This window comes from Streptomyces tateyamensis, from assembly GCF_003205575.1.
Classification (GTDB): domain Bacteria; phylum Actinomycetota; class Actinomycetes; order Streptomycetales; family Streptomycetaceae; genus Kitasatospora; species Kitasatospora tateyamensis.
On record NZ_PYBW01000053.1, the window covers coordinates 268 to 57,548 of the forward strand.

The 57,281-nt window shown below is 73.5% G+C and carries 47 protein-coding genes and 4 tRNA genes (1 of these 51 running past the window's edge); 38 read left to right on the forward strand and 13 right to left on the reverse strand.

Annotated elements, in window-relative coordinates; translation table 11 throughout:
* Position 1 precedes the first annotated feature (1 nt).
* From C7C46_RS16645 to C7C46_RS16685, 9 genes are all read left to right on the forward strand, one after another.
* On the forward strand, positions 2–925 hold the full coding sequence (locus C7C46_RS16645; RefSeq protein ID WP_110670422.1) for a complex I subunit 1/NuoH family protein: 924 nt from the start codon (positions 2–4) through the stop codon (positions 923–925).
* Between the two features lie 50 nt (positions 926–975).
* Entirely contained in the window at positions 976–1,458 is a 483-nt protein-coding gene (locus tag C7C46_RS16650) for a 4Fe-4S binding protein (protein WP_110670726.1), read from the forward strand.
* Complete coding sequence (locus C7C46_RS16655; RefSeq protein WP_181442387.1) at positions 1,455–2,063, forward strand: NADH-quinone oxidoreductase subunit J family protein; 609 nt, start codon at positions 1,455–1,457, stop codon at positions 2,061–2,063. Before C7C46_RS16650 ends, C7C46_RS16655 begins: the two co-directional genes overlap by 4 nt.
* A 7-nt stretch (positions 2,064–2,070) precedes the next feature.
* The gene (gene nuoK, locus C7C46_RS16660) at positions 2,071–2,448 is read left to right on the forward strand and encodes an NADH-quinone oxidoreductase subunit NuoK (protein ID WP_110670424.1); all 378 of its coding nucleotides are present in this window, start codon (positions 2,071–2,073) and stop codon (positions 2,446–2,448) included.
* The gene (locus tag C7C46_RS16665; protein WP_110670426.1) at positions 2,445–4,403 is read left to right on the forward strand and encodes an NADH-quinone oxidoreductase subunit 5 family protein; all 1,959 of its coding nucleotides are present in this window, start codon (positions 2,445–2,447) and stop codon (positions 4,401–4,403) included. The genes nuoK and C7C46_RS16665 overlap by 4 nt, the downstream gene beginning before the upstream one ends.
* Before the next feature lie 49 nt (positions 4,404–4,452).
* Entirely contained in the window at positions 4,453–6,009 is a 1,557-nt protein-coding gene (locus tag C7C46_RS16670; protein ID WP_110670428.1) for a complex I subunit 4 family protein, read from the forward strand.
* A gap of 3 nt (positions 6,010–6,012) precedes the next feature.
* Complete coding sequence (locus C7C46_RS16675) at positions 6,013–7,557, forward strand: NADH-quinone oxidoreductase subunit N (protein ID WP_181442388.1); 1,545 nt, start codon at positions 6,013–6,015, stop codon at positions 7,555–7,557.
* Positions 7,558–7,696: 139 nt separating this feature from the next.
* Entirely contained in the window at positions 7,697–8,557 is an 861-nt protein-coding gene (gene htpX, locus C7C46_RS16680; protein WP_110670430.1) for a zinc metalloprotease HtpX, read from the forward strand.
* A gap of 183 nt (positions 8,558–8,740) precedes the next feature.
* On the forward strand, positions 8,741–10,357 hold the full coding sequence (locus C7C46_RS16685) for a CehA/McbA family metallohydrolase (protein ID WP_181442389.1): 1,617 nt from the start codon (positions 8,741–8,743) through the stop codon (positions 10,355–10,357).
* Here C7C46_RS16685 and C7C46_RS16690 read toward each other — a convergent pair.
* Together C7C46_RS16690 and C7C46_RS16695 are read right to left on the reverse strand one after the other, a co-directional pair.
* A complete protein-coding gene (locus C7C46_RS16690; protein WP_110670432.1) occupies positions 10,354–11,352 on the reverse strand; it encodes an MASE1 domain-containing protein in 999 nt (332 codons plus the stop codon). The genes C7C46_RS16685 and C7C46_RS16690 overlap by 4 nt on opposite strands.
* A gap of 78 nt (positions 11,353–11,430) precedes the next feature.
* Positions 11,431–12,246, reverse strand: coding sequence for a PP2C family protein-serine/threonine phosphatase (locus C7C46_RS16695; protein WP_110670434.1), 816 nt, complete (start codon positions 12,244–12,246; stop codon positions 11,431–11,433).
* Between the two features lie 168 nt (positions 12,247–12,414).
* Here C7C46_RS16695 and C7C46_RS16700 point away from each other — a divergent pair, with 168 nt between their 5' ends.
* Entirely contained in the window at positions 12,415–12,822 is a 408-nt protein-coding gene (locus C7C46_RS16700; protein ID WP_110670436.1) for a YccF domain-containing protein, read from the forward strand.
* A gap of 18 nt (positions 12,823–12,840) precedes the next feature.
* On the opposite strand, the gene mug is transcribed toward C7C46_RS16700, so the two are convergent.
* From mug to C7C46_RS16715, 3 genes are all read right to left on the reverse strand, one after another.
* Complete coding sequence (mug, locus tag C7C46_RS16705; protein WP_110670438.1) at positions 12,841–13,398, reverse strand: G/U mismatch-specific DNA glycosylase; 558 nt, start codon at positions 13,396–13,398, stop codon at positions 12,841–12,843.
* A 12-nt stretch (positions 13,399–13,410) separates the two neighbouring features.
* A complete protein-coding gene (locus C7C46_RS16710) occupies positions 13,411–14,457 on the reverse strand; it encodes a phosphatase PAP2 family protein (RefSeq protein ID WP_110670440.1) in 1,047 nt (348 codons plus the stop codon).
* A 319-nt stretch (positions 14,458–14,776) separates the two neighbouring features.
* Complete coding sequence (locus C7C46_RS16715; protein ID WP_181442390.1) at positions 14,777–16,219, reverse strand: alpha/beta fold hydrolase; 1,443 nt, start codon at positions 16,217–16,219, stop codon at positions 14,777–14,779.
* Between the two features lie 199 nt (positions 16,220–16,418).
* Here C7C46_RS16715 and C7C46_RS16720 point away from each other — a divergent pair, with 199 nt between their 5' ends.
* Entirely contained in the window at positions 16,419–17,405 is a 987-nt protein-coding gene (locus C7C46_RS16720) for an ArsR/SmtB family transcription factor (RefSeq protein ID WP_110670444.1), read from the forward strand.
* A 7-nt stretch (positions 17,406–17,412) separates the two neighbouring features.
* Here C7C46_RS16720 and C7C46_RS16725 read toward each other — a convergent pair whose 3' ends face one another.
* Both C7C46_RS16725 and C7C46_RS16730 read right to left on the reverse strand, forming a co-directional pair.
* On the reverse strand, positions 17,413–18,006 hold the full coding sequence (locus tag C7C46_RS16725; protein ID WP_110670446.1) for a hypothetical protein: 594 nt from the start codon (positions 18,004–18,006) through the stop codon (positions 17,413–17,415).
* Positions 18,007–18,067: 61 nt separating this feature from the next.
* Positions 18,068–18,556 (reverse strand): YajQ family cyclic di-GMP-binding protein, encoded by a 489-nt coding sequence (locus tag C7C46_RS16730; protein ID WP_110670448.1) that lies wholly within the window; start codon positions 18,554–18,556, stop codon positions 18,068–18,070.
* Positions 18,557–18,750: 194 nt separating this feature from the next.
* Here C7C46_RS16730 and C7C46_RS16735 point away from each other — a divergent pair.
* Positions 18,751–18,831: transfer RNA gene (locus C7C46_RS16735), tRNA-Tyr, on the forward strand.
* A 359-nt stretch (positions 18,832–19,190) separates the two neighbouring features.
* Positions 19,191–19,379: a hypothetical protein gene (locus C7C46_RS16740; protein ID WP_110670734.1), complete on the forward strand. Its 189-nt coding sequence runs from the start codon at positions 19,191–19,193 to the stop codon at positions 19,377–19,379.
* Positions 19,380–19,591: 212 nt separating this feature from the next.
* Here the strand turns inward: C7C46_RS16740 and C7C46_RS16745 are convergent, their stop codons facing one another.
* Together C7C46_RS16745 and C7C46_RS16750 are read right to left on the reverse strand one after the other, a co-directional pair.
* Positions 19,592–20,044, reverse strand: a complete 453-nt coding sequence (locus C7C46_RS16745; RefSeq protein ID WP_110670450.1) for a hypothetical protein — start codon at positions 20,042–20,044, stop codon at positions 19,592–19,594.
* A gap of 127 nt (positions 20,045–20,171) precedes the next feature.
* Positions 20,172–21,668 carry an amidohydrolase family protein gene (locus C7C46_RS16750; protein WP_181442391.1) on the reverse strand — a complete coding sequence of 499 codons (1,497 nt, stop codon included), beginning with the start codon at positions 21,666–21,668 and terminating at the stop codon, positions 20,172–20,174.
* A gap of 275 nt (positions 21,669–21,943) precedes the next feature.
* Between C7C46_RS16750 and C7C46_RS16755 the strand changes: the two genes are divergently transcribed.
* The 17 genes from C7C46_RS16755 (at position 21,944) to C7C46_RS16830 (ending at position 48,541) form a co-directional block, all read left to right on the forward strand.
* Positions 21,944–22,016 (forward strand) — tRNA-Thr (locus C7C46_RS16755).
* Between the two features lie 42 nt (positions 22,017–22,058).
* Positions 22,059–22,131 (forward strand) — tRNA-Met (locus C7C46_RS16760).
* 82 nt (positions 22,132–22,213) lie between these two features.
* On the forward strand, positions 22,214–22,378 hold the full coding sequence (gene rpmG / locus C7C46_RS16765; RefSeq protein WP_006604855.1) for a 50S ribosomal protein L33: 165 nt from the start codon (positions 22,214–22,216) through the stop codon (positions 22,376–22,378).
* A 113-nt stretch (positions 22,379–22,491) separates the two neighbouring features.
* Complete coding sequence (locus C7C46_RS16770) at positions 22,492–22,953, forward strand: MaoC family dehydratase N-terminal domain-containing protein (RefSeq protein WP_110670452.1); 462 nt, start codon at positions 22,492–22,494, stop codon at positions 22,951–22,953.
* A 2-nt stretch (positions 22,954–22,955) separates the two neighbouring features.
* Positions 22,956–23,378, forward strand: coding sequence for a MaoC family dehydratase (locus C7C46_RS16775; protein ID WP_110670454.1), 423 nt, complete (start codon positions 22,956–22,958; stop codon positions 23,376–23,378).
* 575 nt (positions 23,379–23,953) lie between these two features.
* Positions 23,954–24,247, forward strand: a complete 294-nt coding sequence (locus C7C46_RS16780; protein ID WP_110670456.1) for an acyl carrier protein — start codon at positions 23,954–23,956, stop codon at positions 24,245–24,247.
* Entirely contained in the window at positions 24,231–25,112 is an 882-nt protein-coding gene (locus tag C7C46_RS16785) for a thioesterase domain-containing protein (protein WP_110670458.1), read from the forward strand. Before C7C46_RS16780 ends, C7C46_RS16785 begins: the two co-directional genes overlap by 17 nt.
* Positions 25,113–25,179: 67 nt before the next feature.
* Positions 25,180–32,028: a type I polyketide synthase gene (locus C7C46_RS16790; protein ID WP_110670460.1), complete on the forward strand. Its 6,849-nt coding sequence runs from the start codon at positions 25,180–25,182 to the stop codon at positions 32,026–32,028.
* 76 nt (positions 32,029–32,104) lie between these two features.
* On the forward strand, positions 32,105–39,331 hold the full coding sequence (locus tag C7C46_RS16795; RefSeq protein WP_110670462.1) for a beta-ketoacyl synthase N-terminal-like domain-containing protein: 7,227 nt from the start codon (positions 32,105–32,107) through the stop codon (positions 39,329–39,331).
* Positions 39,328–40,947 (forward strand): PfaD family polyunsaturated fatty acid/polyketide biosynthesis protein, encoded by a 1,620-nt coding sequence (locus C7C46_RS16800; protein WP_110670464.1) that lies wholly within the window; start codon positions 39,328–39,330, stop codon positions 40,945–40,947. The genes C7C46_RS16795 and C7C46_RS16800 overlap by 4 nt, the downstream gene beginning before the upstream one ends.
* Positions 40,944–42,614, forward strand: a complete 1,671-nt coding sequence (locus C7C46_RS16805) for an acyl-CoA dehydrogenase family protein (protein WP_110670466.1) — start codon at positions 40,944–40,946, stop codon at positions 42,612–42,614. The genes C7C46_RS16800 and C7C46_RS16805 overlap by 4 nt, the downstream gene beginning before the upstream one ends.
* A gap of 15 nt (positions 42,615–42,629) precedes the next feature.
* Positions 42,630–44,399 carry an acyl-CoA dehydrogenase family protein gene (locus C7C46_RS16810; protein ID WP_220040639.1) on the forward strand — a complete coding sequence of 590 codons (1,770 nt, stop codon included), beginning with the start codon at positions 42,630–42,632 and terminating at the stop codon, positions 44,397–44,399.
* Positions 44,399–44,572: a hypothetical protein gene (locus tag C7C46_RS35060; protein WP_181442392.1), complete on the forward strand. Its 174-nt coding sequence runs from the start codon at positions 44,399–44,401 to the stop codon at positions 44,570–44,572. Before C7C46_RS16810 ends, C7C46_RS35060 begins: the two co-directional genes overlap by 1 nt.
* Positions 44,569–45,258, forward strand: coding sequence for a 4'-phosphopantetheinyl transferase family protein (locus C7C46_RS16815; protein ID WP_110670468.1), 690 nt, complete (start codon positions 44,569–44,571; stop codon positions 45,256–45,258). Before C7C46_RS35060 ends, C7C46_RS16815 begins: the two co-directional genes overlap by 4 nt.
* Before the next feature lie 10 nt (positions 45,259–45,268).
* Positions 45,269–46,564 (forward strand): NAD(P)/FAD-dependent oxidoreductase, encoded by a 1,296-nt coding sequence (locus tag C7C46_RS16820; protein WP_110670469.1) that lies wholly within the window; start codon positions 45,269–45,271, stop codon positions 46,562–46,564.
* Between the two features lie 46 nt (positions 46,565–46,610).
* Positions 46,611–47,030 (forward strand): DUF3291 domain-containing protein, encoded by a 420-nt coding sequence (locus tag C7C46_RS16825; protein WP_110670471.1) that lies wholly within the window; start codon positions 46,611–46,613, stop codon positions 47,028–47,030.
* Positions 47,031–47,113: 83 nt separating this feature from the next.
* On the forward strand, positions 47,114–48,541 hold the full coding sequence (locus tag C7C46_RS16830; protein WP_110670473.1) for an MFS transporter: 1,428 nt from the start codon (positions 47,114–47,116) through the stop codon (positions 48,539–48,541).
* 74 nt (positions 48,542–48,615) lie between these two features.
* Here the strand turns inward: C7C46_RS16830 and C7C46_RS16835 are convergent, their stop codons facing one another.
* Positions 48,616–49,251 carry a MerR family transcriptional regulator gene (locus C7C46_RS16835; RefSeq protein ID WP_110670475.1) on the reverse strand — a complete coding sequence of 212 codons (636 nt, stop codon included), beginning with the start codon at positions 49,249–49,251 and terminating at the stop codon, positions 48,616–48,618.
* On the opposite strand from C7C46_RS16835, the gene C7C46_RS16840 reads away from it, so the two are divergent.
* Positions 49,252–50,355 carry a UDP-N-acetylmuramate dehydrogenase gene (locus C7C46_RS16840; protein WP_110670477.1) on the forward strand — a complete coding sequence of 368 codons (1,104 nt, stop codon included), beginning with the start codon at positions 49,252–49,254 and terminating at the stop codon, positions 50,353–50,355.
* Here C7C46_RS16840 and C7C46_RS16845 read toward each other — a convergent pair.
* From C7C46_RS16845 to C7C46_RS16855, 3 genes are all read right to left on the reverse strand, one after another.
* Positions 50,336–50,518, reverse strand: coding sequence for a hypothetical protein (locus C7C46_RS16845; RefSeq protein ID WP_110670479.1), 183 nt, complete (start codon positions 50,516–50,518; stop codon positions 50,336–50,338). The two genes, C7C46_RS16840 and C7C46_RS16845, sit on opposite strands and share 20 nt — an antisense overlap.
* Positions 50,519–50,532: 14 nt before the next feature.
* Complete coding sequence (locus C7C46_RS16850; RefSeq protein WP_110670481.1) at positions 50,533–51,558, reverse strand: adenosine deaminase; 1,026 nt, start codon at positions 51,556–51,558, stop codon at positions 50,533–50,535.
* A 94-nt stretch (positions 51,559–51,652) separates the two neighbouring features.
* Entirely contained in the window at positions 51,653–52,888 is a 1,236-nt protein-coding gene (locus C7C46_RS16855) for a pyridoxal phosphate-dependent aminotransferase (protein ID WP_110670483.1), read from the reverse strand.
* Between the two features lie 208 nt (positions 52,889–53,096).
* Here C7C46_RS16855 and C7C46_RS16860 point away from each other — a divergent pair.
* From C7C46_RS16860 to C7C46_RS16890, 7 genes are all read left to right on the forward strand, one after another.
* Positions 53,097–53,169 (forward strand) — tRNA-Trp (locus tag C7C46_RS16860).
* A 99-nt stretch (positions 53,170–53,268) separates the two neighbouring features.
* Positions 53,269–53,640, forward strand: coding sequence for a preprotein translocase subunit SecE (gene secE, locus C7C46_RS16865; RefSeq protein WP_110670485.1), 372 nt, complete (start codon positions 53,269–53,271; stop codon positions 53,638–53,640).
* Between the two features lie 185 nt (positions 53,641–53,825).
* Positions 53,826–54,725, forward strand: coding sequence for a transcription termination/antitermination protein NusG (nusG, locus tag C7C46_RS16870; RefSeq protein WP_181442393.1), 900 nt, complete (start codon positions 53,826–53,828; stop codon positions 54,723–54,725).
* 161 nt (positions 54,726–54,886) lie between these two features.
* Entirely contained in the window at positions 54,887–55,321 is a 435-nt protein-coding gene (gene rplK / locus C7C46_RS16875) for a 50S ribosomal protein L11 (protein WP_110670487.1), read from the forward strand.
* A 70-nt stretch (positions 55,322–55,391) separates the two neighbouring features.
* A complete protein-coding gene (rplA, locus tag C7C46_RS16880; RefSeq protein WP_110670489.1) occupies positions 55,392–56,114 on the forward strand; it encodes a 50S ribosomal protein L1 in 723 nt (240 codons plus the stop codon).
* Positions 56,115–56,264: 150 nt separating this feature from the next.
* Positions 56,265–57,107, forward strand: a complete 843-nt coding sequence (locus C7C46_RS16885; protein WP_110670491.1) for an SCO4651 family lipoprotein — start codon at positions 56,265–56,267, stop codon at positions 57,105–57,107.
* A gap of 74 nt (positions 57,108–57,181) precedes the next feature.
* On the forward strand, positions 57,182–57,281 hold the beginning of the coding sequence (locus C7C46_RS16890; protein ID WP_110670493.1) for an SCO4651 family lipoprotein. 758 nt of this gene lie beyond the right edge of the window; only the first 100 of its 858 coding nucleotides appear in the window; its start codon is at positions 57,182–57,184; its stop codon lies beyond the right edge, outside the window.

The window sequence follows — 57,281 nt, forward strand, 5'->3', positions numbered from 1 at the left end:
CCTGGTGGTCTTCCTGGTGCTGCCCCTGGTGATCGGTCAGACCGAGCACAAGGTGATGGCCCACATGCAGGGCCGGCTCGGCCCGATGTACGCCGGCGGCTTCCACGGCTGGGCCCAGCTGGTCGCCGACGGCGTCAAGTTCGCCCAGAAGGAGGACGTGGTCCCGGCCGGCGCCGACCGCCGGGTCTTCCAGCTGGCCCCGGCCGTCGCCCTGCTGCCCTACCTGGTCGTGCTGCTGGCCGTCCCGGTCGGCCCGAACGGCTTCGTCGGCCAGGCGCTGGACGCGGGCATCTTCTTCGTGCTGGCCGTGATGGGCATCGGCGTGCTCGGCGCGCTGATGGCCGGCTGGGCCAGCGCCAACAAGTTCTCGCTGCTGGGCGGCCTGCGCACGGCCGCCCAGCTGATGAGCTACGAGCTGCCGATGCTGCTGGCCGCCGCCTCGGTGGCGATGGCGGCCGGCACCCTGTCGCTGCCCGGCATCCTGGACGCCTTCCACTGGTGGTGGCTGCCCTGGCAGGCGATCGGCGCCTTCGTCTTCTTCACCGCGGGCCTGGCCGAGCTGCAGCGCCCGCCGTTCGACATGCCGGTGGCCGACTCCGAGATCATCTTCGGCGCCTACACCGAGTACACCGGGATCCGGTTCGCGTTCTTCCTGCTCGCCGAGTACGGCGGGATCCTGGTGCTCTGCGCGCTGACCTCGGTGCTCTTCCTGGGCGGCTGGCACGGCCCGCTGTCCGACAGCCTGGGCTGGCTGTGGACGCTGCTGAAGGCCTTCGCGCTGGCCTTCGTGGTGATCTGGGCCCGCGTCACCTTCCCCCGGCTGCGCGAGGACCAGCTGATGCGGTTCGCCTGGACCGTGCTGATCCCGCTCGCCCTGCTCCAGCTCGCCCTGACCGGCATCATCAAGGTGGCGATCTCCCAGTGAACCTCCCCGGCTCCGGCCTGGCCAAGGGCCTCGCCGTCACCCTGCGCACGATGACCCGACGGACCGTCACCGCGCAGTACCCGGACACCCAGCCGCTGCTGCCGCCGCGCAGCCGCGGGGTGATCGGGCTGCTGGAGGAGAACTGCACGGTCTGCATGCTCTGCGCCCGCGAGTGCCCGGACTGGTGCATCTACATCGACTCGCACAAGGAGACGCTGCCGGCCGCCGACCCGAACGCCCGGGCCCGCACCCGCAACGTGCTGGACCGGTTCGCCATCGACTTCTCGCTCTGCATGTACTGCGGGATCTGCATCGAGGTCTGCCCGTTCGACGCGCTCTTCTGGTCGCCGGAGTTCGAGTACGCCGAGACGGACATCCTGGAACTCACCCACGAGCGGGAGAAGCTGCGCGAGTGGATGTGGACGGTTCCGGCCCCGCCGGCCCTGGATCCGGCGGCCGAGGAGCCCAAGGAGATCGCCGCCGCCCGCAAGGCGGCCGAGAAGCTGGCCGCCGCGGCGGGTGATGCCTCGTGACCGGGTTCCTGCTCGCCGCCGCCGGCCCGCTCGACGCGGCCCCGCGCGGCTTCCTGTCGCCCACCGGCGTGGAGATCGTCTTCGTCCTGGTCGGCCTGGCGGTGCTGGGCGCCGCCGTGGTCTCGGTGACCACCCGGCAGCTGGTGCACGCCGCCCTGTGGCTGGTGGTCGCCCTCGGCGGCCTGGCGGTGGAGTTCCTGCTGCTCACCGCCGAGTTCGTGGCCTGGGTGCAGGTGCTGATCTACCTCGGCTCGGTGGTGGTACTGGTGCTGTTCGGCCTGATGCTCACCCGGGCGCCGATCGGCCGCTCGCCGGACGCCGACTCCAAGAACCGCTGGGTGGCGCTGGGCGTGGCCCTGGCCGCGGCCGCCACCCTGGTGACCCTGGTGGTGGACGCGTTCCGCACCTCCTGGATCGACCTGGGCGCGGGCGGCGGCTCCACCGCGGTGACCGGCGCCAGCCTGTTCCGGCACTGGGTGCTGCCGTTCGAGGCGCTCTCGGTGCTGCTGCTGGCCGCGCTGGTCGGCGCCATCGTGATCTCCCGCACCGGCTCGGGCAAGGCCAAGCCGCGGCCCGGCAAGCTGACCACCCGGCAGGAGCGCTGACGCCCCGATGCACCTCCTCTACCCGGCCGTCCTCGCCGCGCTGCTGTTCTGCGTCGGCGTGTACGGCGTGCTGGCCCGGCGCAACGCCGTGCTGCTGCTGATGTCGGTCGAGCTGATGCTCAACGCCGTCAACCTCAACCTGATCGCCTTCGACGCCTGGCTGCGCGACGCGCTGCACGCCGGGCAGGCGCTCACCCTCTTCGCCATCACCGTCGCCGCCGCTGAGATCGGCCTGGGCCTGGCCATCGTGCTGCTGGTCTTCCGGACCCGCGGCACCGCCGACGTGGACCGGATCACCGCGCTCGGCGACCGCGCCGCCGAGGTGCCGGCCCAGCCGACGGAGCCCGCTGCCGACCCCGCGCCGAAGGGCCAGGCCGTCTCGTGAACATCGCCCTGATCGCGCTGGTCCCGGCGCTGCCCGCGCTCGGCGCCGCCGCCACCCTGGCCACCGGCCGCCGCGCACCCGGCTGGACCAAGCCGCTGGCGGTCCTGCCGGTGCTGACCGCCGCCGTGCTGGCGCTCGTCGTGGCGGTGCAGCTGGGCACCGGCCGCACCCTGGACGCCGCCACCCGGCTGACCCCCACCGGCGGCCCGGACATCTCGCTCGCCGTGCACCTGGACGGCTACACCTCGCTGATCTCGGTGCTGGTCGGCCTGGTCGCCTGCTGCGTGCAGATCTACTCCACCGCCTACCTGAAGACCGACCCGCGCTACCCGTCCTACGCCGCGCTGGTCTCGCTCTTCACCGCCGCGATGCTGCTGGTGGTCTACTCGGGCGACCTGGTGGTGCTGCTGGTCGGCTGGGAGGTCATGGGCATCTGCTCGTACTTCCTGATCGGCCACCACTGGGAGACGGCGGACGCCCGGTCCGCCTCGCTCAAGGCCTTCCTGGTCACCAAGCTGGGCGACGTGCCGTTCCTGTTCGGCATCTTCGTGCTGGCCGCCGACGCGCACAGCTTCCGGATCACCCAGGTGCTCGGCGCCGCCGGGCACGGCCAGCTGCACCACCCGACGCTGGCCGCGCTGCTGCTGCTGGCCGGGGTGGCCGGCAAGAGCGCCCAGTTCCCGCTGCACACCTGGCTCCCGGACGCGATGGCCGGCCCCACCCCGGTCTCGGCGCTGATCCACGCGGCCACCATGGTCGCGGCCGGCATCTACCTGGTGGCCCGGCTGCTGCCGGTCTTCCTGCTCTCCGGCGCGGCCCTGGTGGTGCTGGCGGTGATCGCCGCCGTCACCATGATCGGCTCGGCGCTGGCCGCCCTGGCCCAGGACGACATCAAGCGGGTGCTCGCCTACTCCACCGTCGGCCAGCTCGGCTACATGGCCGGCGCGCTGGCCAGCGGCGACCGGCAGGCGGCCGTCTTCCACCTGGTCAGCCACGGCGCCTTCAAGGCGCTGCTGTTCCTGTCGGCCGGCGTGCTGATCCACGCCGCCCACACCAACTCGCTGACCGCCATGTCGGGCCTGCCCGGCCTGCGCGCCAGGGTGCCGGACGCCCGCTGGACGCTGGGCATCGGCCTGGTCGCGCTGGTCGGCCTGCCGCCGTTCGCCGGCTTCTTCTCCAAGGAGGCGGTGCTCACCGCCGCCGAGAAGGCCGCCGCCGGCGCGGCGTTGACCAACGGCGTCGGTCCGGCGAGCGCGGTGCCCACCGCGGCCGGCTGGATCGTGCTGCTGGCTGGCAGCCTGACCGCGCTGCTCACCGCGGTGTACGCCACCCGGCTCTGGCTGCTGGCCTTCCCGGCCAAGGCCATCGCCCGGCGCGGCGGCACCGCCCCCGAGCCCGGGGCGCCCTACTCGCCCGAGCTCGACGAGGCCGACCCCGGGCAGGCCGAGCCGGCCGCGATGCGCTGGCCGCTCTGGGTGCTGGCCGTCCCCGCGATCGGCTTCGGCGTGGCTGGCCTGAACCCCGACTGGCTGCCGGCCCTGCTGGACGGCGGCTCGCTGCGCCCCTCGGCCAACACCTGGGTGATCGGCACCGGCCTGGCCGTGGCCGGCGTGCTCGTCTGCTGGGCCACCTGGCGCACCGTCAGCACCCGCTCCGGCGCCGCCGCCGACCCCGGCCGGGCGCTGCTCGGCCGGCTGTTCGGCCCCGCCCGCCAGGGCTTCGGCCTGGACCGCCTCTACTCGCTGCTCTTCGTGCGCCCCGCCCTGGGCGCCGCCGCGCTGGTCCGCTTCCTGGACCGCGAGGTGGTCGAGGGCTACGTGCAGGGCTCCGGCGGCGCGGCCAGGCTGCTCGGTTGGCTGGTCCGGCGCAGCCAGAGCGGCAACGCCCAGACCTACCTGAGCGCGCTGCTGGCCGCCTCGGTGCTCATCGCGGTCTTCGTGGCGGTGGGCGCATGATCCTCCGTCACCGCGCCGCTGCTCAGTCCGTGCTCGATGGGGGTCCCCGATGAACGCGCTCCTGATCGCGCTGCTGGCGCTGCCGCTGCTGGGCGCCGCCGCCACGCTGGCGCCCGGCCTGTTCGGCGCCGACCCGACGGCGCGCGGCCGGCGCGCGCTGCGCTTCAACGCGGTGCTGACCGGCCTGGTGCTGGCGCTGGCCGTGGCGCTGGCGGCCGGCTTCGACCACGCGCACCCGGGCCGGATGCAGGGCGGCGTCGACGTCTCCTGGATCCCCGCGCTCGGCGTCCGCTTCCACCTCGGGGTGGACGGCGTCTCGCTGCCGCTGGTGGTGCTGACCGCGCTGCTCAGCTTCCTGTGCGCGCTCTACTCTACGAAGCGTCCGCCGGACGGCGAGGGCACCCCGTCCGCGCTCTCCTTCACCGGTCTCTTCCTGCTGCTCGAAGTCGGCATGCTGGCCACCTTCCTGGTGCTGGACCTGCTGCTCTTCTTCCTCGCCTTCGAGATCGTGCTGGTCCCGATGTACTTCCTGATCGCCCGTTGGGGCAGCGGGGCCCGCACCGCCTCGGCGTTCCGGTTCATCCTCTACACGCTGCTCGGCTCGGCCGTGATGCTGCTCGGCTTCCTGCTGATCGGGCTGCACGCCGGCACCTTCGACATGACCGAGCTGGCCGCCCGGCACGGCAGCGGCCTGAGTCACTCCACCCAGCTGCTGGCCGCGCTGGCGATCGGGCTGGGCCTGCTGGTCAAGGCGCCGGCCTGGCCGCTGCACAGCTGGCTGCCGGACGCGCACACCTCCGCCCCGACGGTGGGCTCGGTGCTGCTGGCCGGGGTGCTGCTCAAGATGGGCACCTACGGCCTGGTCCGGGTGCTGCTGCCGATCGTGCCGGACGGCACCGCGACCTTCGCGCCCTACCTGGGCGCGCTGGCCGCGGTCGGCATCGTCTACGGCTCGCTGGCCTGCCTGGCGCTGGCCCGGGCCGGGCGCGGCGGCGACCTCAAGCGGCTGATCGCCTTCTCCTCGGTCGGCCACATGGGCTTCGTGCTGCTGGGCATCGCCTCGCTCACCCCGGTCGGACTGAACGGAGCGCTGTTCGCCAACATCGCGCACGGCCTGATCACCGGCCTGCTGTTCTTCGTGGTCGGCGCGCTCAAGGACCGCTACGGCACCGCCGACCTGGACACCCTGGCCGGGGCGAGCGGCGCGGCGCTGTACGGGCGGGCGCCACGGCTCGGCGCGCTGCTCGCCTTCGGTGCCGTGGCCAGCCTCGGCCTGCCGGGCCTGGCCGGCTTCTGGGGCGAGCTGCTGGCGATGTTCGGCGCCTTCCAGCCGGGGGCCGGCCTGCACCGCCCCGCCTTCCTGGTCTTCATGGCGCTGGCGGGCCTGGGCACCCTGCTGACCGCGGCCTACCTGCTGGTCGTGGTGCGCAGGGTCTGCATGGGCGACCCGGCCCAGCCGGCCGCCGTCCAGGTCGCCGAGCTGCGCGGCTACGAGGCGGTCAGCTGGACCCCGCTGGCCGTGCTCACCGTGGTCGCGGGCCTGTGGCCGGCGCTGCTGCTCACCTTGTCCGACCCGGTGGTCAAGCAGCTGCTGGCGGTGGGCTGACCGATGACGACCACCCAGCTGACGACCACTCACCTGATGGGGCAGGCCGTGAACCTTGCCGTGCCGAACGCGGGCTCGCTGATCCAGTCGGTGGACTGGGTGGCGATCGCCCCGCCGCTGATCGCCGCGGCCACCGCACTGCTGGTGCTGCTGGCCGACCTGCTGCTGCCGCCGGGCGCCAAGCGCCTACTCGGGCCGCTGACCGCGCTCGGCCTGCTCGGCGCGCTGGCCGCGCTGCTGCCGCTGGTGCACGGCACGCCGCGGTCGACCTTCTGCGGCGCCGCGGGCTGCTCCTACGTGGCCGACCACTTCGCGCTCGCCTTCCAGCTGCTGGCGCTGGGCGGGGCGCTGCTGGCCGCGCTGCTCTCGCAGGTGACCGTGGCCGAGGACCGGCTGCCGGCCGGCGAGTACTGGTTCCTGCTGCTCAGCAGCGCCGCGGGCGCCGCGCTGCTGCCGGCCGCCCGCGACCTGGCCACCCTGGTGGTCGCCCTCGAGGTGGTCTCGCTGCCCTCCTTCGCGCTGGTGGCGCTGAAGCGGGACGGCCGGGGCGGCGAGGCGGCGCTGAAGTTCTTCCTCTCCTCGGTCACCGCGACCGCCGTGATGCTGCTGGGCGTCAGCTTCCTGTACGCCGCGACCGGCAGCCTCCAGCTGGGCGCGATCGCCGACGGGCTCGGCCAGCTGCCGGGCCGGCTGAAGCCGCTGGCCGAGGCGGGCGGCATGCTCACCCTGGTCGGCTTCGCCTTCAAGGTGGCGGCCGTGCCGTTCCACTTCTGGGTGCCGGACACCTACGCCGGCGCGCCGCTGCCGGTGGCCGGCTACCTCTCGGTGGTCGGCAAGGCGTCCGGGTTCGCCGGGCTGGCGCTGGTCACCTCGCTCGCGCTGCGCCCCTACGGGCACACCTGGGGGCTGCTGCTGGCGGTACTGGCCGCGGTCACCATGACGGCGGGCAACACGGCGGCGCTGCGCCAGCGCGCCGACTCGGCGCAGGGCGCGGTGCGGCTGCTCGCCTGGTCCTCGGTGGCCCAGGCCGGCTACCTGCTGGTCCCGCTGGCGGCCGCCGGCTACGCGGGCAGCGCCCACCCGCTGGGCGCCACCGTGGCCTACGCGCTGATCTACGGCCTGGTCAACCTGGGCGCCTTCGGGGTGGCCGCGCTGGTCGCCCGCACCCGCCCGGCCAACCGACTGGACGACTACCGGGGCCTGTTCGCCCGCGACCGGTTCGCGGCCCTGGCGCTGGCCTTCTTCCTGCTCTGCCTGGCCGGCCTGCCGCCGGGCGTGGTCGGCCTGTTCGGCAAGGTGGTGGTCTTCCAGGCGGCGGTGGACGCCGGCCTGGGCTGGCTGGCGGTGGTGATGGCGGCCAACGTGGTGATCGCCCTGTACTACTACCTGTTCTGGACGGCTCGGCTCTTCACCCCGGGCGAGGCCGCCGAGCCGGCCCGCACCCCGGGTCCGCTGACCGCGACCCTGGGCCTGGCCGCGGTGGGCGCGGTGGTGCTCTCGGTGGCCCCGCAGCTGGTCCTCCAGGTGGTCTCCGGCTCGCTGTTCTGATCGCCCGGCTGCCTGGCCCCGGCTGCGGGCGGCCCGCGGACGTGGGAGGAAGGGAACCCGGGCCCCTGCCTGCCGCGTTGTCCAGGCAACGAGGGATGTGACCAGAGGGCCTCCCACCGCACCACTTGGAGGGGCTGCCGTGCACCGCCAGCACAACGGACTGCGAACGGCCGTGCTCCTCGGGGCACTGTCCGCGCTGATCATCGTGATCGGCAGCTTCTTCGGACGGACCGGTCTGATCGTCGGCCTGCTGATCGCGCTCGGCACCAACGGCTACGCGTACTGGAACAGCGACCGGATGGCGCTGCGCGCGATGCGGGCCCGCCCGGTCAGCGAGATCGAGGCGCCGGCGCTCTACCGGATCGTGCGCGAGCTCTCCACCTCCGCCCGGCAGCCGATGCCCCGGCTCTACATCTCGCCGACCGCCGCGCCCAACGCCTTCGCCACCGGCCGCAACCCGCGCAACGCCGCGGTCTGCTGCACCGACGGCATCCTGCGCCTGCTCGACGAGCGGGAGCTGCGCGGCGTGCTCGGCCACGAACTCAGCCACGTCTACAACCGCGACATCCTGATCTCGTCCGTGGCCGGAGCGCTGGCCTCGGTGATCATGTTCCTGGTGAACTTCGCCTGGCTGATCCCGTTCGGCCGCGACGAGGACGACGACGGACCCGGGCTCTTCGGCCTCCTGGCCGTCATGATCCTGGGCCCGCTCGCCGCCACCCTGATCCAACTGGCCGTCAGCCGCTCCCGGGAGTACCAGGCGGACGCCGACGGTGCCCGGATCACCGGTGACCCGCTGGCGCTGGCCGGCGCGCTGCGCAAGCTGGAGGTCGGCACGCAGCAGCGGCCGCTGCCCGCCGAGCCGCAGATCCAGACGGCCAGTCACATGATGATCGCCAGCCCGTTCGGGGCGGGGCAGGCCGGGACCAGGCTCTTCTCCCCCCACCCGCCGATGCCGGAGCGGATCGCCCGGCTGGAGCGGATGGCCGGCCGGCCCTGACCCGCCCTCACCTCTGACCCGACCTCATCTCTGACCCGACCTCACCTCTGGCCCGCCGGGCCGACCCGGGTTTGGTCCAACGCTCATCGGGCGGTGGTGCCCCGGTCGGCACGGGTTCACCCGGCGGGGAAGGCGGCACGGGGGCGGGCCGCGGTGGCCCGCGCGCGAGCGGGGAGGACCACCATGTGCGAGCACGACAGCTGCGGGCACCACGAGGAGCCGCCGACCGGCCCCGACCGGCGGGCGCTGCTGCGCACCGGCCTGGTGGCGGGCGCGGCCACCGCGCTGACCCTGGGGCCGGTCGCCTTCGCGGCGGCAGCGGCGGGCGTCCCGGCGCCGGGCAGCAGCACCAGCAGTACCGTCAGCGGACACCTGGAGACCGGCGCAGCCGACTTCGTCTACCTCCCCGTCGAGGTGCCCGCGGGCGTGCGGGAGATCGCGGTCTCCTACAGCTACGACCGGCCTGCCGTGCCGGCCGGCACCCCGGGCAACTCCTGCGACATCGGGATCTTCGACGAGCGCGGCACCGAACTGGGCGGCGAGGGCTTCCGCGGCTGGTCCGGCGGGTTCCGCACGTCCTTCGTGATCAGCAACTCCGAGGCCACCCCCGGCTACCTGCCCGGCCCGGTCAACCCCGGCACCTGGCACGTGGTGCTCGGCCCGTACCAGGTCGCGCCGCAGGGCCTGGACTACCAGGTCCAGATCACCCTGACCTTCGGTGAGCCAGGGCCGGCCGCCCCCGTGCACTACCCGGCCGACCGGGCCCGAGGCCGCGGCCGGGCCTGGTACCGCGGCGACTGCCACCTGCACACCGTGTACTCGGACGGGCGCCGGCTGCCCGGGGAGGTGGCCGCCGGGGCCCGGGCGGCGGGCCTGGACTTCATGGTCTCCACCGACCACAACACCTCCTCCTCGCACGCGGTCTGGGGCCCGCTGGCCGGCGAGGACCTGCTGATCATCACCGGCGAGGAGATCACCACCCGCAACGGCCACTGGCTGGCGCTGGGCACCGAGCCGGGGGAGTGGGTCGACTGGCGCTACCGGGCCCGCGACAACGCCTACCCCCGGTTCGTCCGCCAGGTGCACCGCGCGGGCGGCCTGGTGGTGCCGGCCCACCCGTACTGCCCGTACGTGGCCTGCCAGTGGAAGTTCGGCTACCAGGGCGCGGACCTGGTCGAGGTGTGGAACGGCCCGTGGACCTACGACGACGAGTCGGCGGTGGACGCCTGGGACTCGCACCTGGCCGAGGACCTGAGGGCCGGGCGGGCCTGGCTGCCCGCGATGGGCAACAGCGACGCGCACAGCGTGCCGCAGGTGATCGGCTCCCCGCACAACGTGGTGCTGGCCGAGGACCTGACCCGGGACCAGGTGCTGGCCGGGCTGCGGGCCGGGCGCAGCTGGCTGGCCGAGTCGGCCGCGGTCCAACTGGAGTTCACCGCCACCGGGCGCGGCCGGCGGGCCGGGATCGGCGAGCGCCTCGCGGTGCCGGCCGACGCGCCGGTGGACGTGGTGCTCACGGTCTCCGGTGTCCCGAACGGCACGGTGCGCCTGATCACCGACGAGGGGCAACTGCACCAGGAGTCGCTGCCCGCCGCCGGAACCGGCACGGTGACCTGGCGCACCACCGCCTCGCTGGCGACCTACGTGCGGGCGGAGGTGCGCCACCCGCTGCCGGACGGCACGCCCGGCAAGGGCAACACCATGGGCCCGGCGCTGCCCTGGGGGCCGATGGCGGCGCTGACCAACCCGATCCTGCTGGGCGCACAGCAATCCTCCCAGGGCCTGTCAGACAGGCCCTAAGGCTGGTCCGGGCGGCCGCTCTCGTCCGGGGGCGGCCACTGGGCGGCGCTGTCGCCCGGGGCGAGCCGGGCCACCACCTCGGCCAGCCCCAGACAGGCCTGCTCGATCCGGGCGTAGGTGTTCTTCTGCTCGGAGATGATCGCGGCCAGCAGCAGCCCGGTCAGCGCCGCACAGCCGTTCAGCGCCTGCAGGATCACCATCGCGGCCACCAGGCCGTGGTGTGCGAACGGCCCGCTGTGCTGGCGGGCCGCGTCCACCGCGATCACCGAGACCAGCAGCACGCAGGGGGCGGCGCCCGGCAGCTGGAACCGCAGCGCGGCCCAGATCAGCAGCGGGAAGACCAGGAAGAGCAGGCTCAGCTGGATCGAGGTGACCAGCACGGCCACCGTCGCGGTGCCGGCCAGCAGCAGGGTGGGCTCCACCCAGTCGAACGGCCCCGGGTCGGTCGGCCGCCGGACCGTGGGCAGCACCAGCAGCAGCGGGGTGAAGACCAGCACGCCCATCGCGTCCCCGGTCCACCAGGCCGACCAGGTGGACCAGAAGCTGGCCAGCGGCAGCGAGCCGTCCCAGACCAGCACCAGGGTGCCCACGGTCGAGCTGATCAGCATCCCGCCCAGCGCGCCCAGGAAGACCAGGGCCACCCCGTCGCGCAGCCGGTCCAGCTCGACCCGGAAGTCGACCCGACGCAGTATCAGGTACGAGGCGATGGGGGCCAGCGTGTTGCCGGCGGTGATCGCCAGCGAGCCGGGGTGCACCGGCCCGATCGAGGCGATCACCAGGAAGGCGCCGATCGCGATCCCGGGCCACACCGACAGGCCGAGCAGCAGCAGGGAGGTCACCGCGATGCCGGTGGGCGGCCACAGCGGGGTCACCTTGGCGCCGGCCACCACCACCTGCTGGAGCAGGCCGATCCGCCCGGCCAGGAAGTAGGCGGCGGCGACCGCCAGGATCCGCAGGCCGGTGACGGCGCTGGGGCGGAGCTGGATCTGCGGCACAGGAGCATCACACTACGCGGGACGGGTGTTCTCCGGCGCGACACGCGCGGGTGCGGGTGCAGCTGGGCCCGAGGGCGGTCATTCGGTGTGCCGCAGCACCAGGACCGCTGCGTCGTCGGTGTGGCCGGTCAGGTCGGCGACCGCGAGCACCCGGGCGGCGAGTTCGGCCGGGTCCGCCGCCGCGCCGGCCAGCACCACCTTGGCCACCTCCGCCAGGCCCGCCTCGATCGGGAACGCCGGGCCCTCGATCACCCCGTCGGTGACCAGGACGAACGCCCCGGTTCCGGTGAGCCGGCGGCGGGTCACCGGGTACCGCTCGCCCGCCAGCACCCCCAGCGGCAACCCGCCCTCGTCCTCGCACAGCCCCCAGGCGCCGTCCTCGGTGGCCCAGACCGGCGGCACGTGGCCGGCCCGGGCGTGCGCCAGCTCCCGGGTCACCGGGTCGAAGCGCAGGAAGCTGCAGGTGGCGAAGAGCCGGGTGTCCAGCGAGAGCAGCAGGTCGTTGGCCCGGCTGAGCACCTCTCCCGGGTCGGTCGCGGTGGCCGCCACCGCGCGCAGGCCCACCCGGACCTGGCCCATGAACGCGGCCGCCTCCACGTCGTGGCCCTGCACGTCGCCGAGCGAGAAGGCGAGCGCGCCGTCGGGCAGCCGGAAGCCGTCGTACCAGTCGCCGCCGATGCTCAGGCCGTGCCTGGCCGGCGCGTACCGGGCCGCGGCGTGCAGGCCCGGTATCCCCGGCAGCTCGGCCGGCAGCAGCTCGCGCTGCAGCGCCTCGGCCAGCTCCACCCGGGCCTGCTGCAGCTCCGCCCGCTCCAGCGCCTGCGCGGTCAGCCGGCCGAGCTCGGTCAGCAGCTCGTCCGCGCTCGAGGGGCGGGTGGGGCGGCGACGGCTCATCGACCCTCCGGGGGCCTTGGACTGGCGGGGCCTAGGCAATCCTATGCCGCCCGGATCCCCCCGGTCCCGGGAACCGGGCGGCCGCCGGAGCCCGACCACCGGAGGTCGGCCGCCGACCGGACTGCGCGTCGGGTGTGCAGGGCCTTCGAGGCGTGCAAGGCTTGGGCCATGAAGGTGATCAATTTCGTTCTCAACGTTCTCTGGTTGATCTTCTGCGGCCTCCTGATGGCGATCGGCTACGCCCTCGCCGGGATCATCTGCTGCCTGCTCATCGTGACCATCCCGTTCGGCATCGCGGCCTTCCGCCTGGCGCTCTTCATGCTGTGGCCGTTCGGACGGACGACGGTGGAGCGGCCGGACGCCGGCGCCGCCTCCTGCGTGGGCAACGTCATCTGGCTGGTCTTCGCGGGCTGGTGGCTGGCCATCGCCCACTTCCTGACCAGCATCCCGCTCTTCCTGTCGATCATCGGGATCCCGTTCGGCTGGGCGAACCTGAAGATGATCCCGGTCTCGCTGACGCCGCTGGGGCGCGAGATCGTCTCCACCGACCGCGGCGAGGGCTTCGGCGGCCGCTGACCCGGCGACCACGGGGCCCTACGCCGGCTGCCCCGGGACTGCCGTCGCCTCGCGCAGGGCGCGGAACTCCGCGGCCAGCGCGTCCAGCGTGTAGTGCGCGTTCAGGCCGCTGGGGTTGGGCAGCACCCAGACCTCGGTGCCGCCCAGCCCCTCCGGCTGCCGGCCCACCACCGCGCGCGGCTGCCCGAAGGCCGTGCGGTACGCGCCGATGCCCAGCACCGCGAGCGCCCGCGGCCGCAGCCGGGCCACCTTGGCGGCCAGCACCGCGCCGCCCTCGCGCAGTTCCTCGCGGCTCAGCTCCTCTGCCTTGGCGCTGGTGCGGGCCACCACGTTGGTGATGCCCAGCCCGAGCGCCGGCAGCTGGTCCTGCTCCTCCGGGCGCAGCTGGCGCTCCGTGAAGCCGGAGCGGTGCAGGGCGGGCCAGAACCGGTTGCCCGGGCGGGCGAAGTGGTGCCCGGTCGCCCCCGAGTACAGGCCCGGGTTGATCCCGCAGAACAGCACCCGCAGGTCGGGCGCGAGCACGTCGGGGATGGTGGTGTCCTGGGCAGCGGCGAGTTGCTCGGGAGTCGGGCGCACGGGGACAGTCTGCTACGCCATGACCTGCTGCCGTTCGGGAGCCTCCCGCCCGGCGCCGACCGTCGTGCGCGCCGCCTGCCGGGCCGCGCGCCGGTCCAGCACGCGGCCGAGCCCCAGCACCACCGCGGCTGCGTACAGCCAGCCCACCAGGATGTCGATCACGAAGTGCTCGGCGCCGTAGACCAGGGTGAACGCCATCGCCAGCGGGTAGAGCGCGAGCAGCACCCGCAGCCTCCTCCCGGCGGTCGGCCAGAAGAAGAGCGCCAGCATCATCGGGTAGGCGGCGTGCAACGAGGGCATCGCGGCCACGTCGTTGTCGAACCGGCTGCCGTTCTCGAACAGCGATCCGGCCCGCGGCAGCCCGCTCTGGGTGAGCACGTCGGAGACCACCCGGGTCAGGTCCGGCAGGTGCCCGTTCTGCGCGGTCAGCCACGGCGGGTCGGCCGGGTAGAGCACGTAGGTGGCGAAGCCGGCGAAGGTGAGGGCGAGATAGAACGCGACCAGGCGGGTGAACCGGTCGTGCCGGCGCTTCCACAGCGCGGCCATGATGACGAAGACCGCGAAGAAGTGGGACATGTAGACCGCGGTGGCCAGGTAGTCGTACCAGTGCGGGTGGCCGGGGGTGTAGAGCCAGTGCTGCAGCCGCACTGACCAGACCTGGCCGAGGCCGACCGCCTTGTCGAAGGCCAGCTGCGGCCCCCAGTGCACCCGCCACGGGGTGTGCGCCCCGTAGCCGCGCAGCAGCGAGTACACGTAGACAGCGCCCATCACCGGCAGCCAGTCGCGCAGCACCCGCAGCCAGCCGAACCGGTAGCCGCTGTGCACGGCCGCGGCGATCAGTGCGCCGATCAGCCAGCAGAAGACCAGGTCGTTCTGGTACGGCACCCCGTTGTCGGCGATGTAGCGCCAGAGCGCGAAGAAGTACACCGGCCAGGCGAGCCAGCGCAGGTAGCGGGCCCGCGCGCGCAGTGTTCTCGAGGGGCCGGCGCCGGCGCCGACGGTCTGCTGGGCCGGGGGTTGCTTGGCAGCGGGACGTGCGGGGTGGAGCAGGCTGGTCACCGGCGGCTTCCCCTTCGTGAGAGGCAGTGGGGGGCGAGCCCGGTCAACGTAATCCTCCTTTTTTAAGAATTACTGAGCCGGTGTCCGGTCCGGCCCCGGGCCCTCCGCCACCACGCCCTCACCCGCCCGTCGCACCAGCCCCGGGGTGATCGTCGGCTACCCATGAAACTCTCAGGAAAACGCACGGCCGTGCGGCTCTGGACGCTCGTCCGCGTACGGTCGGCCTTCGTCCTGGGGTGGTCAGCCCTTCGTCGTGTGATGGTCGGCCTTTCGAGCGGTGATCAGCCGTTCGCAGGGTGGCCGGCCCTTCTTGCGGTGGTCAGCCCTTCGTCGTGCCGTACCGGTCGGGGGCCGACAGGAACTCCGCCACGGCCCGCCGCCCGAGGTCGCTGGTCGCGTGCGACTGCACCGAGTGCGCGGCACCGGGCACCACCACCACCTTCCCGAGCGGCGCCAGCGCGGCCTCCTGCTGGAGCCCCTCGACCGGGGTGGACAGGTCCCGGTCGCCCCCCAGCAGCAGCACCGGCACCCGGGGCAGGCTCTGCTGCGCGGGCGGGACGGGCGGCACCTGCTCCTGCGGCCAGGTCAGGCAGCTGAGCAGGGTGCCGAGCCCGGTCGCGGTGGCGGCGTCGAACGGCCCCGTCTGCGCCGCGGTGAGCTGCTGCCGGGTGCGCTCCACCGCGGCCGCCCGGTCGGCCACCGGGGTGTCGGAGCTGCCCCAGGGGAACCGGCCGTCGGCGCACAGGGTGCTCGCGTGCAGGCCCTGGCTGAGCAGGTCGGCCGGCACGGCGTCGCCCTGGTGGCTGCTCGTGACGAACTGCCGCAACTGCTCGGGGTGGCCGGCGGCAGCCTGGTGCAGCGCGTCGGGGATCCCCTTGTAGTCCGGGTCGGCGAACTCGTAGCTGGTCAGCAGGTCCAGCACGGCCGGACCGTCGTGGTCGCGGCGCACCACTTCGGCCAGGTCGGCCGCCGGGTCGGTGGTGCAGCCGGTCGCGTGGCAGGCCGCCGTCAGCACGCGGGCGGCGGCCGGCAGCGCGGCCAGGTCCAGCGGGTCGTAACCCTGCTGCGGCACCACCGAGTCCAGCACCAGCGCGCTCACCCGGGAGGGGTGGGCCAGCGCGTAGCGCTCGGCCACGAAGCTGCCGTACGAGACCCCGTCCACGGTGAGGCCGGCGGCGCCGAGGGCCTCGCGCAGCTGGTCGATGTCGGCCACGGTGTCGGCGGTGCTGTAGAACCGCCGGTCCGGGCCGAGGCCGGCGGCGCAGTCGGTGACGGCCTGTGCGGTGGGCACGGCCAGGTCGGAGGAGCCCATCTGGTCCTGCAGCGCCGGGCACTGCAGGGCGCCGGCGCCCGTGCCGCGCTGGTCGAACATCACCAGCCGGTACTGCCCCAGCACCGGTGCCAGGCGCTGGGCGATCCGGCTGACCAGCGGCAGACCGGGCTGGCCCGGGCCGCCGGCCAGAAAGAGCAGGTCGCCCTTGGGCGCGTCGGCGTTGTCCGCCACCGCGACCCGCAGCTTCAGCCGCTGCCCGGGCCGGCTGCCACCGTGGTCGAGCGGCACGGTGAGGGTGCCGCAGCTGAAGCCCGTCGCCTGCGGGCAGGGCGCCCGGTCGGCGAGGGCGCCGCCGGCCGTGCTGCCGGGGGTGGCTGTGCCCGGCCCCGTTGCATGCGAACGGGCGCCGCCCGAACAGGCCGCCGGCGCACCGGTCAGCAGGACCGCGATGCCCAGCAGCGCAGTCGCCCGGCCGTGCCTGATCCTCATGTCCATCTCTCCTCGTTCCCCCGTGCCCGGTTCCGGGAGCAGTCTGGGCCGGACCGGAGCGGGATGCGATGATTCGCCACACGATTCGAGCACCTTCGAAGCGCCCGCCCCCGGCACCCGACCGGGCTGACTCGAAGGGCCGGACCTCGCTGTCCTCGGGTCGCCGTGCCGCAGCACCGAACCAGGGGGAGCCAGCGCCATGATCCGACTGATCGTCGACGCCACCGGACTGGCGCGGACCCGCTTCGTGGTCTCGCCGCTGCACGAGGCGGTCGGGACCCTGATGCCCTCCGGCCTGCCGCCGCGCACCGGGCCGGACGCCTGGGTGGGCCAGGCCCGCCAGTTCCTGCACCGGGAACGCCTCGACCTGCTCGCGGCCTTCGCCCTGGACCAGGCGGGCAGCTACCTGCCGGACTTCCTCACCCCGCACCCGAGCGGCCCGGCCCCGACCGTGGCCGAGCAGCTGGAGGCCGTCCGCAGCACCCCGCCGAGCCGGATCCTCGCCGAGCTGGACGCCTTCCAGCAGGGCCGCCCCGCCGCCAACCTGGCCGGCCGTGAGCTGCCGGAGCCGGTGCGGGCCGCGCTGGCCCGGGGCCCCGAGCAGCTGGCCCGCCAGGCGGCCGAGGAGCTCGGGCGCTACTGGGAGCTGGCGATCGCCCCGTACTGGGCCGAGGCCCGGGCCCTGCTGGACGCCGAGGTGGACCGCCGGGCCCGCACGCTGGCCCGGCACGGTGCCGCCGCCATGCTCAACTCGCTCACCCCGAAACTACGTTGGGCAGACGGCCAGCTGGAACTGGAGAGCCGCTACGAGGTGTGCCTGCCGGCCGCCGAGGTGCTGCTGATGCCCTCGGCGGTGGCCCGGGAGGTGGTCGTGGTGGTGGACCCGGTCTCCGTCCTCGGCCGGCCGCCGGCCCTGCTCTACCCGGTCGAACGGCCCACCACCGCGCCGGACTCGGCCGACCCCGCGGTCGCCCAACTGCTCGGGCCGACCCGGGCCGCCCTGCTGACCTCCCTCGACCGGCCGGCGACCACCAGCTCGCTGGCCGCCCGGCACTTCCTCAGCAAGGGCACCGTCTCGTACCACCTGGACGTCCTACACCGCTCCGGCCTGGTCACCCGCAGCCGCAACGGTCGCGAGGTCCTCTACCAGCGCACCCGGCGCGGAGAGGAACTGGCCGCCACCTGACCCCAGGTCACCCGAACGCCACGGTCCACCCGCCGGCGAGGCTGGCCCGGCACGCCTGGTACAGCTGGTGCCAGGCGAACACCTCGGGCTCGAACGGATCGTCAGCCGGCAGCGCGGCCAGCCGGGCCGACTCCGCGGCGCCGAGCACCCCGTCGGCAGTCAGCCGCACCCCGATCGCGCCGGCGAAGCCCTGCAGCTCCCCGAGCAGCGCACCGCTGGAGCCCACCATGCCGCCACCGGGCACCTCGGACTCCTCCGACAGGAAGAGTGGATCCACCAGGTCCAGCGGCACGTAGTACCCCTCGCAGTCGGAGTGGCAGAGCAGGTGCGAGTCGAACATGTACGTCTCGTCTTCGACCAGCGCGAGCTCGTCCGCGAACCGCTCGGCGTCCACCTGCCGCGCCCCGGTCACCGGTTCACCCACGCGGTGCAGCACGTACACCCGCCGCAGCTTGCCCAGGTAGCTGTACGGAAACCCGGCCGAGAACCCCTGCCCCACCCCGCCCGGCTCCCGCCACCCCACCCCGACAGCGGCCAGCCCGCGCCGCAACACCTCGGCCTCGGGAACACCCAGCGGCCCCACACTGATCGACAGCCCCATGCCCGGAAACAGTAGGGCGCCCCGCGGACAACGTCCCCGGGGCGCCCCAATGGCCGCTCAGTCAGCGGTAGTTGACGAACTGGACAGCGAAGTCCAGGTCCTTGCCCTTGAGCAGCGCCTGCACGGCCTGCAGGTCGTCCCGGCTCTTGGACGAGACGCGCAGCTCCTCGCCCTGGATCTGGGCCTTCACGCCCTTGGGGCCCTCGTCCCGGATGATCTTGGAGATCTTCTTCGCGTTGTCCTGGGAGATGCCCTCCTTGATCGACGCGAAGATCTTGTACTCCTTGCCGGACAGCATCGGCTCGCCGGCCTCGACCGCCTTCAGCGAGACCTTGCGGGCCACCAGCTTGCTCTGCAGCACGTCGAGGATGGCCTTGACCCGCTCCTCGCCGTCCGCCTTCATCTCGATCTTCTCGCCCGACCGGTCGATGGTGGCTCCGACGTTCTTGAAGTCGAAGCGCGTGGCGATCTCCCGGGCGGTCTGGTTGATCGCGTTGTCGACCTCCTGCATCTCGACCTTCGAGACGATGTCGAAACTGGAGTCGGCCATCTGTGCTGGTCTCCTTGCGAACTCGGCTTCCGGGGCCCCACCGCTGCGGGGCACTCACACCGACAGCCTATCCAGCCCCACCCCGCCCGACCCCCCTTGATCATCACGTGACATACCGAGTGGCGAACCACCCCCACCCATCAGGTAAGGTTTACCCAGTCGAACGGGGCCAGGCCCCGCAGCGACAAAATCCTGGCTGGTTGCCCGAGCGGCCAAAGGGAGCAGACTGTAAATCTGTCGCGCAAGCTACGCAGGTTCGAACCCTGCACCAGCCACAGGATGAATGAAGGGCCCTGACCAGCGGAAACGCGGGTCAGGGCCCTTCATCGCTTCCCGCCTCTTTCACCACCAGCTGACTGGTTGACACACAACAGGTCGGCGCGGTGCAGCTGACTGGCGGGCCTGAGGGTCCAGAAATCACAGAGGCGAGCCAGCCGTTCCTCGCCACCTCCTACCTCCCCGTCGCCCTGACCTTCGGTACCCCGGTGATCCTGATCTGCCACACCGCACGGGGTGCGCGGCGGGCGGGCGCCCGGGCGAGGTCGACGAGATGATGCTGGACTTGGCTTCGACGCGTGACAGAGCATCGAGACGCGTGGTCGCCAATGTTGCCTACGGACTGGAGGGGGCGGGGATGAGCAGTCGGCGGTACGTGGCCAGGGGGGTGCCCGGGGGGTATCGGGTCTGGAACGCGAAGATGCGGCGGTGGTGGGGGGAGTTGTACGAGCTGTGCCCGGACGAGTTGCTTGACGAGCTCAATGGCGCGGCGCGGCCCGAGAAGCTCACCGAGTTGGCCCGGCGGTACCGGGGGCTGAAGCGGTAGTTCCGGGTGCGGCCGGGCCGGGGCGGTCAGCTCGCCGTGGCCGCCGTGAACCACGTGGCAACGGCGGCCCAGTTCACCACGTCCCACAGCCGCTCCACGTAGTCCGGGCGGACGGTGCGGAATCCGCACGGGGGTAGGGAGGGCAGGCGCCCGGTGCCGGCGCGGCCGCTCCCGCAACTGCACGTCTAGCCAAGCGAGTTGGAGTGCCGCGTTCAGCCGCTGACCGTCACCGTGACCTGGTAGCTGCGCTGGTCCGGCGCGCAGGCCAGGGCCTCGCCGCAGGAGGTGCGCGAGGCGGTCAGCTGCGCGGTCCCGGGCGAGGAGGCGCGGAAGACAGCGGTCACCGTCCCGCACCCGCCCCCTGGCGGGCAGGTACCGGGCGAGGTGCTCGGCGAGCCGGCCGGGGCCAGCACGGCGGGGGCGGAGCTGGTCAGCGCCGACCAGTAGGCGCTGTGCAGGGTCACCACCACGGTGCCGCCCGCCGCGACCCGGACGGTGGTGCCGTTCGCGTGCTCGTCGAGCCCGAGCGGGGGCGAGACGGCGACGGGGGAGGAGGGAGAAGAGGAGACGGACACCGAGGCGGAGGGCGCCGAGCTCCCGCAGGAGGCCAGCGTGAACAGGGCCGCCAGGGCAGCGGCGCACGGGACGATCCGTTGAGGGCGCATACAGCTGAGACGCACGACACCCCCAGCCGGATCCCGTAGTCACCCGGCTGGATTCCGGGCGTCACGCGGTCGGGCCCCGCAGTCAGCCGGCTGGAGCCGGCCGGTCGTCGTTCAGGGGCGGCGTGCCTCAGTGCCGCTGGGGCCCGCCCTGCCGGGGCAGCGCCAGCGCCACCGTGTCGGCGAACTCGCGCACCGCGCTGGTCCGCGACACCACCCGGCCGCCGTGCACCACCAGGCGGCTGTGCCCGCCGGCCAGCGCGGCGGCCAGGGTCTCGCCGCGCACCGCCAGCAGCTCGGCCGGGAACCCGGCGTCCACCCGGACGGGGGGCAGGCCGAGCACCCGCCGGGCCTGCCCGCTGATCGCCTCGTAGGCGGCGGCGGGGGTCAGCGCCCCGCAGGAGGCGAGCAGGTAGGCGGCCTCCAGCGGGTCGGTACGGCCGACCGGGTTGACCGCGTCGCGCAGCGTGCCGCTGCCCGCCGCCACCGTGAGCCGGCGGCTCGTCAGTTCGTGTACCGCCGCCGGGTCCAGTCCGCCGGGCGGCCCGTCGAGCGCGGCGCAGCCGCCGTTCTGCGGCAGGCAGACCACGTGCACCCCGGCAGCCTGCAGCACACCCACCTCGTCCAGGCCCGCCCCGTCCAGGCCCGCCCCGTCCAGTCCCGCCCCCTCCGCCGCCGCCCCCGCCCCACGCCGCAGCTGGTCCAGCGGACCCAGCGTCACCCGCGGCCGCAGCGGCGCCAGCAGCGCGCAGATCCGGGCCAGCGCGGCCGGATCGCCGCCGCGCAGGTGCAGGTCGACGGGGCAGTCGAACTCGCCGGCCAGCTCGGCCGCCACCTGCACGAAGCCGACCGGGTCCGGATCCAGCTCGGGGCAGCCGCCCACCGCGTCGGCGCCCAGCTTGAGCGCCTCGCGCAGCTGGGCCCGTCCGTCCGCGCCGGCCGTGCCGGTGAGCAGCCGGGGCACCGCGACCGCCTGCAGGTCGGCCAGCCCGCGCAGGGCCTGACGGGCGGTCAGCACCGACTCCAGCCGGCGCAGTCCGTGCACGTCGCCGATCCGCACATGGGTGCGCTGGGCGGTGGCGCCGTAGCCGAGCGAGGTGAGCGCGGCCTCGGTCACCCGGCGCGCCACGCCGCCGGGGTCCGCCGGTGCGGGCGCGACCGGCTCGTCGGGCGGCGCGGGGGTCAGCGCGGTGAAGGCGGTGTCGTGGTGGGCGTGCGGTTCGGCGGGCGCGGGCAGCAACAGGTAGCCCGTCAGGTCGATCCGGGCGCCGGCCACCCCGCTCGGGTCGGCGCCGGCCGGCAGCGCCGACTGGGGGAGCGGGCCCAGGCTGCCGCAGGTACCGACGGCCTGGATCCGGTCGCCGCTGATCCGCACGTCCACCACCCGGCCGTCGGCCAGCCGGGCGCCGGCCAGCAGCAGCACGGGGCCGTGGCCGAGCGGGTTGCCGCCGCCGCCCGCTCCGGTGCCGGCCGAGCCGGACCGGCCTTCCTGCGACGGTCCGTCGTCCCGGTTGTCGGCCCGGCTGTCCGCCCGGCCCTCCGGCGCGGATCCGTCCGCCCGGCCCGTCGGCTTCGGCCCGTCGTGCCGGCCGTCGTGCTGTGGCCCGTCGGGGCTGTCCGTGGTCAAGCCGCCCACCTCGCTTCGCTCCGCACGACCGACACCGCGGCTGGATCAAATGGAGCAAGATCAACGCCGGGTCACTTGGCCGTCGAGCCTATGGTCAGCGCAGGCGTGCGGCGGGGAGGCTCGCGCTGAGCGGCGGGCGCCGCTGCGCCGGGAGTCGAACGGCGACACCGGGGTCGTGTGCTCGTGCGACGCTGCCGACCTGCGATCTTGCCGCCCGGATACGGATTTCATCTCTGGCTCGGAACCGTGTAATCTCTTCCTCGTTCAACCGGTTCGCCCCTATAGCTCAGTCGGTAGAGCGTCTCCATGGTAAGGAGAAGGTCTGCGGTTCGATTCCGCATGGGGGCTCTGATGAGTCGCCTCCGCCTCGGCGGAGGTTGTTCATCAAGTGGCGGTGTAGCTCAGTTGGTAGAGCAAGCGGCTCATAATCGCTGTGTCACCGGTTCAAGTCCGGTCACCGCTACCCCGCGTAGTCGGTCGGGAGATCGCACTCCCGGTCGGCTACTCTTGTCTTGTCATCACCCATTGTTCAGGAAGGCACTCCCGTGGCTGCCACCGACGTCCGCCCGAAGATCACGCTGGCCTGCGTGGAGTGCAAGGAGCGGAACTACATCACCAAGAAGAACCGGCGTAACGACCCGGACCGTCTTGAGATGAAGAAGCACTGCCCCCGCTGCAACTCGCACACCGCGCACCGCGAGACCCGCTGACCCCCTAGGGAGTCGCCGGGCCTGGCTGTACCAGGTCTTCGACTTGAGGCCGCACCCCTTAGGGTGCGGCCTCGAGCCATTTCTGCACACGGAGAACTGAGGAGTAGTCCCCCATGGCACTCGACCCCTCCTTCATCGGGCGGAGTTACCCGCCCACCGAGCCGTACGAGCTGGGGCGGGAGAAGATCCGCGAGTTCGCGATCGCGGTCGGCGACCTCAACCCGGCGTACCTGGACCGGGAGGCGGCCAAGGCCCTGGGTCACCCGGACGTGATCGCCCCGCCGACCTTCCCGTTCGTGCTCAGCTACCAGGCCGCCGCACAGGTGGTGGAGGACCCGGAGCTGGGGCTGGACTTCAGCCGGGTGGTGCACGGGGACCAGAAGTTCAGCTACCGCCGCCCGCTGCGGGCCGGCGACCGGCTGCGGGTCGAGATCACCATCGACAACATCAAGTCGCTGGCCGGTAACGACGTGCTGACCGTGCGCGGCGAACTGGTGGAGGAGAGCGGCGAGCGGGTTGTGACCTCCGTCATGACCCTGGTCGCCCGGGCGGCCGACGAGCAGGCGGGAGAGTAGGCATGGCTGTCAGCTTCGACGAGGTCGAGGTCGGAACCGCGCTGCCGGCGCAGTCCTTCCCCGTGACCCGCGCCACTCTGGTGCGCTACGCGGGCGCCTCGGGGGACTTCAACCCGATCCACTGGAACGAGAAGTTCGCGCTGGAGGTCGGCCTGCCCGACGTGATCGCGCACGGCATGTTCACCATGGCCGAGGCGATCCGGGTGGTCACCGACTGGACCGGCGACCCGGGCGCGGTGGTCGAGTACGGCGTGCGGTTCACCCGCCCCGTGGTGGTGCCGAACGACGAGGCCGGCGCGGTGGTCGAGGTCTCCGGGAAGGTGGCCAAGCTGCTGGACGGGCGCCGGGTCCAGGTGGACCTGCTGGCCACCAGCGAGGGGCAGAAGGTGCTCGGCATGTCGCGCGCGGTGGTCCAGCTGGCCTGAGCGACCCTTCGCCGACCGACGAAGCCGCTCCCGGGAGTCCCCGGGGGCGGCTTCTGCCATCCTCACTTGAACAACTCAGGGTAATCGGCCCGCTGGTGGCCCCGGCCCCCCGCGCAGCCCGCCGCCGAGCGCCGATTCCGCCGCTGGCCTGCGCCTTCCCTGATGGACAAAACGTCAGCAGAACGTCCCGCCCGAATGACCGAAAGTCCGTCATATCCGCTGCGGACAGCGCCAGGTGGCCCAGTCGGGACGGTTCGCATTCGGCCAGTTGCGCGGTCATCAGAGCCGGACGTACCTTCCTCAACAAGACGCGGGGCCCTGGTATCACGGCAGGTCAGCCAGTGCCCGGGGGCCCGCGCCGGCCGGACCGGCCGGTCCCTCCGCCCTACCCTCATCCCCTTCCCCGTCCCGGGCACCCGTCTGCCCGAAACGCCGCGCGCCCGTCCGTCACTCGGTGTGCCGCCGCACGTCAATCCCATGCCAATCCCAGGTCGAGCCTGCCCGCGCCGGCTGCTCGACGCCCGTTTCCGCGTTCCTGACGGCCCGTCCGGGCCCGTGATCAGGGAGGACCTCCCGTGACCGTAGTGACCGCTTCGCAGGCCCAGCAGTGGCTGATCGAGAAGATTGCCCACCGTGTCGGGGTGCCGGAGAGCGAGATCGCCCCGGAGCAGTACTTCGACGAGCTGGATCTGGACTCCACCGAGGCCCTGATCCTGGCCGGCGAGCTGGAGAACTGGCTCGGCTTCGAGCTGGGCAGCACCACCCTCTGGTACCACCCGACGATCAAGGACCTGGCCGAGTTCCTGGCCCAGGAGTCCACCGTCCAGCAGCAGGCCCAGGTCGAGGGACAGCATGCGGCCACGGCCTGAGCAGGGCGGCCGGCCGCAGCCGGGGCCGGTGCACCGGCTGCGCGCCGCGCAGCCGGGCCACGGCACGGTGCACCTGGTGCACCCCGGGGCGCTGGCGGCCGAGGTGCACCGCAACCTGGCCGACGCGCTGCCGGACGGCGACGGCCTGACCGTGCTCGACCTGTCCGGGCTGCCCGCGTACTTCGAGGCCGCGCTGACCGGCGGCCGGGCCGACACCACGGTGCAGGCGCTGGCCGAGCGGCTGGTCGCCGAGCTGGAGCTGGCACCGGGCGACACGCTCGTCGGCTGGTCCTTCGGCGGCGTGGTGGCCCAAGCGATGGTCGAGCTGCTGCCGGCCGACCGGCGCCCGCGGGAGCTGGTGCTGCTGGACAGCATCGCGCCCACCGAGGGCTATCAGCAGCCGGACGAGGCGCTGGACGCCCCGCTGCTGCTGGGCTGGTTCGGGATGTACCTGGGTGCCAAGCGGGGCCGGCCGGTGCCGCTGGACCCGGCCCGGCTGGCCGGCTGCGGCACCGAGGACGGCCTGCTGCTGGTGCTGGACGCCGCGGTGGCGGCCGGCGCCCTGCTCCCCGACACCTCGCTGCCGGGCCTGCGCAAGCTCTACGAGACCTATGTGGACGGCCTGTTGCGCAACAACCGGCTGACCGCCCCGTACCGCCCGGTGCCGGCCTCGGTGCCGCTGGTGCTGGTCACCGCCGAGCGCAGCCTGCTGCCCGGTGACCGCACCCTCGGTTGGCAGCCGCTGGCCCGGCACGGTCTGACCGTGCACTCCTGCCCGGGCGACCACTACACGATGCTCACCCGGCCGGACGCCGCTGCGCTGATCGCCGAGCTGGTCCGCCCGGACCGGCGGCCGCAGCGCTGACCGTGCCCACCGCTCCGCTCCCTCCCCTGGGCCGCGCCAGGCCCGAAGAGACCAAGAGAGCCCTGCCGTGAACGAATCCCAGCCCAGCAAGCTCCCCCCGTCGGACCACGACCTCGACCGCAGGCTGGCGAGCAACCCGATCGCCATCGTCGGCCTCTCCGCGCTCTACCCCAAGTCCCGTGACCTGCGCGAGTTCTGGGGCAACGTGGTGGCGGCGGCCGACTGCATCGAGGAGGTCCCGAGCACCCACTGGGACGTCGCCGAGCACTACGACCCGGACCCGACGGCCCCCGACAAGACCTACGCCAAGCGCGGCGGGTTCATCCCGCAGGTCCCGTTCGACCCGATGGAGTTCGGCCTGCCGCCGACCACCCTGGAGGTCACCGACGTCCTCCAGCTGCTCAGCCTGACGGTGGCTCGCGACGTGCTCAAGGACGCCGGGGCGCAGGGGAGTTGGTACGACCCGGCGCGCACCGGAGTGGTGCTCGGCATCACCGGTGCCAACCAGCTGACCCAGCCGCTGTCGGCCCGGCTGCAGACGCCGGTGCTCAAGGAGGTGGTGCGCAGCTGCGGTCTGAGCGAGCGGGACGCCGAGGAGATCGCCGAGAAGTTCAAGCTGGCCTTCGCGCCGTGGGAGGAGAACTCCTTCCCGGGCATGCTCGGCAACGTGGTGGCCGGCCGGATCGCCAACCGGCTCGACCTCGGCGGCACCAACATGACCATCGACGCGGCCTGCGCCTCCTCGCTGGCGGCGACCAAGGCGGCGGTCAGCGAGCTGCTGGAGGGCCGGGCCGACACCATGCTGGCCGGCGGCTGCGACGCCGAGAACACCATCTTCATGTACCTGTGCTTCTCCAAGACGCCCGCCTTCTCCAAGGCCGGCAGCATCCGCCCGTTCGACAAGGACGCGGACGGCACGCTGATCGGCGAGGGCATCGGGATGCTGGCGCTGCGCCGGCTCGCCGACGCGGAGCGGGACGGCAACGAGATCTACGCGGTGATCCGCGGCATCGGCACCTCCAGCGACGGGCGGTTCAAGTCCATCTACGCCCCGCGCAAGGAGGGCCAGATGGTCGCGCTGCGCCGGGCGTACGAGGACGCGGCCGCCTCGCCGGCCAGCGTCGAGCTGTTCGAGGCGCACGGCACCGGCACCGCGGTCGGCGACGCCACCGAGTTGTCCGCGCTGGCCGAGGTGGTGGCCGAGAGCACCGAGGAGCAGCAGTTCGCGGCCATCGGCAGCGTCAAGTCGCAGATCGGGCACACCAAGGCGGCGGCCGGTGCGGCCGGCATGATCAAGCTGGCGCTGGCCCTGCACCACAAGCTGCTGCCGCCCACCATCAACGTCACCGAGCCCAGCTCGGCGGTCGGCGGCCCGTTCTACGTGAACACCGAGACCCGGCCGTGGATCAAGGACCCGGCGCGGGACTCGCGGCGGGCCGCGATCTCCTCGTTCGGCTTCGGCGGCACCAACTTCCACTTCGTGCTCCAGGAGCACGGCACCGGGGACGACCTGCAGGTGCTCTTCCCGGTGGCCAAGGCGCAGTTGTGGCACGCGCCGGACGCGGCCGCGCTGGCCGAGCTGCTTGCCTCGGGCGCGCCCGGGGTGGACTCGGCGGCCGCGGTGCCGGCCGACCACGCCCGGGTGGCACTGGCCGCGCGCGGTGAGGCGGAGTCGGCCGAGCTGCGCGAGCTGGCCGTCAAGGAGCTGCGCGGCAAGCCGGAGGCGGCGAGCTGGGCGCACCCCAAGGGCGTCTGGTACCGCCGGCGGGCGGCCGAGACCGGCAAGGTCGGGGCGCTCTTCGCCGGGCAGGGCAGCCAGTACGTCAACCCCGGGCGGGACGCGGTGCTCGCGCTGCCGCCGCTGCGGGCCGCCTTCGACCAGGCCAACCAGCACTTCAGCGGGGACCGGACGCTGGCCCGGGTGGCTTTCCCGCCGCCCGCCTTCGACCAGGCCGCCCGCACCGCGCAGGAGGAGGCGCTGCGCCGCACCGAGTACGCGCAGCCGGCGATCGGCGCGCTCTCGGTCGGGCAGTTCCGCTACCTGGCCGAGCTCGGCTTCGCGGCCGACGGTCAACTTGGCCACAGCTTCGGTGAGTTGACCGCGCTCTGGGCCGGTGGCTCGCTCTCCGACGAGGCGTACTTCGGGCTCGCCCGGGCCCGCGGTGCGGCGATGGCGCCGCCCGCGCAGGCGGCCGCCGACCACGACGCCGGAGCCATGGCGGCGATCTCGGCGGACGAGTCGACGGTGGCCCGGCTGCTCGCCGACCACCCGGAGCTGGTGGTCTGCAACCGCAACGCGGCGGACCAGGTGGTGGTCGGCGGGCCGACCGCCGCGGTCGAGCGACTGGTCGCCGATGCGGCCGGCGGCCCGGTGCGGATCAGCCGGCTGCCGGTCTCGGCGGCCTTCCACACCCCGTTCGTGGCGCATGCGGTGCGGGCCTTCACGGCGGCGGTGGCCCAGGTCGAGGTGGTCGGGCCGAAGACCCCGGTGTTCGCCAACACCCCTGGTGGCTCCTACGGTTCGGACATCGAGGCGAACCGGAAGCTGCTCACCGAGCAGCTCGTCAACCCGGTCCACTTCGCCGACCGGGTCGAGGAGATGTACGCGGCCGGGTTCCGCACCTTCGTGGAGTTCGGCCCGCGGGGCGTGCTGACCAAGCTGGTGGACCGGATCCTCGGCGAGCGCCCGCACCAGGCGGTCCGGCTGGACCCGGGCCCGGGTGCCGACGCGGATCTGGCGATGAAGCGGGCCGTTGCCCAACTCGCGGTGATCGGGCTGCCTTTGGCGCTGACCGACCGGTACGTCGCGGCGCCGGTCGAGGTCGCGCCGCGCAAGGGCATGACGGTGCCGCTGAACGGGATCAACTACGTCCCGCAGTCGCGGAAGGCGGCCTACCAGGAGGCGCTGCGCAACGGGTACCGGGTGGCGCTGCCGACCGCGCCCGCGCCGGCGGCCGCTCCTGCCCCCGCTCCCGTCCCGGTGGCGGCTCCCGCCCCGGCGGTGGTCGCGCCCGTCCAGCCCGCACCTGTCGCGGTGGCCACGCTGCCCGCCGCGCCGACACCGAATCAGGAGACGCCCCCTGTGGAACGGGACCACCAGCCGGACCGGCTGGCCAAACTGATCGCCGATCACCTGGCGCTGCACGACGACTACCTCAACGGCCAGCTGCAGAGCGCCCAGCGGCTCGCCGGGCTGCTGGAGGACGCGGCCGACCAGGGCCGGGTGGACCACGTGCTGCCCGGGGTCACGGCGGTGAAGGAGCACGGCCTGGCGATCGGGCGCACGCACCTGCGGGCGAACGAGATCCTGCGGGACCTGGCGGCGATGGAGCTGGCCCCGGGTGCGGGTGCCGGTGCTCCGGTGACGGCCGAGCTGGTCAGCCCGGCGCCGGTCGCGCCGGCTGCGGTGGCTCTGGCCCCGGCCCCGGTTGCGCCTGCTGCCGTGGCAGCTGCGCCGGTTGCCCCGGCCCCGGTGGTCCCGGCTGCGGCGCCGGCCCCGGTGATCCCCGCGCCCGTGGCGGCCGCGCCGGTGGCACCCGTGCTGCCGCCGGCCCCCGCCCCGGCGCCTGCTGCACCGTCGGTGACGGCGGACCAGGTCGCTGCTGCCCTGCTGGAGGTGGTCTCGCAGAAGACCGGTTACCCGGCGGAGATGCTCGAGTTGGGCATGGATGTCGAGGCGGATCTGGGGATCGACTCGATCAAGCGGGTCGAGATCATGGGTGTGCTGTCGGAGCGGTTCCCCTCCGACACTCCGGTCGGTCCGGAGCAGCTCGGTGAGCTGCGCACGCTGGGTCAGATCGTGGACTTCATGACCGCGGTCGCGGGCAGCGCTCCTGCTGCCGTGATGCCGGCTCCGGTTTCCGGGGTGACGGCGGATCAGGTGACTCAGGCTCTGCTGGAGGTGGTCTCGCAGAAGACCGGTTACCCGGCGGAGATGCTCGAGCTGGGGATGGATGTCGAGGCGGATCTGGGGATCGACTCGATCAAGCGGGTCGAGATCATGGGTGTGCTGTCGGAGCGGTTCCCCTCCGACACTCCGGTTGGTCCGGAGCAGCTCGGTGAGCTGCGCACCCTAGGCCAGATCGTCGACTTCATGACCGCCGTCTCAGGCGGCGCACCTGCTTCGGCAGCCCCCGTTTCCGGGGTGACTGCGGATCAGGTGACCCAGGCTCTGCTGGAGGTGGTCTCGCAGAAGACGGGCTATCCGGCGGAGATGCTCGAGCTGGGGATGGATGTCGAGGCGGATCTGGGGATCGACTCGATCAAGCGGGTCGAGATCATGGGTGTGCTGTCGGAGCGGTTCCCCTCCGACACTCCGGTCGGTCCGGAGCAGCTCGGTGAGCTGCGCACCCTCGGCCAGATCGTCGACTTCATGACCGGCACCACGACGCCGGCCCCGGCTCCGGCCGCTCCCCAGGCCCAGGCCCAGCCCCAGGCCTCGGCCCCGGCTGCGCCCGAAGCCCCGGCCCGTCCGGCCGCGGCCCCCGCGCCGCGCCCCGCCGGGATCGGCCGCGCCCAGGCGGCGCTCGCCGAACTCCCGCACCCCGACCACCTGGTGGCCGCCTACCCGGCCGGTGGCGGTGCGCTGCTGGTGGACGACGGCGGCGAGCTGGTCCCGGCCGTGGCCGCCCGGCTGCGCTCGGCCGGCTGGCAGCTCAAGGCCCTGCGGCTGCCCGGCGTCACCCGCACCATCGACGGCGCCCAGGACCACCCGCTGACCGGCTGGGGCCCGACCGAGCTGGCCGAGCGCGCCGAGCAGCTGCTGGCCGAGCCGGTGAGCCTGGTGCTGGCCTTCGCCACCCGCCAGGACACCGACTGGGCCGAGGGCCTGCGCCGCCTGTCCCACACCCTGCTGGTGGCCCGCCACCTGGTCGAGCCGCTGCGCCGCCAGAGCGCCAGGGGCCGGGCCGCCTTCGTCACCGTCACCCGGCTGGACGGCGCCTTCGGCCTGACCGGTGTGGCCGAGCAGCTCACCCCGGCCGGCGGCTACGGCGGCCTGGTCAAGACCCTCGCGGTGGAGGCCCCCGAGCTGTTCTGCCGGGCCGTGGACCTGGCCCCGGCGCTGACCACCGAGCGCGGTGCCGAGCTGGTCCTGGCCGAGTGCCAGGACGCCCAGCCGTCCCCCGTCCAGGTGGCCCGCAGCGCCGATGGCCGGCGCCACCGGCTGACCCTCGCCGAGCGCCCGGCCTTCCCGGCCCGCCCGGCCGGGGCCGAGGTGGCCGAGCTCGGCCCCGAAGACCTGCTGGTGGTCACCGGCGGCGGACGCGGCATCACCGCCCGCTGCGTGGTCGAGCTGGCCCGCACCCACCGGCCCGGCCTGCTGCTGATCGGCCGCACCGCGCTGGGGGAGGAGCCGGCCTGGGCCCAGGGCGTGACCGGCACCGCCGAGCTCAAGGCGGCCGCCGTGGCCCGGCTCAAGGAGCAGGGCGAGAAGCCCACCCCCAAGCGGGTCGAGCAGCTCTACCAGGCGGTGGTCGGCGAGCGCGAGGTGCGCGCCACCCTGGCCGCCGTCACCGCGGCCGGCGCGAGCGCCGAGTACCTGGCGGTGGACCTCACCGACGCCGCGGCCACGGCTGCCGCGCTGGCGCCGTACGCCCACCGGGTGACCGGCCTGGTGCACGGTGCCGGGGTGCTGGCCGACCAGCTGATCGCGCAGAAGAAGGCCTCCGAGATCGAGCGGGTGTTCGCCACCAAGCTCGGCGGGCTGCGCTCGGTGCTGGACGCGCTGGAGCCCGAGCGGCTGCGCCACCTGCTGCTCTTCTCCTCGGTCGCCGGGTTCTTCGGCAACCAGGGCCAGTCCGACTACGCGATGGCCAACGAGGTGCTCAACGCCTGGGCCGGCGCCTTCAAGCGCGAGCACCCGCGGGTGCGGGTGAGCTCGCTCAACTGGGGCGCCTGGGACAGCGGGATGGTCTCGCCGCAGATCAAGGCGGTGTTCCAGGAGCGCGGCATCACGCTGATCGGTCCGGACGCCGGGGCCGAGCTGTTCACCGGACAGTTCGCCGCCGACCGGGGCCACGACGTGGTCACCGTGCTCGGCCCGACCACCCCGCTCTCCGCCCCGGCCGCTCCCGAGCTGCTGACTCACGGTCAGGAGACGGTGCTGGAGCGCGAGCTGGCAGAGCTGGCCGACGAGCCGATGGTGGCCGACCACGTGATCGGCGACGCCCCGGTGCTGCCGGCCGCGCTCGCCCTGGGCTGGGCGGTCGGCGCGGTGGAGCGGCTGACCGGCGGCACCGTCCGCCAGGTGCGGGACTTCGCGGTGCACAAGGGCATCGTGCTGGACGGCACCGAGCCGGCCCGGCTGCAACTGGCCGCCACCCCCGCCGGCGACCAAGCGACCACCGAGGTGGTGATCCGCTCGGTCACGGTCGAGGGGGCGCTGCGCCCGCACTACGCGGCCTCGGTGGTGCTCGGCGCCGACCCGGCCGGCGAGCTCGGCCACCCGATGGCGCTGCCCGCGCTGGGCGAGGGCACCGATGCCGGTGAGCTGTACCGCGACGGCACGCTGTTCCACGGTGAGGCGCTGCGCGGCATCCGCCGGGTGCTGGCCGCCGAGGAGTCCCGGCTGGTGCTGGAGTGCGCGCTGGCCGAGCAGCGGCCGGCCGGCGGGGCCTGGGCCGGGCGGCTGTACGCGCCCGGCACCGCGGACCTGCTGCTGCAGGCCGGTCTGGTCTGGATGCGCCGGTTCAAGCAGACCGCGAGCCTGCCGCTCTCGGTGGCCCGGGCCGAGTTCCACCAGCCGCTGCCGGACGGCGAGCCGTTCCTGGTGGTGGTCGAGCCCAGCACGGTCAACGGCAGCTCGGCGAGCGTGACGGTCACCGCGGTGCGCCGCGACGGCCGGGTGCTGGCCCGCCTGGCCGGCGTGGGCCTGGTCTCCACCCCGCAGCTGGCCGCGAAGTTCGCCACCAGCTGACGCCCCGTATCGATCGGTCCGGCCCGCCCGCGCGGTGGGCCGGACCGGCCGAACCCCGGAGGGATTTCGAACGTCCATGACCAAGTACGCCATCGTCGGCCTGGCCTGCCTCTTCCCGGGCGCCGCCGGTCCGGACGCGTTCTGGCAGAACCTCAGCAGCGGCACCGACAGCCGTACCGAGGGCGGCCGCGAGGTCTTCGGCCCCGCCGCCCGGCACGCGGACCCGCAGCACCGGATCTACTGCACCAGGGGCGGGTTCGTCCGCGACTTCGCCTTCGACCCGGCCGGCTACCTGCTGGCCGCCGAGAAGCTGGCCGGGCTGGACCCGGTCTTCCAGTGGTCGCTGCACGTGGCCCGCGAGGCGCTGCGCGAGGGCGGCCACGCCGAGCGCCCCGAACTGCTCGCCCGCACCGGCCTGGTGCTCGGCAACTACTCCTTCCCGACCCCGGGTTCGGCCCGGATCAGCCTGCCGCTGGTGGACGAGGCGGTGCGCGAGGGCCTGCGCCGGGCCGGGGCCGAGCTGCCGGCCGGCCCGCTGTCGGGCCCGGCCGACCCGGACGACGCCCGGGTCAGCGGTGCCCCGGCCCGGATCGCGGCCGCCGCGCTGGGCCTGGGCGGTCCGCGGTACGCGCTGGACGCGGCCTGCTCCTCGGCGCTGTACGCGCTCAAGCTGGCATGCGACCACCTGGCCACCGGCCAGGCCGACCTGATGCTGGCCGGCGGCGTCTGCGCCCCCGACCCGACCCTGATCCACCTCTCCTTCTCCGACCTGCACGCCTACCCGCAGGACGGGTTCAGCCAGCCCTTCGACGCGGCCTCCGGCGGCATCCTGACCGGCCAGGGCGCCGGCATGTTCGCGGTCCGCCGACTCGAGGACGCGCTGCGCGACGGCGACACCGTGCACGCGGTGATCGACGGCATCGGCCTGTCCAACGACGGCGCCGGCCGCCACCTGCTGGTGCCGAGCGCGGCCGGCCAGCGCCGGGCCTACGAACTGGCCTACGCCCAGGCCGAGGTGGACCCCGCCGAGATCGACTACCTGGAGTGCCACGCCACCGGCACCCCGATCGGGGACGCCACCGAGGCGGCCTCGGTGGCGGAGTTCTTCGGACCGGAGGGCGGCCCGCTGCTCGGCTCGGTCAAGGGCAACCTCGGCCACCTGCTCACGGTCGCCGGGCTGACCAGCATGCTCAAGGTGATCCTGGCCATGCGGCACGGCCAACTGCCGCCCACCGTCGGCGTGTCGAAGCCGATCGCCGGCCTGCCCGGCGACGCGCTGGTGCGCGAGCTGCAGCCCTGGCCCGGGCCGGCCGGCGAACGCCGGGCCGCGGTCTCCGCGTTCGGCTTCGGCGGCACCAACGCCCACGTGGTGCTCAGCGACTCGCCGCACGCGGCGGAGCAGGACGGACCGGCCGAGCCCGTCGTCCGCCCGGCCCTGGACATCGTCGGCCTCGGCGCCCACTTCGGCACCTTCACCAGCGCCGCCGCCTACGAGCGCGCGGTGCACGACGGCCAGGACGCCTTCGGCCCGCTGCCCGAGCGCCGCTGGCGCGGCCTGGAGGAGACGGCCGGGGCCACGCTGGCCGCGGCCGGCCTGGACCGGACCCAGCTGCCCGAGGGCGCCTTCGTCGACGCCGTCGGCCTGGACCCGGTCGCGCACCGGATCCCGCCCGCCGACCTGCGCAACCACAACCTGCAGCACGCGCTGATCGCCAAGGTCGCCGACGAGGCGCTGACCGACGCCGGCTACCGGCGCGAGGCCGCCCCCGGCAGCGCGGCCCCCGCGCCGCGCCGGGTCGCCGTGGTGATCGCCATGGAGATCGAGCCGAGCGCCCACCTGCACCTGGCCCGGTACGGCCTGGGCGACCGGCTGCGCGAGCAGTTCGCCGCCGCCGGGCTGGAGCTGACGGACGATCAGTTCGAGGAGCTGGCCGCGCTGGCCCGGCGCGGGGTGCACGAGCCGATCGTGGCCAACGAGGTGCTCAGCTACATCGGCAACATCATGGCCAGCCGGATCTCCTCGCTGTGGAACTTCACCGGTCCCTCCTTCACCCTCTCGGCCGAGGGCGCCGGCACCGCCCAGGCACTGGAGACCGCCCGGCTGCTGCTGCTCGACCCGACCGTGGAGGCGGTGCTGGTCGGCGCGGTGGACCTGGCCGCCGCCCCGGAGAGCCTGCTGCTGCGGGCCACCGCGCCGGTGGCCGGGGCCGGGCTGAGCTTCGGCGAGGGCACCCGCGGCTGGCGGATCGGCGAGGGTGCGGGCGCGGTGGTGGTGGCCCGTCCCGGCGAGTCGGACCGGCCGGCCTACGCCCGGCTGGACGCCGTCGCGGTGCGCCACGCCGTGCCGGTGGCCGGCGAGCTGCCCGAGGCGGACGCCGCCGCGCTGGCCGCCGCCGCCCAGCAGGCGCTCGCCGACGCCGGGGTGACGGCCGACCAGATCGGCTACCTGGAGGCCCACGCGGGCGGCACCGAGGCCACGGACGGCGCCGAGCTGGCCGCCCTGGCCGAGGTCTACCCGGCCGGCCGCGCCGAGTTCGCGCTCGGCAGTGCCAAGGCGCAGCTGGGCGACACGCAGGGCGCGGCGGCGATGGCGGGCCTGCTGCGCGCCGTCTTCTGCCTGCACCACGGCTACCTGCCCGGCACGCCCGGCTGGCAGCGCCCCGCCCCGGAGCTGGCCGAGGCCTTCGCCCGGACCGGCGGCTACCTGCCGGACAGCTCCCACCCCTGGCTGCGCGCGGACCGCGACGGCCGGCGGCACGCCGCCGTCTCCTTCCTGGGCACCGGCGGGGCGCACGGCCACCTGGTGCTCTCCGCCGCGCGGACCAGCGGGGCGGAGCAGGAGCGGGCCTGGCAGCGGGCCGGCGGCCCGGTGCTGCTGGCGCTCGGTGCTCCGCAGTCGGCCGGCCTGCCGGCCGTGGTCGAGGCGCACCGGGCCGAACTCGCCGCAGGCGCCGACCCGTACGCGCTGGCCCGCCGGGCCGCCGCCGCGCTGACCCCGGGCGGTGCCCGGGTGGTGCTGGTCGGCCGGGACGCGGCCGAGCTCGGCAAGCAGCTGGAGCTGGCCGCCCGGGACCTGCCCGGCGCGCTGGCCAAGGGCGAGGACTGGGCCACCCCGGCGGGCAGCTACCACGCCGCCTGCCCGATCGGCCCCGACGGCAAGGTCGCCCTGGTCTTCCCGGGCGCGGTCAACTCCTACCCGGGCCTGGGCCGGGACCTGTTCCGGGCCTTCCCCGGCCTGCTGGAGCGGTTCGAGGCGGAGGCGGCGGACCCCGACCGCACCTTCCGCACCGCCCGGCTGCACCCGCGCCGGCAGACCACGCCGGACCGGCGCGAGCTGATGGCGCTGGAGGCCGAGCTGGCCGAGGACCTGCCGTTCATGCTGGCCACCGGCACCACCTTCGCGATCCTGCACACCGACCTGGTGCGCGAGCTGCTCGGCATCCGGGTGCACGGCGCGTTCGGCTACAGCCTGGGGGAGAGCAGCATGCTGTTCGCCACCGGCGGCTGGCAGCGCGGGGCCCGCCGGGACGACCGGATCAGCGCCACTCCGCTGTTCAAGCACCGGCTGAACGGGCGCCGTGACACGGTGCGCGAGCTGTGGCAGCTGCCCGAGCAGCTGCCGGACGCCAAGGTCTGGGGCGGCTTCGTGCTGCTGGCCGAGGCGGACCGGGTGCGGGCGGCGCTGGCCGGCTACCCGCGGGTCTTCCTCACCCACGTCAACACGCCCGGTGAGGTGGTGGTGGCCGGCGATCCGGCCCAGTGCCGCCTGCTGATCGAGGAGCTGGGCTGCCCGGCGGCCCGCTCGCCGGTCAACGGGGTGATGCACGCCCCGGTGGTGGACGGCGAGCTGGCCGGGCTGGCCGAGCTGAACAGCCACCCCGTGGGCAGCACCGGCGAGTTGGAACTGCTCAGCGCCTACGACTACGGCCCGATCACCAGGTACGAGCAGCAGGAGCTGGCCGAGCGGATCGCGCACACGCTGCGCAGCACCATCGACTTCCCGGAACTGGTGCGGACCGCCCACCGGCGCGGCTACCGCTACTTCATCGAGGTCGGCCCGAGCGCCACCTGCACCCGCTGGGTGCACGAGACCCTCGGCACGGCCGAGCACGTGGCGGTCTCGGTGGACCGGCGCGGCGTGCCCGCCGTGCGGGCCGTGGCGCAGCTGGTCGCCCGGCTGGTGGCGCACGGCGTGCCGCTGGACCTGACCGGGCTGCTCGGCGCCGAGCCCGCCGCCACGGCGGTCCGGGCGAACCGGCTGCTGGTCCCGGTCGGCGGCGGCGCCTCCATCCCCGCCCAGGTCGCGGCCACCGCCGGCGCGGTGCTGGCGGCCCGCACCCCGGCCGTCCTCCCGCAGCCGGCCCCCGTGGCCGCCGCTCCCGTCCCCCCTGTCCCCGTCCCGGTGGCCGCCGTCCCCGTCCTGGTGGGCGCCGGCGGCCCGCCCGTGCCGCCCGACCGCCCCACGCCGGCCGCTCACCTCTCGCTGGAGGAGCCCGCCCCGATGCCTGCCGACCCCACCCTCGCCGACCCGGAGGCGCTCGCCTTCGACGGTGAACCGATCTCCTTCCTGCCCTGGGCCGACCCGCAGCCGGCTGCCGCACCGTCAGCCGAGCGGCCGTCAGCACCGGCGGCGCCCGTTGCCCCGTCAACCCCCGCTCCCAGCAGGCCGGTCAGCGCCCAGGACCTGGTGCGCGAGCTGCGCGAGCAACTGATGAGCACCCACTCCGTGGTGATGGAGACCCAGCGGGTGCTCCAGGAGAGCACCCTGGCCCGTACCGAGGCGCTGCTGCGCGAGGCCCGGCCCGCCGGTGCCCACGCGCTCCCGGCGCTGCCCGAGCCCGCTCCCGAGCCGCTCGCCCTCACGGCCGAGCCCGCTCCCGAGCCGCTCGCGCTGACCGCCGCCCCGCGCACTCCCGGGGTGGTCTGGGACCAGGCCGACCTGCTGGAGTTCGCCACCGGCTCGCTGGCCAAGGTCTTCGGCCCCGGCTTCGCCGAGATCGACGGCTACGCCAAGCGGGTGCGGCTGCCCGCCCCGCCCTACCACTTCGTCACCCGGGTGACCGGACTCGAGGCGCAGACCGGCGTCTACCAGCCCTCGTTCATCCGCACCGAGTACGACGTGCCCGAGGACGCCTGGTACACGGTGGACGGCGGGGTGCCGCCGGCCGTGGCGATCGAGGCGGGCCAGTGCGACCTGCTGCTGATCAGCTACCTGGGCATCGACTTCCGCAACCAGGGCGAGCGGGTCTACCGGCTGCTGGACTCCACCCTGGTCTTCCACGGCGACCTGCCGCAGGCCGGGCAGACGCTGCGCTACGACATCTCGATCAACCGCTTCGTCACCCAGGGCGCCACCACGCTCTTCTTCTTCAGCTACCTCTGCTACGCGGACGGCGAGCTGATCCTGGAGCTGAAGGACGCCTGCGCCGGCTTCTTCACCCAGGCCGAGCTGGACACCCCGCTGGGCGTGGTGACCACCGAGAAGGAGCGGGCCGCCAGGGCGGCGCTGACCCGCGGCTGGTTCAAGCCGCTGGCGAGCACCTCGAAGAACCTGCTGACCGCGGCCGACCTGGAGCTGCTCGCCCAGGGCCGCCCCGGCGAGGTGTTCGGGCCCGAGCACGCACAGGACCCGGGCCTCAACCCGGCGCTGCGGCTGCCGGACGCCCGGCTGCGGATGGTCGACGAGATCCGGATCGACCGCACCGGCGGCCCGCGCGGCCTGGGCGCGATCAGCGCGACCAAGCAGCTCGACCCGAACGCCTGGTACTTCGAGTGCCACTTCCCGGACGACCCGGTGCTGGCGGGCTCCCTGGTGGCCGAGGGCGCGGTGCAGGTGCTGCAGGCCTACCTGCTGCACCAGGGCATGCACCTGGTGCTGCCGGACGCCCGGTTCCAGACCGTGATCGGGCTGCAGACCGAAGTGCAGGTGCGCGGCCAGATCACCCCGGAGCACCGGGAGATCCGCTACGAGCTGGAGGTCATGGAGCTGACCATGCTGCCGCGGCCCACCGTGGTCGCGGACGTGCTGGTCTACCTGGGCGACAAGCCGGTGATCCGGATGCGCAACTTCGGCATCCAGGTCCGGGAGAAGCCCGGTACCCCGTACCGGCCCGAACTCGGCGGCGTCCCGGCCTTCCTGGGCCGGCGCAACCGGTCCGGCGAGCCCGCGATGATCAACGAGCTGCACCTGGCGCACGCGGCCAAGGGCGACCTGGGCACCGCGATGGGCCCGGAGTTCGACGTCTACGCGAACTCCCGGGCGCCGTACATCCCCAACGGGGACTTCCAGTTCGTCGACCGGATCATGCGGCTCACCGGCACCCGCGGCGACCTGGCCCCCGGCTCGGAGATGGTCACCGAGTACGACTCGCCGACCGACGCCTGGTACTACCAGCACAACAGCGACCCGCACCTGCCCAACTGCGTGCTGATGGAGACCTCGCTGCAGGCCGCCATCCTGCTCGGCTACTACCTGGGCGCCACCCTCAAGCAGCCGCAGACCCAGTACGCGATCCGCAACCTGGACGGCCGGGCCACCGTGGTCAAGGACGTCGACCTGCGCGGCAAGACCATCCGGCACCACTCCAAGCTGCTGATGACCAGTGCGGTCTCCGGCGCGGTGCTGCAGAACTTCAGCTACGAACTCTCCGCCGACGGCGAGGTGTTCTACACCGGCGAGTCGCTCTTCGGGTACTTCAGCGAGGCCGCGCTGGCCAACCAGGCCGGCCTGGACTCCGGGCAGTACGTCGCCCCCTGGCTGGAGCGCAACCCGCAGGCCCTCGCCAAGCGGATCGAACTGACCGACGGGGCGCCCCAGTTCACCGACCCGACCGGGGGCCGGCTGGCCCTGCCGGGTGGCCACTTCCACCTGGTGGACGAGGTCGACCTGGTCGCGGACGGCGGCAACCACGGCCGCGGCTACCTGCACGGGCGGCGCGCGGTGCGCCCCGACGAGTGGTACTTCGACTGCCACTTCCACCGCGACCCGGTGATGCCCGGCTCGCTCGGCGTGGAGGCGGTGCTGCAGGCGCTGCGGCTGTTCGTACTGGAGCAGGGCCTGGCCGAGGGGCTGGCCGAGCCGCACTTCGCGCTCGCCCGCGACGTCGAGACCAGCTGGAAGTACCGCGGCCAGATCCTGCGTCAGGACGGCGAGATGCGGTTCGACGCGCACATCAAGGAGATCCGCCGCGAGGCGGGCCGGATCGTGGTGATCGCCGACGCCGAGCTGTGGAAGCCGGGCCTGCGGATCTACGAACTGACCGACGTGGCCATCGAGGTCCGTGCGAAGGAGTACCGGGCATGACCACCGCCACCACCACCCCCCTGCACTGGCAGGGGCCCGGCTATCCGAGCACCGACCCGGCCGGGGTCTACCAGGTGCTCGCCGATCTGGACAGTCCCTGCTTCGTGGTGCGCACCCCGCAGGGCATCGGCGCGGTCTCCGGCGGCCAGGCGCTGCCGGGGGCCGGCGCCCCGGCGGGCAGCCTGCCGCTGCTGGCCGCCGCCGCCCCGCTGCCCCCGCAGCGGCTCGGCTCGGCCGCCTTCCGCAACGCGCACGGCGTGCGCCAGCCGTACATGGCCGGCGCGATGGCCGGCGGGATCGCCTCCGCCGACCTGGTGATCGCACTGGCCCGGGAGGGCTACCTGGCCTCCTACGGGGCGGCCGGGCTGCTGCCGGAGAGCATCGAGAAGGCGCTGGAGCGGTTCGCCGCGCAGATCCCGGGCCTGCCCTTCGCGGTCAACCTGATCCACAGCCCGAGCGAGGAGCGGCTGGAGCGGGAGGCGGTCGAGCTCTTCCTCAAGCACGGGGTGCGCTGCGTGGAGGCCTCGGCCTTCATGGCGCTCAGCCCGCACATCGTCCGCTACCGGCTGGCCGGCCTGCGCCAGGGCGCGGACGGGCGGGTGCTGGCCGAGCACCGGGTGATCGCCAAGATCTCCCGCACCGAGACCGCCGAGCGGTTCATGCGCCCGGCCCCGGCCGCGCTGGTCGCCGACCTGCTGGCGCAGGGGCTGATCTCCCCGCTCCAGGCCGAGCTGGCCAAGCACGTGCCGATGGCCGAGGACATCACGGTGGAGGCCGACTCCGGCGGGCACACCGACCGGCGCCCGCTGCCCGCGCTGCTGCCGAGCATCCTGCGGCTGCGCGACACGGTGCAGCGCGAGCACCGCTACCCGGTGCCGATCCGGGTCGGCGCGGCCGGCGGCCTGGGCAGCCCGGTGGCGCTGGCGGCCGCCTTCGCGATGGGCGCCGCCTACGTGGTCACCGGCTCGGTCAACCAGTCCTGCGTCGAGTCGGGCGCCTCCAAGGCGACCAAGTCGCTGCTCGCCGAGGCGGGCATCGCGGACTGCGAGATGGCGCCGGCCGCCGACATGTTCGAGATGGGCGTGGAGCTGCAGGTGCTCAAGAAGGGCACGCTGTTCCCGATGCGGGCCAAGCGGCTCTACGAGCTCTACCAGGCCCACGAGTCGCTGGAGCAGATCCCGGCCGAGGACCGGGCCCGGCTGGAGGCGCAGCTGTTCCGCCGCCCGCTGGCCGAGGTCTGGCGCGAGTGCGAGGGCTACTTCCAGCGGCGCGACCCGGAGCAGCTGGCCCGGGCGGCGGACAACCCCAAGCGCCGGATGGCGCTGGTGTTCCGCTGGTACCTGGGGATGAGTTCGCGCTGGTCCACCACCGGCGACCCGGAGCGCACCCTGGACTACCAGATCTGGTGCGGCCCGGCGATGGGCAGCTTCAACGACTGGGTGACGGCCAGTTACCTCAAGGCGCCGGGCAACCGCCGAGTGGCCGAGGTGGCCCACCACCTGATGCGCGGGGCCGCCTTCCACACCCGGCTGGCCGCGCTGCGCACCGCGGGCGTGCAGATCCCGGCCTCGGCCGGCGACTACCGCCCGGTCCCGCCGGGGGACGGTGCGCTGTGATCGAGGCACTGACGGCCAAGGCGGCCGCCCTGGAGCTGCTGCTCGGTGACGCCGGGGACCCGGCCAACCCGTACGGCTTCGCGGCGGCCGCCCGGCGGGACGAGCGGGAGGAGTTCCCGGCCGAGTACGCGGCGGTGCTGCGCGAGGCCGGGTTCCACCTGGACTACCTGCCGCCCGCCTGGGGCGGCGGCTTCGAGTCCTTCGACCGCAGCCTGCAACTGGTGCGCAGCGCGGCCCGGCGCGACCTCAACGCGATGCCCGCCACCATGTTCTCCATCACCGCCGCCACCTGCCTGCGGCTGCACGGCTCGGCGGCGCAGCAGGACCGGGCCGCCGCCGTCCTGCGCCGCGGCGGCGCGGTGGGCTTCGCGCTCTCCGAGGCTGAGCACGGCAGCGACCTGCTGGCCAACGCGGTGCGCCTGGTGGCGGACGGCGCGGGGTACCGGCTGGACGGCACCAAGTGGATGGTCGGCCTCGGGCAGCGGTGCGAGGCGCTCTACCTGGTGGCCCGCACGGGCGACCGGGGTCCGGGTGCCTTCTCGGCCCTGCTGCTGGACACCACTGGGCTGGACCGCGGCGCGCCGGTGCGCACCAGCGGGATGCGCGGGATCGACTTCGCGCACCTGGCCTTCGACCAACTGCCGGTTTCCGCAGCTGATCTGGTAGGCCGTCAGGGCGAGGCGCTGGAGGTGGCGGTCAAGGCCCAGCAGGTGGTTCGGGTGATGAGCACGGCCGGCAGCCTGGGCGTGGCCGACACCGCGCTGCGGCTCACCCTGGACTTCGCCGCCGAGCGCCGGCTGGGCCGCACCGCGCTGCTGGACACCCCGTACCAGCGTCGCGAACTCGCGCTGGCCTCGGCCGCGTTGCTGGCCGCCGACGCGGTGGCGCTGGCCGCCGCCCGGGGTATCCACGTGGTCCCCGAGCAGTTCAGCGTCTGGGGCTGCGCGGCCAAGCACGTGGTGGCCGAGGCGGTGGACGACGTGCTGGCCCGGTGCGCGGCCACCCTGGCCAGCCGGGCCGTGCTGCGCGGCGAGGGACCGGGCGGCGGGCTGTTCCAGAAGCTGCGCCGGGACGCCGAGCTGGTCCGCGTGGTGGACACCAGCCCGCTTGCCAACCTGCGCTCCTTCGCCGGTCAACTGCCCAGCCTGGCAGAGCCGGTGGGCGAACGGGCGGCGGCCGCCACCGCGTTCGCACTGGACGCCGAGCTGCCGCCGTACGACCCGGCCAGGCTCGACCTGACGGCGCGCGGCAAGGAGCTGGTCACCGGCGGCCTGGCCGAGAGCGCCGAGGCGGCCCGCGCCGAGCTGGCCGGCGCCCCGGCGGTGGTGGCCCTCGTCGACCAGCTGCTCACCGCGCTGGCCGGGCTGCCGACCACCCCGACCACCGGCTGCGCGCAGCTGGACCTGGCCGAGCGGTTCGCCTGGCTGCACGCGGCCGCCGCCTGCCTGCGGCTGTGGTGGGCCAACCGCCACCTGCCGCTGCACGGCGGCAAGCCCGGCAGCCCCGACTGGCTCGGCGCCTGCCTCGGCTACCTGCTGGCCCGGGCCGACGGCGCCGACCCGCGCCGCTGCGCCGACACCGCGCCGGCCGCACTGGAGACGGTGCTGGCGCTGCGCGCCGACCACCGGCTCTTCTCGGCCGCCCCGGTCCCGCTCGCCCACCGCTGACCCTCAGGAGAGGCTGTGCTGTACCAAGAACTGGCCAAACTCGCGGCCGAGTTGGAGGACCACCTCGGGGATCCGCAGGATCCGACCAGCCGGATGCCGTTCGCGGCCGTGCTGGCCGCCGACGAGCGCGAGGAGTACCCGTACACCTTCGTCAACCTGCTGCAGCGCTGGGGCGTGCCCGACTACAACATCCCCGAGGCGCAGGGCGGCCGGGCCGGCGACGTGGCGACCGGCTACCAGTTGCTGCGGCTGATCGCCCGCCGCGATCCGACCACCGCCACCGCGCTGATCATCACCAGCCTGGCGTTCATGCCCGCCTGGATCGCCGGCACCGAGGAGCAGAAGCAGTACCTGGCCGACGCGATGCGCCAGGGCAGCCGGTACGCCTGGGGGCTGTCGGAGCGCCAGCACGGCAGCGACGTGCTGGCCAACGAGATGACCGCGGACAAGGTCCCCGGCGGCTGGCTGCTGACCGGTGAGAAGTGGCTGATCGGCAATGCCCGGGTGTCCGACGGCCTGATGCTGTTCGCCCGCACCAGGGCCGGCGGCGGACCGGCCGGCTACTCGATCTTCCTGCTGGAGAAGCGCCGCTGCCCGGCCGGCACCGTCGAGGAACTGCCCAACGAGCGGCTGCACGGGCTGCGCGCCCTGGACATGAGCGGAGTCCGGCTGGACCGGGTCTTCGTGCCCGAGTCGGCGCTGATCGGCGCCGAGGGCGCGGGGCTGGAGATCGCCCTGAAGACCTCCCAGGTGGCCCGCACCCTGATCGGCTCGATCGCGCTGTCCGCGGTGGACACCGCGCTGCGGGTCACCCTGGACTTCACCGAGCAGCGCCGGATCTTCGGCCAGCTGGTCAGTGACATCCCCTATTCCAGGCGGCAGTTGACCGAGAGCTTCGCCGACCTGATGGTGGCCGACGCGGTCAGCCTGGGCGCGGTGCGCAGCCTGCAGCTGCTGCCCGAGCAGACCAGCGTCTGGTCCTCGGTGGTGAAGTACTTCGTCCCCACCCTGCTGGAGCGCACCATGTCCCAGCTCAACGTGGTGCTGGGGGCCCGGTTCTACCTGCGCGACACCCCGCACTACGGGATCCACCAGAAGATGCTGCGCGACCTGCTGGTGGCCAACTTCGCCGACGGCAACACCGTGGTCAACCTGAAGAACCTGGCCCTGCAGCTGGAGGGCCTGCTGGAGTCGGCGGCCGGGCCGGTCCAGGACGCGGCGGCGGTGGCCGCGGCCGAGCGCCGGGCCCCGGTGCTGTACGGCCCGGAGCAGCCGCTGCCGATGTACCGCCCGTGGGACCAGGAGCTGTTCAGCCGCGGTCGGGACGACGCGCTGCTGGCCGCACCGGCCGCGGTGGACGAGCTGCGCCGCCGGGCCGCGCGGCAGGAGCCGGCCGAGCACCGCCGGCTGCTGCAGGCGGCCGAGCTGGCCGAGGAGCTGCTGGAGCGGGCCGGCCCGCTGCGCGAGCGCTGCCGGGCGCTCAAGGCCGACCTCGGCCGGGCCTACGGGCAGAGCGCCGAACTCTTCGACCTGGCCAAGGAGTACTGCCTGCTGCACGCGGTGGCCGCCTGCCTGCACGCGCACCTGCACGCCTCGCTCGGCGAGCCCTTCCCCAGCGGCGCGCTGCTGCTGCTCCAGCTGGAGCGGCTGCGCCGGCAGTGGTACCCGCACGAGACGGTCACCGACTCCGCGGTGGTGGACGAGGTGATGGCGGCGCTGCGCCAACTGCACCAGGAGGGGCGGCTCTTCTCGTACGGCCGGTTCCAACTGGCCCGGGCCTCCTGATGGCGGCCGCCACGGCCGCGGCGGCGGTCGTCTGCCCGCGCTGCTCGGCGGCCACCGACCAGGTCGACGCCGACCTGGGTGTCTGCGCCGCCTGCCGGGACCGGCTGCGCGGCGACCTGACCAGCTGGGTGATGCAGCTGGTGGGGCTGTGGGTGCTGCGGGAGGACCGATGAGCGAGGGCCACCTGTGGCTGCTGCCCGAGTCGGCGGTGGACGGCTTCGCCGCCCGGCACGGCGGCACCGCGCTGCTCACCGAGGCCGAGCGCGAGCTGCTGGCGCGCCGCCGCACCCCGGGCGCCCGGCGCCGCTACCTGGGCGCCCGGGTGCTCTCCCGGTACGCGCTCAGTGCGCGCTGCGGGCGCCCGCTGGGGGAGTGGCGGTTCGGCCACGGTCCGGACGGCCGGCCCGAACCGCTGGGCCCCGCCGACGGGTTGCGGTTCAACCTGTCGCACACCGACGGGCTGATCGCCTGCCTGGTGACCGAGCAGGCAGCCTGCGGGGTGGACGTGGAGGCCACCCCGGCCGGCCCGGACGCGGTGCGCTACCTGCCGCGCTTCCTGGCCGAGTCCGAGCGGGCGCTGCTGACCGGCCCCGGAGCCGGGCCGGCCCGCACGCTGGCCGCGCTCTGGGTGCTGAAGGAGGCCTACCTCAAGGCGCTGGGCACCGGCCTGCGCCGGGGTCTGGCTGAGTTCGCCTTCTCCACCCCGCACCGCACCCCGATCCAGCTGCACGACCCGGACACGCCCCCCGGCGCGCCCGGCTGGCAGTTCGAACTTCACTACCCCGCCCCGGGGTTCGTGCTCGCCACCGCCGTCCAGGACGGCACCGGCGGGCGGCTGCAGCAGACCGTACTCACCTGAGGAGCAACAGATGTCCAACCAGCCCCGCATCGCGGTGATCGGTGCCGGCGTGGCCGGCCTGTCCGCCGCCTACCGCCTGCGCCGGCACGCCGAGATCACCCTGTTCGAGCAGGACGACCGGGTCGGCGGCCACGCCAACACCATCGAGGTCGAGGACGCCGGCCGCACCCTCGGCATCGACACCGCCTTCGTGGTGATGAACCGCCCCAGCTACCCGGAGTTCGGCGCCTTCCTGGACGAGCTCGGGGTGGGCACCGTCGAGCACGCCGGCGGCTTCAACTTCTTCGACCTGGACAGCGGCCTGCAGTACGGCACCCCGGAGCTGAACCTGCCCGAGGAGGAGGTGACGACCCGCTACCCGGCCGAGTTCGGCACCATCTGGCGCGAGGCCCGGCGGTTCCACGAGGAGGGCCGGCGGGACTTCTTCCGCAAGCGCACCGACCTTCCGCTGGGCGAGTACCTGGACCGCGGCGGCTACAGCCAGGAGTTCCGCTACGGGTACGTCATCCTGCTGTGCACCGCCGTCTGGTCGGTCCCGGCCGAGCTGATCTGGCAGATGCCGGCCACCACCGTGATCGCCTTCTTCATGGCCCACGACGAGGGCGGCCTCGGCGGGCAGCGGGTGGACTGGCGCACCGTCGAGGGCGGCTCGATCTCCTACGTGCGCAAGGCGATCGCCGCGATCGGCGGCAAGCTGCGGCTGAACGAGCCGGTGCTCGGGGTGCGCGAGGAGGAGCACGGGGTGGAGGTGACCACCACCAGCGGCACCGAGCACTTCGACCACGTGGTGCTCGCGGTCCACGGCGACCAGGCCCGGGCGCTGCTCACCGACCCGAACGAGGTGCAGCGGCGCACCCTGGCCAATATCCGCTACAACGCCTCGCTGGCGGTGCTGCACACTGATGCGAGCGCCATGCCGGCCGACCGCTCCCGCTGGGAGAGCTGGAACTACGGCAAGGTGACGGTCGACGGGCAGGTCCGCCCGTACGTCGCCTACTACATGAACAAGCTGCACGGCTTCGAGTCCGCGACCGACTACTTCGTCACCCTGGACTACCCGGGCGAGCTGCGCGCGGACGCGGTGATCCGCGAACTGCGCTACGAGCACCCGGTGATCGACCTCGACCTGCGCACCCTGCAGCAGACCATCTACCAGGTCAACGAGGGCAGTCGGATCAAGCTCTGCGGCTCCTACTTCCACTCCAAGCGCCTGCACCACGACCAGATCGGCTCGCACGAGGCGGCCTTCGCGGCCGGACGTGACGCAGCACAGACACTCCTGCACGAGATCGGCGCAGCGGTGTAGTATGGATAGTGTCAGGTTCCACTATCGATAGAAGGTGGTGCGGCCGATGCCGACGCTCCCCTGGATCACCCCGAACCGACCCGGCCCGCAGACCACCACCGCGCTGGTGATGGCCTCCACCTTCGAAGTCCGCTCGCTCAAGGACGTCCCGCGCTTCTTCCGCCAGTCCCTGGTGGCCTGGAAGCAGGTGAAGACCGCCCCCGGCGCGCTCGGCGCCTCGCTGATCGCCCAGCCGCTCAAGCGCACCTTCTGGACGCTGTCCGCCTGGGAGAGCCGCGAGCAGCTCTACACCTACGCCCGCACCGAGCCGCACAAGACGGTGATGACCTCGCTGCGCGAGACCTCGCGCGAGTCGGTCTTCGCCTTCTGGGAGGTCCCGGTCGACCAACTGCCGATCAGTTGGGCCGACGCCCGCAGCCGGCTCGCCGAGCAGCGGCGGGCCGACCGGGCCGACCGAACGAACTGACGCACCGTCATCCGGTGCGCCCCACGCACCCTCAGCCGTCCTGAAGTCCCTGAAGTCCCTGAAGTCCCTGAAGGGGAACCGCTATGCCGTCGTCCGATCGCAAGGTGCCGCTGTGGCTGTCGATCGTCGCGTGCAGCGTGCCGATGTTCATGGTGGCGCTGGACAACCTGGTCGTCTCCACCGCACTGCACACCCTGGCCGTCGACCTCAAGGCGAACACCCGCGACCTGCAGTGGTTCGTCAACGCCTACGTGCTCAGTTTCTCCTGCCTGCTGCTGATCGGCGCGGCCCTCGGTGACCGGTTCGGCCGCCGGCGGGTCTTCGTCATCGGCATCACCCTGTTCACCCTGGCCTCGATCAGCTGCGGCCTGTCCCACAGCAGTGGCGAGCTGATCGCCTCCCGGGTGGTGCAGGGCTTCGGCGCCGCGGCCGTGATGCCGCTCTCGCTCACCCTGCTCTCCCAGGCGGTCCCGGAGAAGAAGCGCAGCCTGGCGCTGGGCCTGTGGGGCGCGGTCAGCGGCCTGGCCATCGCGCTGGGCCCGGTGGTCGGCGGCGCCGTGGTGGACGGTCTGGCCTGGCAGTGGATCTTCTGGATCAACGTCCCGGTCGGCGTCGTGGCGGTCCCGCTGATCCTGCGGGTGGTCAAGGAGAGCAAGGGCGAGCGGGTCGGCCTCGACCTGCTCGGCATGCTGCTCGCCGCGGCCGGCCTGCTGGCCGTGGTCTGGGGCATCGTCAACGGCAGCACCGACGGCTGGACCTCGGCCAAGATCGTCGGCGCCTTCACGGCCGGGGCGGTGCTGCTGGCCGGCTTCGTGGCCTGGGAGCGCCGGGTCGCCCACCCGCTGCTGCCGCTGGGTTTCTACCGGATCCGCGCCTTCACCCTGACCAACATCGTCTCCGCCTCGATGTACTTCGGGGTGTTCGGCTCGATCTTCTTCCTCTCCCAGTACCTGCAGATCGCCCCGGTCCGCACCCCGCTGCAGGCCGGCGTGCTGACCCTGGCCTGGACCCTGATGCCGATGTTCATCGCCCCGGTGGCCGGCGCGATCACCGACCGGGTCGGCGGCGGGCGGCTGATGGCGCTCGGCCTCTTCCTCCAGGCCGCCGGCCTGGCCTGGATCAACCTGGTGGCCACCAGCAACACGCCCTACTCGCACCTGGTCGGCGCGATGCTGCTGGCCGGCGCCGGGATGGGCTTCGCCATCGCGCCCACCGCCGCGGTGGTGCTGGGCGCGGTCGGCGCCGAGCACCGCGGCAAGGCCTCCGGGGCCAACACCACGGTGCGCGAGATCGGCGGGGCGCTGGGCATCGCGGTGCTCAGCAGTGTCTTCCTGGCGCACGGCAGCGCCGACAGCGCCGCCGACTTCGTGCGCGGGCTGCACCCGGCGGTCTGGGTCGGTGTCGGGGTGGTGGTCTTCGGCGGGATCTGCGCGCTGTTCATCCCGAACGGACGCCCGGCCCCGGAGCAGGCCGAGCCGGCCGCGCCCGAGGAGGTGCTGGCCGGGGTCTGAGGCCCCGTCAGGCGGGCGGGCGCGGTGCCGGGGGTCGGCACCGCGCCCGCTGCGTTCTGCTCCGGTGCCTGCTGCTACTCCGGCGTGCCCTCGAAGAGCCGGTGCGAGGCGTCGGACTGGGCCAGCCGGCGCATCGCACCGATCAGCGCGTCGCCCAGCACGGTGCCCAGCACCGCGCCCTCCACCATCGCGTCCACCCCGTCCCGGCGGCCGATCGCCGCCAGCTCCGACTTGGCCAGCTGCTCGGCGGCCTGCGCGTAGTCGTCCAGCAGGGTCAGCAGGTCCTGCTGGCCCAGCTCGTCGAAGGTCACCACCAGCTGCACCAGCGCCTGCTCGGCCGGGATCCCGGGCCGCACCTGCCAGCCGCGCCGGCGCACCAGCTCGGCCACCCGCGCCTCGGCCCGCTGCCAGACCTCGGAGTCCTCCGGTGCCACCTGCGGGGTGATCGCCGACTGCGCCACGCCCAGCACCTGGTGCACGCCGTTGCCCGGCTCGTCCACCGCCTCCAGCACCTCCCGGGCGGCGGCCACCGAGAGCTTGCCCACCTCGGTCATCGCGCGCACCAGCTTGATCCGGTGCAGGTGCTCCTCGCCGTACTGGGCCTGGTTGTGGCTGGTCAGCCGACCGTGCGGGAGCAACCCCTCGCGCAGGTAGAACTTGATCGTGGGCACCGGCACCCCGGTCCGCTTGCTCAACTCTCCGATGCGCATATGGATAGCATACGTCTCCATTTACCGCGCCAGACCGCCTCCGCCGTATACCGTGGTCCGGTGCACGTGACCGAGAACGCCCCGCTCGCCCCGCTGACCACGCTGCGCCTCGGCGGCCCCGCGCGCCGGTTGGTGACCGCGCACACCGACCAGGAGGTGCTGGAGACGGTGCGCGCCGCCGACGCGGCCGGCGAGCCGCTGCTGGTGATCGGCGGCGGCAGCAACCTGGTGATCGGCGACGCCGGTTTCGACGGCACCGTGCTGCGGATCGCCACCACCGGGCGCACCGTCCGGGGCACCACTCTGGAGCTGGCCGCCGGCGAGCCCTGGGCCGCGGCGGTGGCCGAGGTGGTGCACGAGCACGGGCTGGCCGGCCTCGAGTTCCTGGCCGGCATCCCCGGCTCGGCCGGCGCCACCCCGGTGCAGAACGTCGGCGCCTACGGCCAGGAGGTCGCCCAGACCATCACCGAGGTGGTGGCCTACGACCGCCGGGCCGGCGAGACGGTCACCCTGACCAACGCCGAGTGCGCCTTCTCCTACCGGCACAGCCGCTTCAAGGCCGAGCCGGACCGCTACGTGGTGCTCCGGGTCCGCTTCGCCCTGGAGGACGCGGCCGGCGCATCGAGCCCGATCCGCTACCCCGAGGTGGCCCGCACCCTGGGCGCCGAGGCCGGCTCCCGGGTCGACCTGCGCACCGCCCACCGGACGGTGCTGGAGCTGCGGGCGAACAAGGGCATGGTGCTGGACGAGCAGGACCACGACACCTGGTCGGCCGGCTCCTTCTTCACCAACCCGATCCTCACCCCCGAGCAGTACCAGGCCTTCCGGTCCCGGCTCGGCGGGCTGACCGCTCCCGCCTTCCCGGCCCCCGACGGCACCACCAAGACCTCGGCGGCCTGGCTGATCGACAACGCCGGCTTCAAGAAGGGCTACGGCAGCGGTCCGGCCACGCTGTCCACCAAGCACACCCTGGCGCTGACCAACCGCGGCTCGGCCAGCACCGCCGACCTGCTGGCGCTGGCCCGGGAGATCCGCGCGGGCGTGCACCGGGTGTTCGGCGTGGAGCTGGTCAACGAGCCGGTCTTCATCGGCGTCGAGCTCTGACCACCAGCACCGCGACCAGAACCACCACCAGCAGCAGCACGAGCAGCAGCCACATCGGCGCCGGACCGCCCACCGGGCGGCTGGAGTACCAGCCGTGATGGTGGATCACATGGTGCGTGATGTGGTGGGTGGTGTGCCGAGTGCTGAGGAGTCGTCTGCTCATAGCCGGTCAGACTGTCATGCGATCGGCCCGGCGAGCCAGGCATCGATCTCCCCGAGCAGTTCCTTGCGCACCCCCTCCGGCGCCCGCGAGCCGCGCACCGACTGCCGGGCCAGCTCGGCCAGCTCCGGATCGGTGAACCCGTGCACCTCGCGGGCCAGTCGGTACTGCTCGACCAGCCGGGAGCCGAACAGCAGCGGGTCGTCCGCGCCCAGCGCGATCGGCACCCCGGCCTCGAACAGCGTGCGCAGCGGCACCGCCCCCGGTCCTTCGTAGACACCCAGCGAGACGTTGGAGGCCGGGCAGACCTCGCAGGTGACCTGCCGGTCGGCCAGCCGCTGCATCAGCCTCGGGTCCTCGGCCGCGCGCACCCCGTGCCCGATCCGGCCGGCCCCCAGGTCGTCCAGGCAGTCCCGGACCGAGTAGGGCCCGGCCAGCTCGCCGCCGTGCGGCGCCGCCAGCAGCCCGCCCTTGCGGGCGATCCCGAAGGCCCGGTCGAAGTCACGGGCCAGGCCGCGCCGCTCGTCGTTGGACAGCCCGAAGCCGACCACCCCCTGGTCCGCGTACCGCACCGCGAGCCGGGCCAGCACGCGCGCGTCCATCTCCGACTTCATCCGGTTCGCCGCCACCAGCACCCGGATCCCCACCCCGGTGGCCGCCGAGGCCTCGCGCACCGCGTCCAGCACCAGTTCCACGGCCGGGATCAGCCCGCCCAGCCGCGGCGCGTAGGAGGTCGGGTCGACCTGGATCTCCAGCCAGCGCGAACCGTCCGCCACCTCGTCCTCGGCGGTCTCGCGGACCAGCCGGCGGATGTCCTGCTCGTCCCGCAGCACCGAGCGGGCGGTGTCGTACAGCCGCTGGAACCGGAACCAGCCGCGCTCGTCGGTGGCGTGCAGCCTCGGAGGGGTGCCGGAGCTCAGCGCCTCGGGCAGCCGGACCCGGTGCTTGGCCGCCAGCTCGAGCAGCGTGCCCGGGCGCATCGAACCGGTGAAGTGCAGGTGCAGATGGGCCTTCGGCAGCGCCCGCAGGTCTCGCTGTTCCATCCACGAATCCTGCCGCAAAGCCCGTCAAAAGGGGAACCGCCCTGTTCAGGTCCCCCGATGGGGTGAACAGGGCGGCTCCGGGGCTGACGGTGGATCAGTCCTGCGCCTCGGCGAGCAGCTTCTGCATCCGGGCCACGCCCTCGGCCAGGTCCGCGTCGCCCAGCGCGTAGGACAGCCGCAGGTAGCCGGGGGTGCCGAAGGCCTCGCCCGGCACCACCGCGACCTCCGCCTCGTCCAGGATCAGCGCGGCCAGCTCGGCCGAGCTCTGCGGCCGGCGGCCGCGGATCTCCTTGCCCAGCAGCCCCTTGACCGACGGGTAGACGTAGAAGGCGCCCAGCGGCTCGGGGCAGAGGACGCCGTCGATCTCGTTCAGCATCCGCACGATGGTGCGCCGGCGGCGGTCGAAGGCGACCTTCATCTCGTCCACCGCGGCCAGGTCCCCGCTGACCGCGGCCAGCGCGGCCTGCTGCGCCACGTTGCTCACGTTCGAGGTGGCGTGCGACTGCAGGTTGGTGGCGGCCGCCACCACGTCCTTGGGGCCGATCAGCCAGCCCACCCGCCAGCCGGTCATCGCGTAGGTCTTGGCCACTCCGTTGACCACGATGCACCGGTCCGCCAGCTCCGGCAGCAGGGCCGGCAGCGAGGTGAAGCTCGCGTCCCCGTACACCAGGTGCTGGTAGATCTCGTCGGTCAGCACCCACAGGCCGTGCTCCAGCGCCCAGCGGCCGATCGCCTCCGCCTCGGCCTCGGTGTAGACCGAGCCGGTCGGGTTGGACGGCGAGACGAAGAGCACCACCTTGGTGCGCGCGGTGCGGGCGGCCTCCAGTTGGGCCACCGAGACCTTGTAGTCGGTGGTCTCGTCCGCCACCACCTCGACCGGGACGCCGCCGGCCAGCCGGATCGACTCCGGGTAGGTGGTCCAGTAGGGGGCCGGCACGATGACCTCGTCGCCCGGGTCCAGGATCGCGGCGAAGGCCTCGTAGATCGCCTGCTTGCCGCCGTTGGTCACCAGCACCTGGGAGGCGTCGACCTGGTAGCCGGAGTCCCGGAAGGTCTTCGCAGCGATGGCCGCCTTGAGCTCGGGCAGGCCGCCGGCCGGGGTGTACCGGTGGTTCTTCGGGTCCCGGCAGGCCTCGACGGCCGCCTCGACGATGTAGTCGGGGGTCGGGAAGTCCGGCTCGCCGGCGCCGAAGCCGATCACCGGGCGACCGGCCGCCTTGAGGGCCTTGGCCTTGGCGTCGACCGCCAGCGTGGCGGACTCCGCGATGGCGCCGATCCGGGCGGAGACCCGCCGGTCGGAGGGAGAGGGGGCGGGGGTGGAAGCGCTCATAGCTGCATGGTCGCAGAACCGGCCCGGCACCTGCCTGCGGCTTTCCCGATCGGGGGGTTCGCCGTAAGAGGTTCGACCAAACGCCGCCGAACCCGTACACTCACTGATCGACGGCCCGGCCGCCACCGCTGACGACCTCCGGGTGTGCCACACACACCTGGTCGGATGGGGTAGGTTAAGGGGCGCAGTCGGCACCGTGAGGCGCCGTAGGGCACTAGCTCAATTGGTAGAGCACCGGTCTCCAAAACCGGCGGTTGGGGGTTCAAGTCCCTCGTGCCCTGCTCCTTGTTCCACGTCCAGCCCGTTCGCTCGCCAGAGCGAGCGGGCTTGATGCGGAGCGGGCCCCAGCCAACCATGCGACCGGATTCAGGTGAGGACGAGTGACGGAGACCACGGGCTCCACCGCAACGCCTGAGAGCGGCAACCCCGAGGACGCGACGCCCGTCGACGGCGCCGCCGAGGGCACCAACGAGGGCGACAAGACGCTCTCCCGCCGCGAGCGCAAGCGCGCCAACAGGGAAGCCGGTGGCGAGGGCGGCAAGTCCGGCAAGCGCGCCAAGCGCGGCCTCTTCTCCCGCATCGGGCTCTACTACCGGCAGATCATCGCCGAGCTGCGCAAGGTCGTCTGGCCGACCCGCAACGAGCTGATGAACTACACCACCGTCGTGGTGACCTTCGTGGTCGTCATGATCGCCCTGGTGGCGACCCTGGACTGGGGCTTCGCCAAGGCGAGCTTCTGGATCTTCGGCTGATCCTGCCGGACAGCCCCCGCACCACCTCCCGACCCGGGACGGACCCCACCGCAGCACCACACGGGGACCGCCCGGGTCGAGCTGTCGGCGCAGACGGGACAAGCCAGCTACCGTGGAGTCGGTACTGTTGAGGCTTGCCCACCAGCCGTACCCATCTCCACCTCTCCAGGAAAGAAGCAGCCACCGTGTCTGAGTCCCCCCTGTACGACGCCGACGAGACCGTCCGCGAGGCGGATGGCGCCGAGCTGGATGCGGCTGAGGCTGCCGGTGCCGCCGAGGACTTCCCCGCGGACGCCGAGCAGATCACCGACGCGGTGGACAGCGACGAGGACGAGGTAGCGGCGGCCGACGAGGCCGAGGCCGGCGAGCCCGCCGAGGAGGCCGCGCTGCACGAGGTGGGCGACGCCGAGGCCGCTGCGGGCGAGGCCTTCGACGAGTCCGGTGCCGAGGTCGAGGAGGCCGAGGTCGAGGAGGAGGACGTCGACCCGGTCGCCAAGTTCCGCGAGGAGCTGCGCTTCATGCCGGGCGAGTGGTACGTCATCCACACCTACGCCGGCTACGAGAACCGGGTGAAGCAGAACCTCGAGCAGCGTGCCGTCTCGCTCAACGTCGAGGAGTACATCTTCCAGGCCGAGGTGCCGCAGGAGGAGGTCGTCCAGATCAAGAACGGCGACCGCAAGACCATCCGGCAGAACAAGCTCCCCGGTTACGTGCTGGTCCGCCTCGACCTGACTCCCGAGTCGTGGAACGTGGTGCGCAACACCCCGGGCGTCACCGGCTTCGTCGGCAACGCCTACGACCCGTACCCGCTGACCCTGGACGAGGTCGTCAAGATGCTCGCCCCCGACGTGGAGCGCGCCGCGGCCAAGGAGGCCGGCAAGCCCTCCCCGGTCAAGCCGAGCGAGATCCAGGTCCTCGACTTCGAGGTCGGCGACTCGGTCACCGTCACCGACGGTCCGTTCGCCACCCTGCAGGCGACGATCAACGAGATCAACCCCGACTCCAAGAAGGTCAAGGGCCTGGTGGAGATCTTCGGCCGGGAGACCCCGGTCGAGCTCTCCTTCGACCAGATCCAGAAGAACTGACCTCGTCAGAGACTCTCGGGGGCGGGGCCCGGCGGCCCCGCCCCCGATCACGTTTTGGCCGGGCGGCGCATCCGCGTTAGCCTGGTCCGCTGTGTGCACGCATATCCGGGTGTCGCCCCGGAGCCGTGCACGCGTCCATCGAAGGAAGGACCCGGAGAGACATGCCTCCCAAGAAGAAGAAGGTCACGGGGCTTATCAAGCTCCAGATCAACGCCGGTGCGGCCAACCCGGCCCCGCCGGTCGGCCCCGCGCTGGGTCAGCACGGCGTCAACATCATGGAATTCTGCAAGGCCTACAACGCCGCGACCGAGTCGCAGCGCGGCATGGTCGTGCCGGTGGAGATCACGGTCTACGAGGACCGCTCCTTCACCTTCATCACCAAGACCCCGCCGGCCGCGAAGCTGATCCTCAAGGCCGCGGGCGTGGACAAGGGCTCCGGCACTCCGCACAAGACCAAGGTCGCCAAGCTGACCTCGGCCCAGGTGCGCGAGATCGCCACCACCAAGATGCCCGACCTGAACGCCAACGACCTGGACGCCGCGGAGAAGATCATCGCGGGCACCGCCCGGTCCATGGGCATCACGATCGAGGGCTGAGACCCTTTCGTCCACCAGTGGGAGGGCCCCGCGCGGCCCGCACCACGACTCCACCAACTCAGGAGCAGCAGTGAAGCGCAGCAAGGCCCTCAAGGCCGCGGACCTCAAGGTCGACCGCGACCGCCTGTACGCCCCGCTCGAGGCCATCCGCCTCGCCCGGGAGACCGCCACCACCAAGTTCGACTCGACCGTCGAGGTCGCCATGCGTCTGGGTGTCGACCCGCGCAAGGCCGACCAGATGGTCCGCAGCACCGTGATCCTTCCGCACGGCACCGGTAAGACCGCCCGGGTCCTGGTCTTCGCGACCGGTGACCGTGCCGAGGCCGCGCGTGCTGCGGGCGCCGACATCGTCGGCTCCGACGAGCTCATCGACGAGGTGGCCAAGGGTCGCCTGGACTTCGACGCCGTCGTCGCCACCCCGGACCTCATGGGCAAGGTCGGCCGCCTGGGCCGCGTGCTCGGTCCCCGTGGCCTGATGCCGAACCCGAAGACCGGCACCGTGACCCCGGACGTGGCCAAGGCCGTGAACGAGATCAAGGGCGGCAAGATCGAGTTCCGCGTCGACAAGCACTCGAACCTGCACTTCATCATCGGTAAGGCCTCCTTCACCGACGAGCAGCTGGTCGAGAACTACGCCGCGGCGCTGGACGAGGTCCTGCGGGCCAAGCCGTCCGCCGCCAAGGGCCGCTACATCAAGAAGACCGCGGTCTCCACCACCATGGGCCCCGGTGTCCAGGTGGACCCGAACCGCACCCGCAACCTCCTGGTCGAGGAGGACCCGGCCGCTCTCTGAGCGACCTGGTCCGACTGACTGTCAAGGCCCGCACCCCGTACGGGGTGCGGGCCTTCGTCATGAGCGGCGCCGGAACCGAAACCGGTGGCGGGGGAGTCCCAGGTCTCGGCTAGAGTCCGCTCTGATTGTCACAAGACCTTGGGGAGCACCATGCGGATCACCCGCATCACCACCACCGCCGTCACCGCCGCGCTTCTCGTGGCGGGCCTGGCGGCCTGCGGCAGCAGCGCCGCCAAGGCGCCCTCCAGCAGCGCCGCGACCGGCGCCGCGGGCGCCGGGTCGGTGGGGCTGCCGGGCGGAGCGCCGAAGACCGAGCTGACCCTCGCCGCCGCGGTGATGCAGAAGGCCGGCAGCGCCAAGATCGCGCTCAGCTCGACGGACGGCAGCACCGGCAGCGGCGTGTACGGCTGGTCCGGCAAGCCCCGGCTGGACTTCGCCGAGCAGTCCAGCGGCAAGCCGCTGAAGGTCCGGCTGGTGGACGACACCGTCTACCTCGGCGCCTCGGACACCGAGGCGGTCCTGCTCGGCGGCAAGCACTGGGTCAAGCTGCCCGCCTCCGGCCCCGGCGGCCAGGTGGCCGCCAGCTTCAAGACGCTGGAGCTGATGGTCAACCCGGCCGCCCAGCTGGCTGCCGCGGCCCAGGCCGGCACCCTGAAGAAGGTCGGCGCCGAGACCCTGGACGGCGTCCAGGCCCAGCACTACCAGAGCACCATGCCGGTGGCGACGCTGCTGCAGAGCATGCCCGACCTGACCGCCGACCAGCGCACCGCGGCGCAGGACTCGCTCAAGTCGGACGGGGACTCGATCACCACCGACTTCTGGCTCAACGACAAGCGCCAGCTGCTCCAGGAGAAGGAGGTCGGCTCGGACAGCTCCGCCACCCCGGAGACCGTCAAGTACACCGACCTCGGCACCGCGGTGAACGTCACCGCCCCGCCCGCCAGTGACCTGGGCAGCGCGGCGGACGCGGCCAAGCTGCTCGGCGGCAGCTGACCTGCCCTGCCGGGTGCCGGCCACGGGACGCATGGCACCCTGAAGCGACCGACGGACTACGGGAGGCGGGCAGCATGGCGCGGTGGCGACCGGCCGGTGCGGTGCTGGCCGCTGCCGTGCTGCTGGCCACCCTGGCGGGCTGCGGCTCGGGCGGCGACGGGCCGGCCGGTGCCG

Bases quoted from the DNA above. Each gene is read 5' to 3' on its own strand.
- C7C46_RS16650 (WP_110670726.1), top strand. From the start codon at position 976: ATGACCCGACGGACCGTCACCGCGCAGTACCCGGACACCCAGCCGCTG.
- nuoK (WP_110670424.1), top strand. From the start codon at position 2,071: ATGCACCTCCTCTACCCGGCCGTCCTCGCCGCGCTGCTGTTCTGCGTC.
- C7C46_RS16670 (WP_110670428.1), top strand. From the start codon at position 4,453: ATGAACGCGCTCCTGATCGCGCTGCTGGCGCTGCCGCTGCTGGGCGCC.
- C7C46_RS16675 (WP_181442388.1), top strand. From the start codon at position 6,013: ATGACGACCACCCAGCTGACGACCACTCACCTGATGGGGCAGGCCGTG.
- C7C46_RS16685 (WP_181442389.1), top strand. From the start codon at position 8,741: ATGTGCGAGCACGACAGCTGCGGGCACCACGAGGAGCCGCCGACCGGC.
- C7C46_RS16695 (WP_110670434.1), bottom strand. From the start codon at position 12,246: ATGAGCCGTCGCCGCCCCACCCGCCCCTCGAGCGCGGACGAGCTGCTG.
- C7C46_RS16700 (WP_110670436.1), top strand. From the start codon at position 12,415: ATGAAGGTGATCAATTTCGTTCTCAACGTTCTCTGGTTGATCTTCTGC.
- C7C46_RS16715 (WP_181442390.1), bottom strand. From the start codon at position 16,219: ATGAGGATCAGGCACGGCCGGGCGACTGCGCTGCTGGGCATCGCGGTC.
- C7C46_RS16720 (WP_110670444.1), top strand. From the start codon at position 16,419: ATGATCCGACTGATCGTCGACGCCACCGGACTGGCGCGGACCCGCTTC.
- C7C46_RS16725 (WP_110670446.1), bottom strand. From the start codon at position 18,006: ATGGGGCTGTCGATCAGTGTGGGGCCGCTGGGTGTTCCCGAGGCCGAG.
- C7C46_RS16730 (WP_110670448.1), bottom strand. From the start codon at position 18,556: ATGGCCGACTCCAGTTTCGACATCGTCTCGAAGGTCGAGATGCAGGAG.
- C7C46_RS16740 (WP_110670734.1), top strand. From the start codon at position 19,191: ATGAGCAGTCGGCGGTACGTGGCCAGGGGGGTGCCCGGGGGGTATCGG.
- C7C46_RS16745 (WP_110670450.1), bottom strand. From the start codon at position 20,044: ATGCGCCCTCAACGGATCGTCCCGTGCGCCGCTGCCCTGGCGGCCCTG.
- C7C46_RS16770 (WP_110670452.1), top strand. From the start codon at position 22,492: ATGGCACTCGACCCCTCCTTCATCGGGCGGAGTTACCCGCCCACCGAG.
- C7C46_RS16775 (WP_110670454.1), top strand. From the start codon at position 22,956: ATGGCTGTCAGCTTCGACGAGGTCGAGGTCGGAACCGCGCTGCCGGCG.
- C7C46_RS16785 (WP_110670458.1), top strand. From the start codon at position 24,231: ATGCGGCCACGGCCTGAGCAGGGCGGCCGGCCGCAGCCGGGGCCGGTG.
- C7C46_RS16795 (WP_110670462.1), top strand. From the start codon at position 32,105: ATGACCAAGTACGCCATCGTCGGCCTGGCCTGCCTCTTCCCGGGCGCC.
- C7C46_RS16800 (WP_110670464.1), top strand. From the start codon at position 39,328: ATGACCACCGCCACCACCACCCCCCTGCACTGGCAGGGGCCCGGCTAT.
- C7C46_RS35060 (WP_181442392.1), top strand. From the start codon at position 44,399: ATGGCGGCCGCCACGGCCGCGGCGGCGGTCGTCTGCCCGCGCTGCTCG.
- C7C46_RS16815 (WP_110670468.1), top strand. From the start codon at position 44,569: ATGAGCGAGGGCCACCTGTGGCTGCTGCCCGAGTCGGCGGTGGACGGC.
- C7C46_RS16820 (WP_110670469.1), top strand. From the start codon at position 45,269: ATGTCCAACCAGCCCCGCATCGCGGTGATCGGTGCCGGCGTGGCCGGC.
- C7C46_RS16825 (WP_110670471.1), top strand. From the start codon at position 46,611: ATGCCGACGCTCCCCTGGATCACCCCGAACCGACCCGGCCCGCAGACC.
- C7C46_RS16830 (WP_110670473.1), top strand. From the start codon at position 47,114: ATGCCGTCGTCCGATCGCAAGGTGCCGCTGTGGCTGTCGATCGTCGCG.
- C7C46_RS16835 (WP_110670475.1), bottom strand. From the start codon at position 49,251: ATGCGCATCGGAGAGTTGAGCAAGCGGACCGGGGTGCCGGTGCCCACG.
- C7C46_RS16840 (WP_110670477.1), top strand. From the start codon at position 49,252: ATGGATAGCATACGTCTCCATTTACCGCGCCAGACCGCCTCCGCCGTA.
- C7C46_RS16845 (WP_110670479.1), bottom strand. From the start codon at position 50,518: ATGAGCAGACGACTCCTCAGCACTCGGCACACCACCCACCACATCACG.
- C7C46_RS16850 (WP_110670481.1), bottom strand. From the start codon at position 51,558: ATGGAACAGCGAGACCTGCGGGCGCTGCCGAAGGCCCATCTGCACCTG.
- C7C46_RS16855 (WP_110670483.1), bottom strand. From the start codon at position 52,888: ATGAGCGCTTCCACCCCCGCCCCCTCTCCCTCCGACCGGCGGGTCTCC.
- rplK (WP_110670487.1), top strand. From the start codon at position 54,887: ATGCCTCCCAAGAAGAAGAAGGTCACGGGGCTTATCAAGCTCCAGATC.
- C7C46_RS16885 (WP_110670491.1), top strand. From the start codon at position 56,265: ATGCGGATCACCCGCATCACCACCACCGCCGTCACCGCCGCGCTTCTC.